Origin of the sequence: Nocardia sp. BSTN01, from assembly GCF_015354405.1 — a bacterium.
Lineage (GTDB): Bacteria > Actinomycetota > Actinomycetes > Mycobacteriales > Mycobacteriaceae > Nocardia.
Map to the genome: position 1 here is coordinate 228374 of NZ_JADKYP010000002.1, position 57671 is coordinate 286044.

Consider the following 57671-nt stretch of genomic DNA (forward strand, 5'->3'; position numbering starts at 1 on the left):
GGGATGCGGGGCCGCGCACACCAGCCCTGGCAAACCACTGGCTCGCGGCGCGGCTCACAGCGTCGGCACCACCAGCGGGACGGCCTCCACCGGATGCCCGGCCTGGATCGGCGCACCGATCGAGGCCACCCGCCACAGGCCGCCGTCGCGATACACCTTCGCCACCAACATGCCGGTATGCGGCCCGCCGCCGCGCAGATTGCCCCGCGCCAGCTCCGCGGTCGAGGAACCGTCGATCATGCGCCAGTAGCCGTTTCGGATGCGTTCGAAGGTATGCCCCGCATACGAGGTGACCACGAAGACCACCGATGTCACCTGCGCCGGCAGCCGGGCCAGGTCCACGGTGATGACCTCGTCGTCGCCCTTACCGTCACCGGTCAGGTTGTCCCCGGAGTGGCGCACCGCGCCGTCGCGGGAGGAAAGCTGCTGGTAGAACGCCACATCCACGAGTGTCTGGCCGACGAACAGCAGCGCCGAGGCGTCCAGGTCGATCTCGAGGGCGCGCAGCCCGCGCGGGCCGTGCACCTTCATCGGATCCCAGCCGACACCCATCTTCACCATCGACAGCTCGCCCTTGCGGATCTGGTTGAGCGCCACCTCCTGGCCGGGCGCCAGCACCGCCGGGCCGCGATAGGGCAACTCGTCCGCCCCGCCGCCCACCGACACCCCGTGCGCGGTCACCAGCGCCGCGAGTCCGGCCGGGAATCCGTGCCCGAGCGGGCGCACCTGCCAGGTGCTGCCGACCCGGTCCAGATCGGCGACGATCACCGCCGGTTCCTCACCGAGGTCCTCGACGGTGTACTCGTACACCGCATTTCCGCTCGGATCGGCCACGATCAGCTGCGGCGGCGGGTAGTCACCGAAACGATCCTGCTGCTCCTCGAGCGAGGCCACGATCCGCACATGCTCGATTTCCGGTGGGAGCGAACGCAATCCGATCGACAGCTCCGGCCGCCCGGAGGCCAGGCGCACCCCGTGCGCGGCGGGCTGGTTGTAGAAGATCAGATCGGTTTCGTCACGGACCCGGCCGGCCGAATTCAGCAGCAGCGCCGAAACATCGACGGGTTCGCTGTGCCGGACGGATACGACGACCTCGTCGTGGGTCAGACGGTCCACCTGTCCCTTGGTCAACTGAGCGGCCACCCTTCCACTCTACGTCGAGTTCCGGCGGTATTCGGGCAACACGGGCGCCTCCGCCCCGCCGATTCCGGTGCGCCCGGGCGTGGCGGGTAGCGTGAGCGGCGACGGTGGATCGCGACGTCGAAAGGGACGCGAATGAGGTCGGGTGCGCGACGAGTACCCGGTCGCGGGCCGCGATGGGCCACGGCGGCCGCGGTGGTCTCGGCCGTGCTCACGGTGGCCGGATGCGGCGGCGACGACTCCGCGATCACCGAATCCGCCACGCCCGCAACCACCACGGCCGCCACGCTCACCTCCGAGGCGCCGACCGGACCGACCGGTAATGCGCCGACCACCGAACCCACCACCGATCCCTTTGCCGGCAGCCCGCTGATCGATCACACCGAATGGACCGACGATCCCGACGGCCGCCGCCTGCACGTCTACCCGACCGCCGCCGGCCGCGCCGACCAATTCCCCGCCGCACTGGACCGCGCCTGGTCGGAGGTGCTCGCCGACTCGCCCGACGCCGAGTCGCCGGGTATGTACGACCAATTCGAATGTCATTGGGTGTGGGCGCGAATGGTCGCACCGAACAAGCCGAGCTGGAATCTGGAGCCGTGGCGGCCGGCCGTCGGCTACCAGGCCACCGTCCAGGCGATGTGCAATCCCGGCGGCCCCGATCCGGCCGGCAACTGACCGCGAAACTCTCCCGCTCCGATCACCTTCCGCGCTCCTGGACGATCGACCGGTGAAATGCGTTGTCCGCGATCGGGTTCGAAGGCCGCCGCGGCGATAGGTATCGTGGATATGGTCGCCAGCGTACGAGCCGAAGGGAGCGTCACGTGCGGTCGCCGTCCCCTCGGCCCGCGCACGCCTACCCGGCGAGCGCCCCGGCCTCCGCGCACACTCCCGCGCACCCCGCCGCCCGGCCCCCTTCGGCCCCTGCATGTGAGCGTTCCGGCCCGGCGCACGCCGAGACCGCCGCAGCGCCCGCCCCGCGAGCCGTTCGCGAACTCTTCCCCGCACTCACCGACGACGGCCCGGTCTATCTGGACAGCGCCGCGACCACTCAGAAACCGCTGCCGGTGATCGAGGCGATCGAGGGCTATCACCGCCGCCACACCGCCAATTCCGGACGCGGCACCTATCCGTGGGCGACGACGCTGACCCGCGCGATCGAACAGGTCCGCGCCGATACGGCCCGCTTCCTGCACGCCGAACCCGACGAGGTGGTGTTCACCGCGGGCGCGACGGCCGGCCTCAACGCGGTCGCCCTCGCCTGGGGGCTCACCACCCTCGCCGACGGCGACGAAATCCTCTACAGCCCGAGCGACCACGCCTCCAACGTGTATCCGTGGCTGCAGTTGCGGGCCACGCTGGCCCATTTCGGCCGCCGGGTTCGGCTGGTCCCCTACCGGACCACCGCGCTGGGCGAGGCAGATATCGACGACATCGCCGCCAAACTCGGCCCGCGCACCCGGCTGCTGACCGTCAGCCACCTCCACCACGTCTACGGTGCCCGCAACACCCTCGAGGAGTTGCGCGTCCACCTCGACACCCGGGTGGCGGTGTGTTTCGACTGCAGTCAGAGCGGCGGGCACATCCCGGTCGACGTGCGGGAGCTGGGCGCCGATTTCGCGGTGCTGTCGGCGCACAAGATGTTCGCCGCGCCCGGCACGGGGGTGCTGTTCTGCCACCGCCGCATCCACGACCAGCTGGGCCCGTTCCTGCCGGGCGGCAACTCCGGTGTGAGCGTGCGGGATTCGGCGCTGCTGCCGGCGCGGATGCCGCATCGCCTGGAAGGCGGCACCCACAACATCCCGGGCATCCTGGCCCTCGGGGAGGCCCTGCGGGTCCTCGACGCGATCGGCCTCGACACCGTCGAACAGCACAACCGGATGCTGACCCGCCGCCTCGTCGACGGCATGCACGCCCTGCCCGGGCTGCGCCTGCTGCCCGGACCCGCACACGCCCCGTGCGACACCGGATACGGCATCGTGTCGTTCACCCTCGACGGCATCACCGCCACCGACCTCGGCTTCGTGCTCTCGGAACTGGGTTTCCTCGTCCGCACCGGCGCGCACTGCGTCCCCTCCGACACCGCCGACGAACACGCCGAAATGATTGCGGCAGAAGCGGATTCGGTGCGGGTGAGTACCCATGTCTACACCACGGCCGAGGAGATCGACCGGTTCCTCGATTGCCTCACCACCATCGCCACGGAGGTCCGATGACCACACGCCGCGAATCCGCCGCAGCCGCCGTCTCCACCGCCGATCCCGGCCCGGACTCCGGGAGCACTGTGGTCAGCGCGCCGGCGGGCAGCGCATCGGATTACGACCGCCGCACCGCGTCCCGGATCCTCGCCGAACTGGCCCGCCCCGGCCTGTTCACCGCCGCCACCCCTACCGCGGCGCGCACCGTCGCGGTCACCCGCACACCGGTGCGGCCCGAACCGGGCAGCCATCTGACGTTGTCGCAGCGGCTGTATCTGGAGTCGTTCATGCGTCCGTGCCGCGCCGATCAGGTCACCAGCGCCACCCATCGGGTGGTGTGGACCGACAGCGACGGCATCCCCAACACCGGCCACGTCCGCACCGGCGGTCTCGGGCCGATCGTGCCGGTGGCGGTCCGCGAAACCGTGCTCGCCCTGTGGCACAGCCTCGAGGCCGATACCGCGCTGGCCGAACGGATCGCGGCGCTCACCCCGCACGACCGGGCGGTATTGGGCGCGACCACCACCGATCAGGATCCGATCGACATCTTCCGCGTCGGTATCGAAGCCACCGGCCGGGCGCTGGCCCAGCACGCGCTGCTGGCCGAGTCCACACCGTATCGGACCGCCACCGAATTCGCGTGCGGGCTGCGCGATTCCGGCATCTTCGCCGCGGTCGCCACCCGCTGGTACTGGGAGCAGCAGGCCTCCACCTATCGGCGCGGCATGATCGCGGCCGCCTTCGACACCCAGCCCGACGGCACCGTCCGCTACACCGCCGACACGATCGCCACCCTGCGCGCGATGAAGGACGCCACCATCCACGACGCCCACACCGTGATGCGGCGCGCCACGATCGAGGAGGGCCTGTCGGTGGAGGCGGCCATCGGCAGATATCACGACGAACTCGACCTGATCTCACGCCAATACGCGCTGCTGCCGCCGGGGGCGCGCCCGTCGTGCCTGGCGGCGATGCCCCATCGCATCGACGGCGAACACTACAGTCTGCTGCCCGAGGTGGTCGATCGGTTCGTGGACCTGTTCACCCACACCGTGTCCGGACTCGACATCATCGAAACACCGGATGCCACCGGAGATCTTGCGGGCACGGCCGGCCATCTGTTCTATGTGCCGGATATGAATTGCAAACACTGTGTGCGCACCATCGGCGGCGTGCTGGAATCGATGCAGATCGCGGTGCACGAGATCGATCTGCTCAGCAAGCGGGTGCGCGCCGAATTCCGCAGCGCCCGCAACCGGCACCGGGCCTTCGAAGCGCTACGCGACAGCGGTTACAACCCCACCCTCGCGGCCCCGGGCCCGGCCGAATGAGCGCACCGCCCGCGTTACCGGCGCTGCTGCATCCCCTGGTCCGCGCCTATCTCGCCTGCCCGCGCGCGCTCACCGCGGCCGTCGCCCGGTTCGGCACACCGGCGCATCTGCTGTTCCCGCAGGTCTACCTCGACAATCTGCGACAGCTCGAAGCCGTACCGGTGCGGCATCGGCTGCGCCATCGAATCTGCTACGCGCACAAGGTGAACCATTCGCGAGCGCTGCTGGCGACCGCGCACCGTGCCGGAATCGGCGTCGACGTGGCCTCGGTCCAAGAGCTCACCGCCGCTCGCGACGTGGGATTCGGCCCCGGCGACATCGAGGTGACCGGGCCGAAGGGCAGGCGGTTGCTGACCGCGCTCGCCGGTTCCGGTGTGACGGTGAACGTGGACAATCCGTGGGAGTTGCGCGAGCTGACGGCTCTGGCCGACCCGTCGGCGCCGATCCCGGTGCTGTTGCGGCTGAGCGGATTCCCCGCCCCCGGCGGACAGGTGACGGTGAGCCGGTTCGGCATCGGCCCCGGCGAGGTGAGCGAACAGCTGACGCTGCTGGCCCGATGCCAGGATCGAATTACCCTGCGCGGTTTCGCGTTTCATCTCGATTCCGGCGATATCGGCGAACGGGTGCGGGCGGTGGAGGCGTGCCTGGGCTGGATCGAACGCGCCTACGCCCACGGCCTCGCTCCCACGGTGCTCGACATCGGCGGCGGGTTCCGGCAGGTGTTCACCGCCGACGCCGACCGCTTCGACCACTACACGCTGGCACTGCGGGAATCACTGGTGGGGCGCGGCGAGCCGATGAGCTGGGCGGGCAACACCTTCGGATACACCGTCGACGACACCGGCGCCCACGGCATCCCGATCTTCCACAAATACGCCAACACGATGTCCGGGCCGCGGATGCTCGACGACCTGCTCGCCGCACCCCTGCCCGCGCACGACGGGCAACCGCTGGCGCGGGTACTGGCCGACAACCTGCTGGAACTGTGGTGCGAACCGGGCAAGGCGCTGGCCGATCACGCCGGAATCACCGTGGCGGGCGTGGAATTCGTCAAGTGCACGGCCGACGGCAGCATCGTGGTAACCGTCGACATCGGGCGTGACACGATCACGCCCGCCGACCAGGAGGTGATGGTGGATCCGCTGCTGCTGCCCGGACCCGAATCCGCGGACCGCACCGCCGACGATCCCGGCGGTCCGGTCGGGGTGTACATCGGCGGGCATCTGTGCCTGGAACGCGATCTGATCAGCAATCACAAGGTGTGGTTGCCCCGCCTGCCGCAGCCCGGTGATCTGCTGATTTTCCCGAATACCGGCGCCTATCACATGGATTTGTCGGCAGCGCGCGCATCGATGCATCCACTGCCGCCGAAACTGGCCGTCGATTACCGCGACGACGGCTTCTGTGTGGTGCCCGACGCCGACTACCGTCCCAGGAGGCTGTGATGCGCTACGACGACATCACCGACCTGATCGGCGATACACCGCTGCTACGGCTGGATCCGGCCGTACACCGGCTGCCCGGGGTGGAACTGTATGCCAAGCTCGAGTTCTACAACCCGTTCGGTTCGGTGAAGGACCGCGTCGCCTGGGGCATGATCCGCGACGAACTCGACGAGATCACCGCCCGGGGGCAGACACTCATCGAGGCCTCCAGCGGCAACACCGCCAAGGCGCTGCGGCTGCTGGGCGCCCGCCACGGTGTGGGCCTGCACGCGGTGACCAACCGCATCAAGGTCGACGAGGTGCGCGATCTGCTACAACTGTTCGGCACGCGGATCGAGGAGTTGCCGGGGCTGTCGGAATGCCCGGATCCGACCACCCCCAACGACGTGTACTCGGTGATCGAGACGACGATGGCGAAAAACCCGGGCGCCTACCATCATCCGTCGCAGTACACCAACGAGAAGAACATCGACGCCCACTACCACGGCACCGGGCGCGAGATCCACGAGGATCTGGCCGCCGCCGGCGTGGGCGCCGACTACCTCATCGGCGGACTCGGCACCACCGGATCAACCCGCGGCACCGCCACCTATCTGCGCAAACATCATCCCGAGCTGCGCACGATCGCGGTGGTGTCGCAGCGCGGCGACTTCATTCCCGGTATCCGGTCGGAGACCGAGATGTGGGATGTGGGGTTGTTCCAGCCGGAGTTCTACGACCGGATCGTGACGATCGACGCGGCCCGGGCGATCGAGGCCACCCTCGAATTGGCCACCGGCTACGGCATCCTCGCCGGCCCCACCAGCGGCGCGGGATACGCCGCCGCACTGGAGGTGTTGCGCGATCTGCCGCCGCGACCGACTCCGGTCGTGGCGGTGCTGATCGTGTGCGACCGCATCGAACCGTATCTGTCCTACATCAAGAAGCGGCGCCCGGACCTGTTCGGCCGCACGGGTTCCGCGGCGCCCGCACCCACCGACGCGGAACTGGACATTGTCCGCGAACTGTCGCCGGGCGAGTTGCGCGAACTCGACGCCACCGGCCGCCCGACGATCGTCGACACCCGCGGTGCGATGGCCTACCGGATCGGGCACATCCCGGGCGCGATCAACATTCGCGACGACCAGCTCGACGACATGTTCGCCCACGGCGTGCCGTTCTCCCGCTCGCGCCCCCTGGTTTTCGTCTGCCCCGTGGGTGATCTGTCGCGCCGCTTCGCCGCCACGGCCGCCCGCGCCGGCTACGACGCGGCAAGCCTCGCGGGCGGCATCGTCGCCTGGCGCGACGCCGGGTTCGACCTGGAAAGCGCGGCGCCACCGGCGATCTGAACCAGCGGTGGCCGCCCACTGCCCGGCCACCGCCTTCCCACCGCCACCGCTGCGGCACGCACGCGAACGACGCGATGTGCGCGGCTACCGTAATTCGGTATGGCGGTGACGGTGCTGGTACCACACGAGGTCGGGGTGTCGGCCCTGGCGCATCTCGACGGTGTGACCGCCGTGCACTATCGCCGCGGTGTGCTGCCGCCCGGCGCCGAGGCGGCGCGGGTGCTGATTCCCGATGTCCCGACGGGCGCCGACACGGTCGCGCTCGCGCACCGGCTTCCGGAATTGGGTCTGGTGCAACTGCTCACCTCGGGCGCCGACGGCTGGGTGGGCGCACTGCCCGAGGGGGTGCTGCTGTCGAATGTGCGGGGCGCGCACGGCGACGGGGTGGCCGAATGGGTGCTGGGCGCGGTGATCGCGTTGTGCCGCGACTTCGCGGTGTTCGCGCGTGCCCGCCAGGAGCGCCGCTGGGCCACCCGCCCCACCGACACCCTGTACGGGAAGAAGGTTCTCATCGTCGGCGCCGGCGATCTCGCTCACGCCCTGACCCGCGCACGTCGCGGGCATCGCCGGCCACAGCACGAGCCGCGCCTACGCGGTCGCCGCCGCCCAGATCGAGCGATTCCTCACCGGCCGGATACCGGACAACCTGGTGAGCACACCTGACCGGGGGTCGTGAGTCGTTGCCGCGCAACGGCTTTCATCGCGGGCGCGGGCGGCGGATGTGTTCGGTCACGGCCTCGGCGATCGGCGCCGGCGGGGGTGCGGCCGGCGCGGCCTGGGTGCGGGCGTCGTGGGAGATGCGGATCAGCAGTGCGACGATCACATAGTTGGCCAGCAGCGACGATCCGCCGTAGGACATGAACGGCGTGGTCAGACCGGTCAGCGGAATCAACTTGGTCACACCGCCGATCACCACGAACAGCTGCCAGCCCACCGAGAACGCGAGCCCGCCGCCGAGCAGTTTCCCGAATGCGTCACGCGTGGCCAGAGCCGCGGCGAAACCGCGCACGGTGATCACCCCGAACAGCAGGATCACCGCCGTGAGCCCGAACAACCCCAGTTCCTCCCCGATGGTGGAGATGATGAAGTCGGTCTTGGCGAACGGCACCTCCTGCGGCCGGCCCGCCCCGAGCCCGGTCCCCCACAGTCCGCCGGTTCCCAGCCCGAACAAGCCCTGCGCGATCTGATAGCCGTTGGTGTAGTAGGTGGCCATCGGATCCTCCCAGACCCGCACCCGCACCCGCACGTGCGCGAACAGGTGGTAGGCGACCACGGCGCCGACCGCGAACATCGCCACCCCGATCAGCAGCCACGACGCCCGCCCGGTCGCGATGTACACCATCGCCAGCACCGTGCCGAACACCAGCAGGGAGAAACCCAGATTCTTCTCGTACACCAGCACCAGCACCGACACGAACGTCACCACCAGCAGCGGACCCAGATCGCGCAGCCGCGGCACCGTGAAACCCAGCACCCGGCGCCCGGCCGCGCCGAACAGGTCCCGGTTGGCGACCAGGAACGCCGCCACGAAGATCAGCAGCAGCACCTTGGCGAACTCGCCGGGCTGAATCGAGAATCCGGAGAACAGGATCCAGCTCTTACCGCCGTTGACCTCGCTGAAGCGGGCGGGCAGCACCGCCGGGATCAGCAACGCCACCACACCCGCCAGCCCGCACGTGTAGGCGTAGCGGGCCGGCTGCGTGTGGTTGCGCACCACCACCAGCACCAGCGCGAACAACGCGATACCCGCTGCGGTCCAGATCAATTGGTGCGCGGCGTCCGACGACGGCGCGGCCACGCCCTTGGCGGCGGCGCTCGCGGCCTCGGCCCGGTCGAGCCGGTCGATCAGCACCAGCCCCAGCCCGTTGAGCAACACCACGCACGGCAGGATCACCGGATCGGCGCCGGCGGCGAACTGCCGCACCGCCAGGTGCGCCAGCAACGTCAGCCCGGCGAACACCAGCAACGACCACTGCAGCGATCGGCCGTCGTCACCACCGGCGGCCGCGGACATGATCCACGCCGCGATACCCACCACGACCACCGCCGCGGTACACAACATCAATTCCGTACGCCGCGGCCGGCCGCGCACGACCGGTCCCGACGACATCCCGGTCCGCAGCGCATTCATCGTGTCCAGTATGCGGATCACCGCCACCGCGCGCCGCCCGGCCGTGCCGCACCCGGACCGGGCGCCGTGCCCGGATGCGCGAACTACCAGGATCGACTGGCACGATGGGCGGGTGTATATCGCGTTCGGGGTTGTGGCCGTGCTCGCCGTGGCGGTCGCGCTGGCGGCGCTGGCCCGCCGTATCGGCATGGCCGAACCGCTGCTGCTCACCGTCGCCGGGGTCGTCGCCTCCTACCTGCCGTTCGTCCCGCAGATCGACATCGATCCGGAGTGGGTGCTGCTGGGTCTGCTGCCGCCGCTGCTCTACACGGCCTCGATCAGCACCTCGCTGCTGGAATTCAAACCGAAGAAGGTCTCGATCACCCTGCTGTCGGTCGGCCTCGTGCTGGCGACCACCTTCGCGGTCGCGGCGGTGGTGTGGCAGCTGCTGCCGGTGCCGTTCGCGGCCGCGGTCGCACTCGGCGCGATCGTCGCCCCGCCGGACGCGGTGGCCGCCATCGCGGTGGCCCGCCGGGTCGGGATGCCGCGGCGCATCGTCACCCTGCTCGAGGGCGAATCGCTGTTCAACGACGCCACCGCACTGGTCGCGTTGCGCACCGCGATCGCCGCGATGGCGGGCAGTTTCAGTGTGTGGCAGGCCGGCGGCGACTTCGTCTACGCGGCCGCCGGCGGCGCGGTCATCGGCATCGCCGCGGCCGCGGTGCTGGTGCTGGTGCGCCGCCGCATCACCGATCCGGTGCTCGACACCGGTATCTCGTTGCTGGCGCCGTTCGCGGCGTATCTGCCCGCCGAGGCCGCCCACGCCTCCGGTGTGATCGCGGTGGTGGTGTGCGGGCTGATCCTCGGCCAGGGCGCCCCGGTGTGGCAGTCGGCGGCCTCCCGCGTGGCCGAACGCACGAACTGGCGCACCATCCAATTCCTGCTGGAGAGCGCGGTCTTCCTGCTGATCGGCCTGCAGGTCCGCCATATCGTCGACGACGCCTGGAACAGCGGGCTCGACCACGCCACCATCGTGTTCACCGCGGTCGCCGTGCTGGTCACCGTCATCGTGGTGCGACCGATCTGGGTTTTCCCGGCCACCTATTTCTCCTGGTTCGTCGAAAGCCGCCCCCGCGGCAAACCCAAACCCACCTGGACCGGTCCGGCGGTGGTGGCGTGGGCCGGGATGCGCGGCGTGGTCACTCTCGCCGCGGCCACCCTGCTGCCCGACGACACCCCGCAGCTGGCGACGCTGAAACTGCTGGCCCTCGTTGTGGTCGGCGGAACGCTTCTGCTGCAGGGTATTTCGCTGCCGGCGCTGGTGCGGGTGCTGCAACTGCGCGGTCCCAGCCGCGCCGAGGACGCGCTGCAGGAGGCCGCGCTGCTGCAGCAGGCCACCACCGCCGGACTCGAGGCGCTCGACGAGGCGGTCGCCCCCGAAACCCCGCCCGAGGTGGTGGCGAGCCTGCGCGACCGGGTGGCGCGGCGCACCCACGCGGCATGGGAACAGCTCGGGCGCGCGGAATCGGTGCGCGTCACTCCCAGCGGCGAATACCGGCGGCTGCGGCTGGTGATGCTGCACGCCGAACGCGAGGCGGTGCTGCGCGCCCGCGACGGCGGCGGGATCGACCACGAAGTCCTCGAACAGGTGATGACCGCGATCGATCTGGAGGAGTCCACGATCGACCGGATCAGCGAGGCCGACGACGACGAGGCCGCCGCTCCCCTGGCCGCCCCGGTCTCCGGCGGCTGCGAACACCTCGTCGCCGCCCCGCACACCCACACCCCCGACCATCCCGACTGCTGTTCCGAATGCGTCGCCGAGGGGTTGACGTGGGTGCATCTGCGCATGTGCCTGACCTGCGGGCATATCGCCTGCTGCGATTCCTCGGCCGGCAACCACGCCACCAAGCACTTCCACGCCTCGACGCATCCGGTGATGCGCAGTGTGGAGCCCGGTGAGAAATGGCGCTGGTGTTATGTCGACGAAATCCTGGGCTGAACCCATTCGTTAGGCTCGGGATCGTGCGCACAGGTCAGGACTCCGCCGACAACGACACCCGCATCTGGGGTGGTACCACGCTCACCGAGCGCCGCGAGGCGCGCCGGACCGCGTTGCTGGAGGCCGCGCTGGACCTGATCGGCGAGGCCGGGGCGGGCGCGGTCACCATGCGCGCGGTGTGCCGGCGCGCGGGACTCACCGACCGCTACTTCTACGAGAGTTTCACCGGCCGCGACGATCTGCTGGACGTGCTCTACCGGCAGGTCGCCGACGACTTCCGGAAACCGATGACCTCCTTCGCCGCGGCCGCCGATCCCGACCGCGACCGCGAACTGGCCGGAGTGCTGGTCGACAAGGTGCTCGCCGATCCCCGCAAATCGCGACTGTTTCTGGTCGAACCGTATTCGAGCACCGGTTTGGGCCAGACCACGATCGCGGTGATGCCGACGTTCACCCGGCTCATCCAGGATCATCTGTTCACCGATATCGATGATCCGATGCGGCGGCGAATGGCCGCGGTCACCATGGCCTCGGGCAATGCCGGACTGTTCGCGGCCTGGCTCAACGGCTCGCTGCGCGCCGACCGCGATCAGGTGGTGGACCATCTGGTGGCGGTGATCGGGGCGTATCGGTCGATGTATCGCTACTGACTGTCCGCCCCGCCGATGAATTCCGGCCGCGGCGCTCGTCTGTCTCCGTGAAAGCCCCGTGTAGGAGAGTCGGAGGAGCGACGAGATGGCGACAGTGGTGTGCGGCGCGAGTATGTCACTCGACGGATATATCGCCGGGCCGGAGGAATCCGGCTTCGAGCATTTGTTCGCGTGGTACGAGGCCGGTGACCGCGCCTACCCGAGTACGCATCCGGAGTTGCGGTTCTCGATGACCGAGGTCGATCACGACCATGTCGCGGCCTATCTCGACGCGGTGGGTGTGTTCGTGGTCGGGCGCCGGCTGTTCGACCTCACCGACGGCTGGGGTGGGATCCACCCGTTCGACCGGCCGATAGTCGTTGTCACCCACCGCATTCCGCAGCAGTGGATCGACGCGCATCCCGGGGCGCCGTTCACCTTCGTCACCGACGGGATCGAGGCGGCGATCGAACGCGCGGCCGTGATCGCCGGCGACCGCGCGGTGGGCGTCAACGGCGGCACGATGGCCCGCCAGGCGCTCGAGGCCGGACTGCTCGACGAGATCTGGATCGATCTGGTGCCGGTGCTGCTCGGCGGCGGCACACCGATGTTCGATCATCTCGGCGCCGCACCGCACCTACTGGAGGATCCGGTTGTCGTGGCGGGCAGCCGGGTCACCCACCTGCGTTATCGGGTGCGCCGCTGAGTGTTCCGGGGTGCGGCGACGCTTCCGGCTCCTCGTGCGGTGCCATACCGGGGCGGCCCAGATCGGCCGTGGGCGGCTCACCCAGGCGCGCAGCCATCCCGTCGAGCACACAGACCAGCCCGAAGTCGAACGCCAGCGCCCGCGCCACCTCCGGATCCTGGGGTAGCGCGTCGCGGTAGTCGGCGCGCAGTTGCGGATAGTCCGCGGCCAGCTGGTCCATCGAGGCGAGCACCGATTGGTGGTCGACCTCGCCGCCGACGGCCTTGCGGTAGGTCAGTTCCGGAATCACCTGTCCCAGAATGAAACTCATCACCAGGGCGGTGGCCAGGTAGACGTCGGTGCCGTCGAATCCGGCCCGCAGGCAGGTGCGGCGCAACCGGTCGGTGAGCGCGAAGGCGTGGGGGCCGACGCTGGGCAGCTGTCCCAGCAGGCTCGCCGCCCACGGATGGGACCGGATGGTGGCGCGCAGGCTGTAGGCGAAGGTGGTGAACACCTCCCGCCAGTTCGCGTGCTCGGGGTCGGGTGTCTCGACCAGGCCCCACACCTCGTCGAGCGCCAGTTCCAGGAGCTCGTCCTTGTTGGCCACGTACCAGTAGAGGCTGGTCGCGCCGGCGTTGAGGCGCGCGCCGAGTTTGCGCATGCTCAGCGCGTCGAGGCCGTCGGCGTCGAGCAGTTCCACAGTGGCCGCGACGATCTGATCGCGGGTCAGCCCCGACCTCTTGGGCGGGCGGGGCTGCCGCGTCCACACCGAGCTGAACGGTTTGGTCACGGCACCACTGTAATTGCCTCGCACACTGTTCGAGTTTATCGTACGCTGCTCGAGTGGAATCGAACACTGTACGAGAATCCGCCGAGACACCCCCGCGCGATCCGCGCCGCTGGTGGATCCTGGGTGTGCTCTGCCTGTCCCTGCTGGTGCTGATGATCGACGGCACCGTCCTCAACCTGGCCATCCCGTCACTAATCCGGGAACTGGGCGCGAGCCCGTCCGACATCCAGTGGATCCTCGACGCCTACGTCCTGGTCTTCGCCGGACTCCTGCTCACCGCCGGCAGCCTGTCCGACCGATTCGGCCGCCGCCGCATGCTCATCACCGGCCTCGCGGTGTTCGGCGCGGCGTCACTGCTGGCGGTCCTGGCCAGCGAACCGTGGCAGGTGATCGCCGCCCGCGCCGCGATGGGTGTGGGCGGATCGCTGCTCATGCCCTCGACCCTGTCGATCCTGATGACAACCTTCGAGGAGGACGAACGCCGCAAGGCGATGGCCGGCTGGTCGACGGTGTCGATGGTCGGCATCGTCCTCGGCCCCACCCTGGGCGGTTTTCTGCTGCAGCACTTCTGGTGGGGCTCGGTCTTCCTGCTCAACATCCCCGTCGCGATCATCGCCATCATCGCCGCGGTAGTGCTGATGCCCGAAACCTACGGACAGCAACGCCCGGTCGACATCGTCGGCGTGCTGCTGTCGATCGCGGCGCTCACCGCGACCGTCTACGTGATCATCGAACGCGAATGGAATATCCCCGTCATCGCGCTCGCGGTGGTGGCCGCGGGCGGATTCACCTACTGGGAGTACCGCTCGCCGCATCCGATGCTGCCGCTGGCGGTGTTCCGCAATCGCGACTTCACCGGCACCTGCCTGACGCTGCTGCTGATGGTGTTCGGCATGGGCGCGGTGATGCTGATGCTCACCCAGTACCTGCAGTTCGTCCTCGGATACGGCCCGATGAAAGCCGGGCTGGCGCTGCTGCCCTACGCTGTGGCCGCGACGGTGTGCAACGGCCTGGGCGCCACCCTCGGCAAGAAGCTGAGCAACAAGGCCCTCATCGTCGCCGGTCTGGCGGTGATGGCCGGGGCGTTCGTCATCCTCGCCAACGCCGACAGCTACACGTGGGTGCTCACCTCGATGCTGGTGATGGGTGTCGGGGGCGGCCTGGCCGGTCCCGCGGCCTATGCCGCGATCATGAGCGCGATCCCGCTCGAGCACGCTGGTGTCGGCTCGGCGATGAACGACACCATCCAGCAGGTGGGTATGGCGGTCAGCATCGCGGTGCTGGGCAGTGTGCTGGCGGGCGTGTTCACCTCGCACATGCCGGCCGACGTCCCGGCGGCAGCGCGCGAGAACATCGGCAACGCCTTCGCTCTCGGCTTCGGCGAGCCGGCGAAGTCGGCGTTCACCACGGCCATGTCCTACGGGGCGTGGATCAGCGCCGGTTTCAGCCTCGCGGCCGCGCTGCTGGGCCTGGTGCTGCTGCGCCACCGCGCCGCGCAACCGGCCGCGACACCCGAACCGGCGCAGGCGAGCTGAACCGGTTCACGCCACGGCACGCGGATCGGTCCCCGCAGCGCGCGCGGGGACCGATACCGGTGGACGAGAGGCATTGTCGGGCAGCCACCGGGAGAATCGTTCCACCACCGCCAGCGCGCCCAGCCCGGCATATCCGGCCAGCACGCTTTCGGCCAGCGTCATATCGTCCTCGGGCAACCCGTAGACGCAGACGAGCAGGCCACGCCGTGACCCCTGCGCGAGCGCCCCGTGGCCCGCGCGCGGCAGCACCCTCTCCTCGACCAGCGCCGGACATCCCGAATGCAGCACGAGCGCGGCCTGCACCCCCAGCGACAGATCGCGAATACGCGGACGATGCCCTGCCGCCGCCGCGCCGATCAGCGAGCCCGGCAGCAACTCCGCCCCGTCCAGATACCCCGGTTCGACAGCGCGCCAGCGCTGCACAGGCGGGAAGTGATCACAGTCCGGGCGACCCGACCAGCGGCGATACGCCCGCTCCAGCAGCACCTGAGTCGCGTCGCGGCAATCGGATTCGTTCGTGACCACGGCCAGCACCCGCAGCTGCCGGCACCGCAGCCGATCGGGCCGCACCCGTTCGATATCGGCGATACTCATAGCCCACCGCCGCTGTCGAATTCGGAGCGCACCGATTCGGCCCGCACCGCCGACACGCCGCGCACGTGTGTCGGCGCCGGAGTGTGGGCCCGCCGCCACGCCGAGACGAACAGGGCGAAACCGCTCGCCACGGCGACGATCACGGCGAGCATCGCCAGCACCAGGGGTGTCGTCGCCGCCGCGTCGGTGCGGCCCGCGCCACTGGCCCGGATCAGCATCGCCGCGAGCAGGGGACCGACCAGGGCGAGTCCGGCCGCGGTGAGCAGCAGGCCACCGGTGGTCAACGCTTCCGGGGTCAGTGATGCGCGAACGGACGTGACGGTTGTCGCACCCACCGACCCGGTTCGCGATCCCAGCAAACTCTTGCGCAACGGCATGACCGCCCCTTTCGTTCACCCGCTCGTCAGTGCATTTGAACTGGGAATTTAAAAGTACAACTCGAATCGCCACGGGTTCATCCAAAGTGATCCAACTGTCACCGGAACGTTGGCAGCAATTCAGCAGCGATCAGAGTGGAACTGCCCGATCGAACGGCGTCGAAACGTCGCATGCCGCCCGGGCGGACCCGAAGGCCACGCCCGGACGGCATGCGGTGCGTTCGTGCAGTCGATGCGCGATCGCGGTCGGTGAACGAGGGCTGGGCCCTCGACGGTCAGTGCCCCATCAGCACCGGTGCGTCGGTACCTTCCTGGGGCAGTTTCGGTTTGGCGCGCGGCAGGAACGCCGCCGGGATCAGCGTCACCAGAACCAGCACCAGGGCGACGATGTAGGTGTGCGCGTAGGCGGTGGCGGCCTGGTCGAATCCGGTGTCGAGCTGCTCGGGTGGCAGCTTCTGCGCGATGGTCGGATCGAACTGCGATCCGATCGCCGCCTGTGCCAGCGGACGGTTCTCCAGCATGTTGGTCAGCAGCACCGACATGATCGCGGTACCGATCGAACCGGCCGCCTGGTTGACGATGTTCATCAAGGTCGAACCGCGCGCCACCTGCGCGTGGGTCAGCGTCTGGATCGCGGCGGTCATGGTCGGCATCATCGTGAAGCCCATGCCCAGACCCATCACGAACAGCGCCACACACATCAACGGCAGCGACGTATCGGCCGAGAGCTGAGTGAAGAACACCATGCTCACCGCGATGACGGCCAGACCGCTCATCACCACCTTGCCGGGGCCGATCTTGTCGACCAGCTTGCCGCCGATCGGCATGGTGATCATCGCGCCCAAACCCTGTGGGGCGATGAGCAATCCGGTCACCAGCGTCGACTTACCCTGCACCTGCTGCAGATAGCTGGGCAGCAGCAGACCGGAACCGAAGAACGCCACCGCGAAGAACACCGCGGTCAGCACGGCGAAGGTCAGCTGGCGATTGCGGAACAGATGCAGATCGATCAGCGGATGTTCGGTGCGCAGCGCGTGGAAGACGAATCCGACCATCAGCACCAGGCCGATCGCGGCCGGTACCAGAACACGCGCCGAGGCCACCGTGTGCTGTTCGGGAATCGAGGACACACCGAACAGGAACAGCGCCAATCCCGGTGACGCGAGCAGCATTCCGAGGAAGTCGAACGATTCCGAGGGTTCGGGCCGGTCCGACGGCAGCACCACGACCGCCAGGATCAGCGCGACCACGCCGACGGGCAGGTTGATCAGGAAGATCCAGTGCCAGCTGAAACTGCCGATCAGCCAGCCACCGAGAATCGGGCCCAGAATCGGCCCGAGCAGCATCGGCACGCCCAGGACCGCCATCACCCGGCCGATCCGCTGCGGCCCGGCCGCGTGGGTCATGATGGTCATACCGAGCGGCATCAGCATGCCGCCGCCGAGCCCCTGCACGACGCGGAACGCGATGAGCGACTCGATGTTCCAGGCCGTGGAGCACAGCACCGAGCCGAGGATGAAGAACGTCAGCGCCAGGATGTAGAGGCGTTTGGTGCCGAATCGGTCGGCGGCCCAGCCGGTCAGCGGGATGACGCTGGCCAGGGCCAGGGTGTAGCCGGTCATCGTCCAGGCGGCGATGGCGTAGCTGGTGTCGAATTCGTGCTGGAACGTCGGCAGCGCGACGGTTACGACGGTCACGTCCAGGATCGACATGATCGCGCCGAGCACGACCACACCGGCCACCTTGAACACGGCGGCATCGAGTGTGTCGGACGCGGGATCCGACGTCGCCGCAGGAATATCCGGAGGAGAGGTCACCGCTTCAGCCTGCCAGGTGACCGATCACTTGACCAGCCCCCTTTTCCCAGGGGAGGCCATATCGAAACCTCCGAGTTTTCGCGCCCGATTCGTCCGTTCCCGCCGTTATCTTGCCGCCCCCGGGCACGGCCCCGTACACCCGCACTACATTGGTTCCCATCCGTTCATTCGTTGTCCGGCAAGGAGTTCCCCGCGATAGAAGACCCGGTACTCGGTTCGACCGGTAGGCTCACAACGCCGATCCGGGGCGCAGGCATGCTCGGGGAGGTCCTGGTCGCGATCAGAGGGGGCACAGAGCTGTACATCGCGCGATCCACCGAACCCCTGGACGCCGGCACCACCGTACTCGTGGTCGCCGTGCACCCCGGCCGGATCGTCGATGTCGTCGAGTGGATTCCGCTGGACTTCGGACCGGGTGGGGATATATCGAAATAGCAAGGGAGACACCAGTGCTGGGCTATCACGTGCCCGATCCCGACGAGGCCATGCTGATCAGCGGCGGCCGCGCCAAGGACAACGCCCCCTTCCGCGTCATCACCGGCCACGGCGCCTGGGTGATGCCGTTCTTCCGCAAGGTCAGCTACCTGTCGCTCGCGATGTTCGAATCCGAGATCCAGGAACGCTGCGTCACCCGTCAGGCCATCCAGCTCGACGTGCGCGCGGTCATCGCCTTCAAGGTCGCCAACGACACCCAGTCGGTGGTCAACGCCGCGCAGCGATTCCTGTCCGAACAGGAACGCGAAATGTCGGTGCTGACCGGGCGCATCTTCTCCGGCCACCTGCGCTCCATCGTCGGTTCCATGACCGTCGAGGAGATCATCCGCGAACGCCAGAAACTCGCCGACGAGGTTCTGGTCGCCTCCAAGGTGGAGATGAGCAACATCGGACTGTGGGTCGACTCGTTCCAGATCCAGTCCATCGACGACGGCGGACTCGGCTACATCGCCGCCCTCGCCGCGCCACACAACGCCGCCGTGCAGCGCGACGCCCAGATCGCCCAGGCCGCCGCCGCCCAGCTCGCCGCCGAAGCCGAACAGGAATCGCTGCGCAAACAGGCCGAATATCAACGGCAGACCGCGATTCTGCAGGCCGAATATCAGCGCGACATCGACAAGGCCAAAGCCGAGGCCGGCCAGGCCGGTCCCCTCGCCGAAGCCATCGCCCTGCAGGAAGTGCTCACCGCCCAGGCCGAACGCGCCCGCAAGGAAGCACAACTGCGCGAACAGCAACTGCAGGCCGAGGTCGTCAAACCCGCCCAAGCCGAAGCCGAACGCGTGCGCGTGCTCGCCCAGGCCGAGGCCGACCGCACCCGCATCCAGGCCGAGGCCGCGGCCTCCAACAACCGAATCGCGTTGGACCAGTTGCTGATCGAGCAACTGCCCGAAATCGTCAAACAGGCGTCGCTCGGCCTGTCCAACGCCAATCTGACCGTCCTCAACGGACCCGACGGCGTCGGCGAATTGGTCAACGGAATGGTCGGGCAGGGATTGACGGTATTCAACTCACTGCAAAAGGCTCTTTCCACCGACAACCACTCCGGGGCACCGATAGAGTGACCGCACACGGACGGCTATGAGGAGCAGGTGTAGGTGTCGATCGGGAAATTGGTGTCCTTCGACAGTTCTCGGGGGTTCGGATTCATCCGTCCCGAAGACGGCGGGCCGGACGTATTCGTTCATGTGAACGACATCGGATTGGACGAGGACGAACTGCGGCAGGGGCGAGTATTCGAATTCGAGGTCACCGAGGGTGATCGAGGACCCAAGGCGGTCAACCTGACCGCGGTCGGCGGCACACCGGCGCCACCACGCCATCGCGGCCGCGGCACCGGCCAGCTCACCGCCGCCGAACACAAACGGCTGATCACCGAACTGCTGCTCGACGCCAGCCCCGCCCTCACCGCCGGCGAGATCATCACCATCCGCGACCGGCTCGCCGAATTCGCCGACCAGCACGGCTGGCTGGAGAACTGACCGACCGGGCGAATGTCCCGCGACCGCGGGCGGCGGCTCTCGGCCTACGATCATGACGACGATGCGGGCGATGAATTTCTCCCGCCCGCACCGTCGGCATGGGTGAGACCGACCCGAGGAGGATCGCGTGGACCTGCCCGTCATGCCGCCGGTGAAACCGATGCTGGCCAAATCCGCCGGCGCCCTGCCCCGCGAGGACACGCTCCTCTACGAGCCCAAATGGGACGGCTTCCGATGCATCGTCTTTCGCGACGGCACCGAGATCGAACTCGGCTCCCGCAACGACCGGCCACTCACCCGCTATTTTCCGGAAGTGGTGCGACTGCTCGACGCCGCGCTGCCCCCGCGGTGCGTCCTCGACGGTGAAATCGTCGTCGTCACCGAACACGGCCTCGATTTCGACGTCCTGCAGAACCGCCTGCACCCCGCGGCCTCCCGCGTGAACAAACTCAGCGTCGAAACACCCGCCAGTTTCGTCGCCTTCGACCTGCTCGCCCTCGGCGACGACGACCTGACCACCAGGCCCTTCCACGAACGCCGGCACCTGCTGGAATCGATCCTCGACACCCCGCACGAGGGCATCCACCTCACTCCCGTCACCTCCGACCCCGATACCGCCCAGGACTGGTTCACCCGATTCGAGGGCGCCGGCTTCGACGGCGTGATGGTCAAATCCCGCGACCTGCCCTACATGCAGGACAAACGCGTCATGGTCAAGGTCAAACACGAACGCACCGCCGACTGCGTCGTGGCCGGGTTCCGCTGGCACAAGGACGGCCAGGGCGTCGGCTCCCTGCTGCTGGGCCTCTACGACGAGGACGGCAACCTGCACCACGTCGGCGTCGCCAGCAGCTTCACCGCCGCCCGCCGCAAACAACTCGTCGACGAACTGGCGCCGCTGCGCGACGGCGCACTCGACAACCACCCCTGGCGCACCTGGGCCGACGCCGCCGCCCAAGCCAAGGCCGAAGGCAAGATGCCCGGCGGCATCAGCCGCTGGACCGGCGGCAAGGACCTGTCCTGGGAACCACTACGGCCCGAACTGGTCGCCGAGGTCCGCTACGAGCACCTCATGGCCGGGAGATTACGCCACGGCGGGCGCCTGGTCCGCTTCCGCGACGACCGCACCCCGCAATCGTGCACCTACGCCCAACTCGAAGAGGTCGCGCCCGCCGAACTCGCCGACATCTTCACCGCCGCGAAAGCGCAGGCCCAGCCGTGAGCGAAGCCATCGACATCGACACCCACGGCGTGACCGTCCGCATCAGCAACCCCGACAAGATCTACTTCAGCAAACGCGGCGAAACCAAACTCGACCTCGTCCGCTACTACCAAGCCGTCGCCGAACCCCTGCTGCGCACCATCGGCAACCGTCCCGTGCTGCTCGAACGCTATCCCGACGGCGCCGGCGGCAAATCCTGGTTCCAGAAACGCGTCCCGAAATCGGTCCCCGACTGGTTGCAGACCGTACAGGTTTCCACCCCCAACGGCACCGCCAGCGACGCCCTGGTCGCCGCCGACCTCGCCCACATCCTCTGGGCGGTCAACCTCGGCTGCCTCGGCTTCCACGTCTGGCCCAATCACATTCCCGCAGGCGGAGTCCCGGCCCGCACCGAAGGCGAGATCGGCGACCTCGACATCAGCGACGAACTGCGCATCGACCTCGATCCCTCCCCCGGCATCGGCTTCGACGACCTGCGCCACGTCGCCGTCCTCACCCGCGAACTGCTCGCCGAACTCGGCATCGACGCCCGCGTCAAAACCTCCGGATCCCGCGGCCTGCACATCTACGCCGTCCTCGAACCCGTCTGGGACGGCTACCAGGTCCGCGCCGCCGCGGTCGCCATGGCCCGCGAACTCGAACGCCGCCACCCCGACCTCATCACCGCCAACTGGTGGAAAGAGGAACGCGGACAACGTGTCTTCATCGACTACAACCAGAACGCGCCACACAAGACCGTCTTCGGCGCCTGGTGTGTGCGACCCAAGGTCGGCGCCCAGGTCTCGACCCCCATCGCCTGGGACGCACTCGATGCGATCGTCCCCGACGAACTCACCATCGCCACGGTCCCCGAACGGCTCGCCGCATCCGGCGACCCCTGGGCCGACCGCACCCCGCAATCGATCCAGTCGCTGCTCGAAATGTCGCGCCGCGACTTCGATTCCGGCCTGCTCGACGCACCCTGGCCACCGAACTACCCGAAGATGCCCAACGAACCACCCCGCGTCCAACCCAGCCGCGCCCGCACCCCCGGCTGAGGACTCACACCCTCGCGGGCGCCGTCAGCGGGCCTGCTCGATCCGCGGAAACGTGGTCTCGACCAACGCCATCAGCACATCCGCGAGCAGATGATGCACCTGCTCACGATTCAAGCTGCGGCGCGTAATCCATTCGCGCCCAGCGGTTTTCACCATTCCGCTGTAGGCGCGGACCAAGGCCCGCAACTCGTCGTCGCGCGCCGACCCGGACAGGCCCACCATCTGCAACAACCGATCGGCCGCCGCGTCGTCGGCCTCGTCCAGGATGCGCTGCACCTCCGGATCGTCCCCGATCCCCTCATGCCCGGTCACCTTCACCCAGGTGCTGCCCAACCCGCTGATCGTGTCCAGCAACCACGACACACTCGCATCCACCCGCTCGCGCGGCGTACCGGTGGGCATCACCATGTAATCGGCGCGCGGCAACGTCACCATCCGGCGCACCACCGCCAGATACAGATCGCGCTTGTTGCCGAAATAGTGATTGATCAGCCCGCGCGCCACCCCGGCGCGCTGCGCGAGTTCAGCGGTCGACACCGCCGCATAGGGACGTTCGCCGAACATCTCGATGGCGCAGGCCAGAATCTGGGCGCGCCGTTCGTCCGGCTCCAGCCGGCGCCGCCGAGCCGAATCGGCATCGGCCGGCACCGGCTGGGTTGTGGTGTCAGAGTGAGCGGGCAATGAGATCCTTCATCACCTCGTTGGAACCGGCGAGGATGCGCAGCACGCGCGCACCGGTGTACAGCTGGGAAATCGGGTACTCCGTCATGTATCCATAGCCACCGAACAGTTGCAGACAGCGGTCCACCACAATACCCAACTGGTCGGTAAGCCAGTACTTCGACATCGCAGCGGTGGGAATGTCCAGCTCACCCCGCAGATGCTTGCCGATCGCATCATCGAGGAACGTCCGGCTCACCCGCGCGATCGTCGCACACTCGGCCAGCTCGAACTTCGTGTTCTGCATCGCGAACAGCGGCTTACCGAAAGCCTCACGGCCCTTGGTGTATTCGACGGTCAACTCCACCGCCCGCTCCATCATCGACACCGCCATGATCGCGGTCACCAGCCGCTCCTGCGCCAGCAGCTGCATCATCTGATAGAAGCCCTGCCCCTCGGCCTCACCCAGCAGATTCGACGCCGGCACCCGCAAGCCGTCGAAGAACAGCTCCGCGGTGTCCTGCGCCTTACCGCCGATCTTGTTCAGGATCCGGCCGCGCCGGAAACCGGGCGTCTCGTCACTCACCTCGGCGAAGATCAGCGACACGCCCGCCGCGCCCTTCGTCGGGTCGGTCTTGGCAGCGATGATGATGCCGTCGCACAACCAGCCGTTGGAGATGAAGATCTTCGACCCGGTGATCACGTACTCGTCACCCTCGCGCACCGCGCGGGTCTTGATGTTCTGCAGATCCGAACCCGTCCCCGGCTCGGTCATGCCGATCGACAGCACCATCTCACCACTGGCCGCCTTCGGCAGCACCCGCCGCTTGAGGTCCTCGGTTCCGAAATGATGAATGTAGGGCGCGATGATCGACGAATGCACCGGCATACCCAGTGAACCGTCACCGGCATAGGACTGCGCCTCGATCAACGCCGCCTCGTGCGCGAAAGTGCCACCGCCACCGCCGTATTCGGACGGAATCGCGGCGCACAGCAGACCCAGCTCACCCGCCCGGTTGTACAGTTCGCGGTCCGGATGCCCCTGCGCGACGAACTTTTCCTCGTTCGGCAGGACTTCCTTCTCGAAGAAGGTCTTCGCCAGATCCCGGACGGCCTCGACCTCATCGTCGCTCCACGCGGCGCGCGCCATCGTTACTTCCTTCGTCTCGTACCCAGGACCGGACCGCACCGGCCCCGCGCACCAGCCTGGCGCACTATTGGCGGCATGTCAACAACGCCGTTCAGTGGGCATCCCGCGCGGTATTCACCCCCGCCAGCGTGCTGAAAATCGGCACCTCCGGATCCGCCACGATCCGCTGCCGCCGCAGGAAACCGTCGATCAGCGACCACACCAACTCGGTCAGTTCCGCCACGAAATCCGCGCTGGTCCGCCGCGGCGCCGCCGAATCCTCCAGCCACAGATCCGTCGTCGCCACCACCACACCGACGACCGCCCGCGCCAGATAGTCCAGCCCCGCCGTCTCGATCGGCACCGCCTCCGCGATCGACCGCGCCAGCTTCGCGAACCGCCGCGCCGCATCGCGGCCCAGGTCGAACTGCAACACCGCCCCGACCGCCGCACCACCCGACCGGCTCGCCTGCGCCGTCTGCACCACCGGTGCCTGCATCAGAAAGCGAAAGACATTGGGATGGGCCAGAATTCCGTCGGCATACGCGGTGAACACCCGCCGTAGCGCGGGCCGCGGCGGCTGCAGCAGCAACGTCATGTCCTGCCCCGCCGCGGCGAACGCATCGCGCGACATCCGATCGGCGATCTCGGTGTACAGATCCGCCTTGTCCGCGAACTGCCGATACAGCCGTGGCTTCGTCATGCCCGCCGCACGGGCGATGTCGTCCATACTCGGCTGCGGCCCGTCCCGATCGATCACACGGATCGCCGCATCGACGATCTCCTCCCGTGCAACCCCAGGCGCGGCAGCTCGCCGGCCGACCCGAGACACCATGGGCTCCTCCCCAGCCGAGCGAATAGGTTCATTCAGGTTAACGTACCGCCGGTACGAAGCGACGACCGCCGCGTCCACCAGCGAAAATTCCGGCAGTCAGGGAGATTTCCCACCGACGCGCGCTGACGAAAAGCCCATCGCGTACTGTCGGTACCGTTGACCGTACCGGCAGTACGAGCGGCTCCGTCCCGCGCTCACGAGGTAGACCGATGAACCCAGCCCGCACCCCCTCCCGCCACCGCACCGTCACCGCCCACGGAGGCGACCTCGCCGTCTACGAATACGGCCACCCCGACGCCGACACCATCGTGCTCATCCCCGGCATCACCGACACCCACCGCATCTGGAACCGCGTCGCCACCGGACTCGCCGACAGCTTCCACGTGGTCACCTACGACGTCCGCGGACACGGCCGCTCCAGCGCACCCACCCGCACCCACCGCTACCGCCTGCCCCACCTCGCCGACGACCTGTTCGCCGTCATCGACGCCGTCAGCCCCAGCACACCCGTCCACCTCGCCGGCCACGGCTGGGGCGCGATCCAACTCTGGTACGCCCTCGGCGACCCGCGCGCCAATACCCGCATCGCGTCTGCCACCGCCCTGTCGGCCCCCCACCTCGACCACCTGGCCCTCGCACTGCGTGATCTCCGCTGCCCGCGCAGCCCCTGGTGGCGGCTGCCGCGCCTCAGCTGGCTGGTCCTCGGCCGCCGCCTCCTGCACTGGCCCCGCCTGCGCGCCCGGATCGTCCCACAGGCCGGCACCTGGCCCACCGACCTGCTCGCCGGCGCCCGCATCGTCTCGGCCAACCTCGTCCACCACCTGCGCCACCCGCGCCCGCAACACACCGCCGTACCGGTCCAGCTCATTCTCGACCGCGCCGACACCGCCGCCCTGCCGAGCCTGCGGACCCACATCCGCCGCGACGTCGACCGCCTCTGGCTGCGCGAACTGCCCGCCGACCCCTGGCTGCCGCTGACCGAGCCGCTGCTGGTCGTGGAAGCCATCGCCAACTTCATCGACGACCAGCACACCGACCACCGGCCCATCCACTACACCCCGCGCTGAGGAGCCCCGCCGGCTCCCAGCAGCCGCGATGAGACAATAGGCGGCGGCATACCCCCGCAGACGAAGGATCATCCGGCAGCACGATGGCTGAGCACACCACGACGACCGCGCCCACCACGTCCCAGCCGGACACCATCGATGGCGAGGAACTGGCGATCTGCCTGCGCGTCCTCGACCAAGCCGCACGGCTCGACGACAACCACCCCGACTCCATCGCGGTACAGCGTGCGGTCGGGCACATGTTCAAGAAACTGAAGCGCCGCCGTCGCGATCAGGCCCGCGCCGCCGTCGCCGAAGCCGACCGGGCGGTGGTCGCCGCCACCGCCACCGGCTCCCCCCACCGCATCGACGACGAGACGGCCGGCATCCCGCTGTCCACCTCAGTCGACGGCGACGCCGCGGGCACCCTGCTGCGCGCACGGCCCTGCTACATCTGCAAACAGCGCTACACCCGCGTCGACCGCTTCTACCACCAGCTGTGCCCCGACTGCGCCGCCCGCAACCACGCCAAACGCGACGCCCGCACCGATCTGTCCGGCCGCCGCGCGCTGCTCACCGGCGGCCGCGCCAAGATCGGCATGTACATCGCCCTGCGGCTGCTGCGCGACGGCGCCCACACCACCGTCACCACCCGCTTCCCCAACGACGCGATCCGCCGCTTCACCGCCCAGCCCGACAGTGCCGAATGGCTGCACCGGCTGCGTATCGTCGGCATCGACCTGCGCGATCCGGCCCAGGTCGTCGCCCTCGCCGACGACGTCGCCGCACAGGGGCCCCTGGACATCATCATCAACAACGCGGCCCAGACCGTCCGCCGCTCGGCCGGCGCCTATGCCGCGCTCGTCGAGGCCGAATCCGCACCGCTCCCCGCGGGTGAACTGCCCGACACCGTCACCTTCGGCCACACCACCCAGGCCCACCCGAACGCACTGACCGCCTCCCTACACTCCGCGCCGGTACCGACCACCCTGTCCGCCGCCGAGGTCACCGATCTCGCCCTGGTCGCGGGATCGGCCACCCCCGAACGTATTTCGCGCGGCGTGGCGATCGATGCCGGTGGGCTGGTACCCGATCTCGCGCACACCAACAGCTGGGTACAGACCGTCGCCGAGGTCGACGCCACCGAACTGCTCGAAGTACAGCTGTGCAACTCGACCGCACCATTCCTGCTGATCTCCCGGCTGCGTCCCGCGCTCGCCGCATCACCGGCCCGCCGCAAATACGTCGTCAACGTCTCCGCCATGGAAGGCGTCTTCAGTCGCGGCTACAAGGGCCCCGGCCACCCGCACACCAATATGGCCAAGGCCGCGCTCAACATGCTCACCCGCACCAGCGCGCACGAGATGTTCGAGACCGACCGCATCCTCATGACCGCCGTCGACACCGGCTGGATCACCGACGAGCGCCCGCACTACACCAAGCTCCGTCTCGCCGAGGAGGGCTTCCACGCTCCCCTCGACCTCGTCGACGGCGCCGCCCGCGTCTACGACCCGATCGTGCGCGGCGAAGACGGCGTCGACCTCTTCGGCTGCTTCCTCAAGGACTACGAGCCCTCCAACTGGTGAGCCCCAGCCGCGTCGCGGCTTTCTTTCGAATGGGTGTGTTCGGGATCGATTGAACACGCGCTACTAGGCAATACATGTTTAGATGCGCATATCTGCGTAACAGCATTGAATATCGTCCGTCCGTGTCCGATGCAGCTTCCGATCGCGCGAAGCACACTCGAAACCCTCAGTGCGACAACAGGTACGGCTGGCATCTTCTCTCCAGCGGGCCGCTACGCCACTCCCCTGCACGGACACCGGGTACAGGATTTTTGCATCCCGGCTGGTTGATGGCGCGACTCCCCTGCTGGCGGCCGGCACCGAGCCATGCCGTCAGTAGATTGTCAGATGCGCATATGTGCGTATCGGTATCTTCAATTGCCGGACCACCGCTCGCGATCGGAAGGCCATGGGAGGCAAAGACGTTCACCCGAGGCACTCCGTGGCCGACGACGAAAATCCGCGCACGGGGCCGCCGATCGCCTTAGTCTGGATTACGTGATGTACCGGCTGCTGGCAGATGCCACCGCGGGTGTGCATTTCCTGTTCATCGCCTACCTCGTCGTCGGCGGATTCGTCGCGTGGCGGTGGCGGTGGACGATCTGGACCCATATCGCCGCAGTGGCCTGGGGTTTCAGCACGGTCCTCGTCGGCGTCGACTGTCCACTGACCTATCTGGAGACGTGGGCCAGGGAACGCGGTGGCGAAGCCGGCCTGCCGTCGACCGGCTTCATCGCCCACTACATCACCGGGGTTCTCTATCCGCGCAGCGCCTTGGACCTGGTGCGGGTTCTGGTCGTCGCGCTGGTGGCGGTGTCGTGGATCGGCTTCGTCCGGCTGGGCAGGCGCCGGCGGTACCGATCGCATCACGCCGTCACCGAATAGCATCCACGCCCGGGCTACTCCCGGCTCATCGCCCGTACCGCACGGACGACGTCGTCACCGGTCAGCTGATCACCGGCGGGGGCGATCAGCCACTGCAGCGCAATACCTTGGAACAGAGCGAAATACAGTTTGGCGACCGCGCGGGCGTCGCCGGCCGACAGTTCGGGATGCACCTCACGCAGCGGCTCGACGAGCCCTGCGTAGACCTCTTCGGTCGCCGTGGAGAAGTACTCCTGAGATTCCGGTGAGCGCGCCACCCGCACCCCGTTCTCGAAGCTGAGAATCAGCTCGTCCGGATGGTTCTGGATGACGTCCATCATGCCGTTCCAGGTGGCCTCGAGCGATTGCGCCAGGGTGCGCCCCTCCCCCGCATCGCGGATGGCCTCTTCCATCCCACGGCCGATCTCGTCACCGGTCACCTGCGCGATGGCCTCGGCGACCAATCGATCCTTCGTGCCGAAGTGATAGCCGATGGCAGCCAGGCTGACCCCGGCCGCACCCGCGATATCCCGTGCGGTGACCTTGGCGAGGCCTCGCTCCAAGATCGCCTTCCTCGCCCCCGCCAACAGATCCTCTCGATTACCCATAATCCCAGGTTACAACGTCTTAGACATTTGTACTAGACAAACGTGCCAGCCATGTGGCACATTTGTCTAAGACGTTCGGACCAACCGATAGGAACCGCCACCATGAACTCCGTCTCCCGCCCCCTCCACATCCTGGTTTCCGGCGGCGGCATCGCCGGCAATGCCGTTGCGCTGCAACTGCTTCGAGCCGGCGTCGCGGTCACCGTCGTCGAACGCGCCACCGCTCCCCGCCCGGGCGGACAGGCCGTCGATCTGCGCGGCCCCAGCCGCGAAGTGGCCGAGCGCATGGGCCTGATGCCGGGCATCGCCGAGTACCAGCTCGAAGAACTCGGCATCTCCTACATCGATCACAAGGGCCGCACCTACGCGAACATGTCGATGGAACACTTCGAGGGCAAGGGCCCGGTGGCCGAAATCGAGATCACCCGGGGCGACCTGAACCAGGTCCTGCTCGACGCCGTCGCCGCGGCCGGCGGCGAGCTGGACTATCGCTACGGCGACTGGATCGAATCGCTGACCCAGGACGACACCGGCGTGACGGTGGAGTTCGCCTCGGGACGCAGTGGGAGCTTCGATCTCGTCGTCGGCGCCGACGGCGTGCATTCGGCGACCCGGCGACTGGCCTTCGGCCCGGAGGAGCAGTTCAGCACGTTCCTCGGTGGCTACGCCTCGTTCTTCACGATGCCCACCCCGGAGGGGGTCACGCCGGGCTGGTTCGCGATGCAGCTGGTTCCTTCCGCCGCGGTCGGTTTGCGGCCCGACCGCGATCCCGCCACCGCGAAGGCGATTCTCACCCTGCTCGGCGAGCCGGACCCGGCGCTGCGCCGCGATACCGCCGCTCAGCAGCGGCTGATCCACGAGAAGATCGGCTCCCAGCCGCACTGGCACGCACCCACGATCCTGGCGGCAATGACCGAGGCCGACGACTTCTACTTCGACGAACTCGCGCGCATCGACATGCCCACCCTGGCGTCCGGTCGCGTGACCCTGGTCGGCGACGCCGGATACTGCGGCTCCCCGATGACCGGAATGGGCACCGCCATGGCGCTCGTCGGCGCCTACATCCTCGCCGGTGAGCTCGCGACCGATTCCGGCGATGTGTCGGCGGCGCTGCGCCGTTACGAGGAGAAGGTCACGCCGTTCCTCGACAAGGCGAAGGAACTTCCCGGCGGCGGCATCGAGATGATGTTGTCCCCCAGCGACTTCGGCACATCGCTGCGCCGGACCGCCAACCGGATCATGATGTCGAAGCCGATGCGGCCGGTGATGATGAAGCTGTTCTTCGGCAAGACCGACGAATACGAACTTCCCGCGTACGCGGACTCCACCGCCGTGACCGGCCGGTAGGCGCGAGTTACAGCTGAGCCGTCGTGCCCGGCGCCAATCCCTCGGCGAGCCGTAGCTTGGCCGCCACATCCGACAGCAGCTCGATCGAGGAGGCGGACAGTCCGGCCGCGGTGGTGAGCAGCCGCCGCAACGCCGGATCGTCCACCGCCGACGACACCAGGTCGTCCCCGGGAGCCGGATCGCCCGGCCCGCCCTCGTTGAACCGGGCCGATTCCACCGCCAGCACCCTGGCCACGGTTTCGACCAGCGCTTGTGACGGGTTGTCCCGATTGCCGGAGCGCAGCTGGGACAGATAGGTCGCCGACACCGGATGCCCGGCCTGAGTCACGCGAAAAGCCAACGCGCGATTGGTCATCCGGGTACCGTGCACCTGCTCCCACTGGGCGACGACGTCGTTGAAACGGTCCGCGAATCTCACCGGCGAAACACCCCCAGGCCGCTGCGAGAAACGCGCACGGACCACAACACGAGAAATGACATGTCGAAACTACCCTCGACCGCATCGTTTCGCGCGCCGACAGGCCGGACGGGGAGGGTCGGCGGCGGGCCGCTAGTCTCGCACCGTGCGGCAGACGATCATGGTGGACGTAGACACCGGAATCGACGATGCGCTGGCACTGCTGTATCTGCTGGCGGATCCGCAGCTGGAGATCGCCGGAATCGCCTCGACCGGAGGCAATGTGCCCACCGCGCAGGTCGCGGCGAACAATCTGGCTCTGCTGGATCTGTGCCGGGCACCGGCCATCGAGGTGGCGCTGGGGGCGGCGCAGCCGCTGGCGATTCCGCTGCGCACCACAGAGGACACCCACGGGCCGCACGGAATCGGCTATGCGGAATTGCCGCCTTCGCCGCGCCCGCTGTCGGATCGTTCGGCGGCGCAGCTGTGGGTCGACACCGTCCGGGCGAGTCCCGGTGCGGTCCTGGGCCTGTGCACCGGGCCGTTGACGAACCTGGCCCTGGCGCTGGAACTGGAACCCCGACTGCCGCAGCTGCTTCGGCGGCTGGTGATCATGGGTGGCGCGTTCCGGCATCCCGGTAACACCACCCCCACCAACGAGTGGAATGTGCATGTCGACCCGGAGGCCGCCAAGGTGGTCTTCGACGCGTTCTCCTCCGCGCCGCAGGATCGGCGACCGATCGTCTGCGCGCTCGACATCACCGAATCGATCGAGATGTTTCCCGAACATCTGCGACGGATCGCCGAACGGGCACACTGCGCCGGCGCCGCGATGCCGGCGCCCGGCGATCCACCCGGCCTCCGGTCCGAGGCCACCAATCCGGTCGTGCGGTTCCTGATCGACGCGGTCCGGTTCTACTTCGAGTTCCACCAGCACTACGACCAGGGGTACCTGGCCCATATGCACGATCCGTTCGCCGCGGCGGTCGCGCTCGAACCGACCCTGGCGGTGTTGCGCCCGGCCACCGTGGACGTCGAGCTGGCCGGCACCCTCACCCGCGGCAGCACGGTCGCCGATTGGGCGGGGATGTGGGGCCGCACGCCCAATGCCGATATCGCGGTCGGCACCGATCCGGCCGCCTTCTTCGACCGCATGATCGCGCGGCTCGGTGATTTCGCGGCGACGCTGTATCCGCCGGTGGCACAGGAGGTGCGGTGACGGTCGACGATGGGGACCGGGCGGCGGTCGCGCGATTCCTCAGCCGGGCGGAGCTGCCCGGCATCATCGACGTGCACACCCATTTCATGCCGGACCGGGTGCTGCGCAAGGTGTGGGCGTATTTCGATTCCGCGGGCCCGTTGATCGGGCGGCCGTGGCCGATCGCCTATCGCGACGACGAGCAGCAGCGCCTGGATACGCTGCGCGGCTTCGGGGTGCGGGCGTTCACCTCGCTGGTGTATCCACACAAGCCCGATATGGCGGCGTGGCTGAACGAATGGGCCGCCGACTTCGCGGCGCGCACCCCGGACTGCTTACACACCGCTACGTTCTATCCCGAACACGGCGCCGGAAGCTATGTGAGCGCGGCGGTCGAATCCGGAGCGCGCATCTTCAAATCGCATATCCAGGTCGGTGACTATCACCCGGGCGATCCGTTGCTGACCGAGGTGTGGGGGCTGCTGTCCGAAGCCGGGATTCCGGTGCTGATCCACTGCGGTTCGGGCCCGGCGCCGGGGACCTTCACCGGACCGGAGCCGATCGCGGCACTGCTGCACCGGTTTCCGCGACTGACCCTGATCGTCGCCCATATGGGCGTGCCGGAATACTCGCCGTTCCTCGACCTCGCCGAGCGCTACGACAACGTGCACCTCGACACCACGATGTCGTTCACCGATTTCATCGAGGAGCGACACCCGTTCCCGCGCAGCGAGTACGCACGCCTGGCCGATCTGGGTGAGCGCATTCTGTTCGGCAGCGACTTCCCGAACATCCCGTACTCCTACGTTCATGCGCTGGAAGCGCTCGAACGGCTCGATCTGGGTGCGGACTGGTTGCGTGCGGTCTGCTACGGGAATGCGGCGCGACTGTTCCGGGTGAGGTGAGCTGTCCGGGGACGAATCCTCGTCGCCCGGGCAGCCGCTATTTCTCGTCGAAGGCGCGCAGCAATTCCTCGGCCGCCAGGGCCGGGGTCAGCGAGCCGTCGCGGATCTGTTTTTCCACCTGCGCGCGAATCGCTTTCACGCCGGGACTGTCGGCCAGCCGGCGCAGCAGCTGGTCGTGCACCATGGTCCAGGTCCAGTCGACCTGCTGGCGGCGGCGCTTCTCCGCGAATTCCCCCGCCTCGGTGAGCACACGCCGGTGTTCGAGGACCGTATCCCAGAAAGTGTCCAGACCGGTGCCGTTCAACCCGCTCATGGTGAGAACAGGTGGGCGCCAAAGGGATTCGCGCGGATGGATCAGCCGCATCGCACCCTGCAGTTCGCGCGCCGCCGCCCGCGCCTCCACCTCGTGGCGGCCGTCGGCCTTGTTGACCGCGACCAGATCGGCCAGCTCCAGCACCCCCTTCTTGATGCCCTGCAACTGATCTCCGGTGCGGGCCAGGGTGAGGAAGCAGAACACGTCGACCATATTGGCGACGGTCACCTCGGACTGGCCGACACCCACCGTCTCCACCAGGATCACGTCGTAACCGGCGGCCTCGAGCAGCACGATGGTTTCCCGGGTCGCCTTGGCGACACCGCCCAGCGTGCCCGCGGTCGGCGACGGGCGGATGAACGCCTCACGCTCGACCGACAGTCGCGCCATGCGGGTCTTGTCGCCGAGAATCGATCCACCGGTACGGGTCGAGGACGGATCCACCGCCAGCACCGCGACCCGATGTCCCTGGCCGATCAGATACATCCCGAGCGCGTCGATGAACGTCGACTTGCCCACGCCCGGAACGCCGGTGATACCGACGCGATTGGACGCGGCGGCGCCACTTTCGGCCGTCAGCTCGAGCAGCAGGCGCTGCGCCGCCTCGCGGTGATCGGCGCGGGTCGATTCCACCAGCGTGATCGCGCGGGCGAGCGCGGCGCGCTGATTGTCGCGGATCGCACCTGCCAGCTCCGCCACATCGATGGTCCGGCGTCGTCCGCCGCCCGGCGACTGCGGTCCGTCCACGCGCAGCGCCGGGGGCAGGCCCCGAGCGGTGGACAGGGCCTGGGTTCCGGGCAACTCCGCCCCGGCGGGCCGATCGCCCGCCGGGGTCCGGTCGGCGTCGCTCATTCCGCCTCGGCTTGTCCGCCGATCTCGTGGCCGAGTTCGGCCGCCAGCTTCTGCAGCAGCCCGATCGCGGCGTCGGCGATCACGGTGCCGGGCGGGAAGATCGCCGCGGCGCCGGCGGCATACAGCTCGTCGAAGTCACCGGGCGGGATCACACCGCCGACGATGACCATGATGTCGGGGCGTCCGACATCGGCCAGTGCCTGCCGCAGAGCGGGCACCAGCGTGAGGTGACCGGCCGCCAGCGAGGAGACACCGACGATGTGCACGTCGTTGTCGGCCGCCTGCTGGGCCACCTCTTCCGGGGTCTGGAACAGCGGGCCCACATCGACGTCCATGCCGAGGTCGGCGAAGGCGGTCGCGATCACCTTCTGACCGCGGTCGTGGCCGTCCTGGCCCATCTTGGCGACGAGGATGCGGGGACGGCGGCCCTCGGCCTCGGCGAATTCCTCGACCAGCTCGATGGCCCTGCTGATGTTGGTCACCTTGCCGGCCTCCTCTCGGTAGACGCCCGACAGTGTGCGGATCTCGGCCTGGTGGCGACCGTACACCTTCTCCAGCGCGTCGGAGATTTCGCCGACGGTGGCCTTGGCGCGGGCGGCGTCGATGGCCAGGGCGAGCAGGTTGTTGACCATGCCGCCTTCGGACGAGGCTGCGGCCCTGGTCAATTCGGCCAGCGCCCGCTCGACCTCGGCGCTGTCGCGCTCGGCGCGCAGGCGGCGCAGCTTCTCGTTCTGCTCGGCGCGCACGCGCGAGTTCTCGACCTTGAGGACCTCGATCTCCTGGTCCTCGGTCACCTGATACTTGTTGACGCCGATCACCGGCTGCGCGCCGGTGTCGATGCGGGCCTGGGTGCGGGCGGCGGCCTCCTCGATGCGCAGCTTCGGGATACCCTCCGAAATCGCCTGCGCCATACCGCCGTGCGCCTCGACCTCGGCGATGTGGGCCCGCGCCCGCTCGGCCAGCTGGTGGGTCAGCCACTCCACGTAGTAGGAGCCGCCCCACGGGTCGATCGGGCGCGTGGTGCCCGACTCCTGCTGCAGCAGCAGCTGGGTGTTGCGGGCGATGCGCGCGGAGAAGTCGGTGGGCAGTGCCAGCGCCTCGTCGAGGGCGTTGGTGTGCAACGACTGGGTGTGGCCCTGCGTCGCCGCCATCGCCTCGACACAGGTGCGCGCGACGTTGTTGAACACGTCCTGCGCGGTCAGCGACCAGCCCGAGGTCTGCGAGTGGGTGCGCAGCGACAGCGACTTCTGGCTCTTGGGTTCGAACTTCGACACCAGCTCGCTCCACAGCAGCCGGCCCGCGCGCAGCTTGGCGACCTCCATGAAGAAGTTCATGCCGATGGCCCAGAAGAACGACAGCCGCGGCGCGAACTGATCGATCTCCATGCCCGCGTCCAGGCCGGCGCGAATGTATTCGACACCGTCGGCCAGGGTGTAGGCCAGCTCCAGATCGGCCGTGGCTCCGGCTTCCTGGATGTGATAGCCGGAAATGGAGATCGAGTTGAACTTCGGCATCTTCGCGGAGGTGTAGGCGAAGATGTCGGAGATGATCCGCATCGAGGGCTTGGGCGGATAGATGTAGGTGTTGCGGACCATGAACTCCTTCAGAATGTCGTTCTGAATGGTTCCGGCCAGCTGTTCGGGCTTGACGCCCTGTTCCTCGGCGGCGACGACGTACAGCGCCAGGATCGGCAGCACCGCGCCGTTCATGGTCATCGAGACCGACACCTGGTCCAGCGGGATCTGATCGAACAGTTCCCGCATATCCAGGATCGAGTCGATGGCGACACCGGCCATACCGACGTCACCGGTCACCCGCGGGTGATCGGAGTCGTAGCCACGATGGGTGGCCAGGTCGAAGGCGACCGACAGGCCCTTCTGGCCCGCGGCCAGGTTGCGGCGGTAGAAGGCGTTGGAATCGGCGGCGGTGGAGAAACCCGCGTACTGGCGGATGGTCCACGGCTGATTCACGTACATGGTCGGGTACGGGCCGCGCACGAACGGCGCCACACCCGGCACGCTGTCGAGCGGATAGCCTTCGGCGACAACGGCATCGCGGTCGGCCTTGGTGTACACCGGCGCGACGTCGATGCCTTCGGGGGTGGCCCAGACCAGTTGTTCGGGCGCGTAGCCGTTGGCGGCGGCCGATTCGGCGACGAACGCCTCGACGTCGCCGCCACCGGTCCGCCCGACGGCCGGTTCACCCAGCGGTACCTCGGCGAAACTGCCGATCACGTGGTTCACATCTCGAGTAGTCATTACGCTCCCAGCTTCTCCAGCAGGCCGGACAGGGTCGCCACCGCGTCCATGCGGGCCGTGAGGAATCCGTCCGGCCGCTGTGCGCCGCTCACCTCGGCCACCGCCTTCTCCGGTCCGGCCAGCAGTACCGTCGTCACACCGGCGTCGCGCAGCTGCGCCACGGCGGGCGCGGCCTCGGTGCCGTAGCGGGCGTCGCTGCCGCACAGCACCGCCATCGTCGCTCCGGATTCCGTTGCGGCCGAGCCGATCGCGGACGTCTCCAGCGCTCCCGGGTTCACCGTTTCGATGCCGCCGGAGGCCAGCACATTCGCGGTGAAAGTCACGCGCACGTTGTGTTCGGCGACCGGGCCCAGCGGTACCAGCAGCGCGCGCGGCCGGCGGCCGTGGGCGGCCAGGTAGGCGTCGGAACGGTTGCGCAGCGCCTCGAAGGCCGCGCCGTAGCGGGCCACGCCATTCGTGTCGCGCGCGGCCTCGGACAGCGGTTCCTCGGCGAGGTTCGGGAATTCGTTGACGCCGGTGACCGCGGTGCGGCGGTGGGCGATATCGGATTCGCGGCGGCTCCGGGTGTCGGCGATGCGCTCGGCCAGCAGGCCGGACTCCAGCGCGGCGCGGTATCCGCCGGCGCGTTCGAGCTCCTGCATGAACGCCCAGGCCGCACCGGCCACATCCGCGGTGAGGCTTTCCACGTGCCAGGAACCCGCGCCGGGATCCTGCACATGTCCGAGATGCGACTCCTCGAGCAGCAGCAGCTGGGTGTTGCGTGCCATGCGCTCCGAGAACGCTTGCGACACACCGAGTTCGCCGGCCGGCAGGGCCGCGTCGAACGGCAGCACGGTGACCAGGTCCGCGCCGCCCACGCCGGCGCCGAACGCGGCCAGGGTGGTGCGCAGCATGTTCACCCACGGATCGCGCTGGCTCAGCATCGCCTCCGAGGTGACGGCGTGCTGCGGCGCGTTGCCGAAGTCCGGTGCTCCCGCCTCGTGCGCGACCCGGGCCCACAGCCGCCGGGCGGCACGGAATTTCGCGATCGTCTCGAACTGATCGTCGGTGGCCGCCAGCTGGAAACTCACCTGATCGAGCGCGTCGGCGACATCGAGGCCGGCGTCGGTGAGGGCGCGCAGGTAGTCCAGGCCCGCGGCGACGGCCGCGCCGATCTCCTGGGCGTCGGACGCGCCGGCGTTGTGGAAGACCGTGCCGGACACCGTGATCGCACGGACGGTCTCGGTGCGGCCGGCGGCGGTGCGCGCCAGCTCGACCGTGGCGTCGAGGTCGGTGTCGGCTACTCCGGCGAAGCGGCTGGTCAGCGGCGCCGCGCCGAGGAAGACGTGGATATCGGAGCGGTCGGCCACCTCGTAGCCGTCGAGCAGGGCCAGCACCTGCGCGGCGGCGGCCGGAGTGTCGGCCCCCGCCCGCAGGCTCAGCGGAGCCAACTCGAACAGCAGGCCACGCAGCGTCTCCGCCAGTCCCGCCACCGGGACGCCGTTCTCACCCACACCGAGCCAGACGGAGCTGACGCCGTTCTCCAGGGCGGCGAGGATCTCCTCGTTGACGGCGGCCGGATCGGTTCCGCCGATGCTGGCGCTGACATGCCAGCCGCGGTGCACGTCCCGGGTGCCCTCGTTACCGCGCACGAACGGGAATCGTCCCGGCAGCGGTTGTTCGGGCAGTTCGTCGCGACGGGTGTACAGCGGCGCGACGGTCACTCCGTCGTAATTGGTGACCTCGAGCAGGCGCTCCGGCTCGTCACCGAGTTCGGATGCCTCGACCTTGCGGGATTTGGCCAGTACTCCGGCCACACCCTTGCGCCATGCGGCGTATCCGGGCACGGTGTCCGCACCCGGATCTGAACCAATCGGCATCGCTGCTGTACCTCTTCCACTCGACTCCGATACTTCACTCGTACCGGATACCTACGCTGGGACCCAACTCTTCGCAGCGCCTTCGCAACCGCCTGTGTGACCCCTTCACAGTGCGACGGGCGTGCGATATCGGCAGGTCGACGACCAGTTCGGTTAACGATCATTCATCAACCTTCATTCGATGCTAGCCCGGTGTTCGCATACTCTTCGCACAGCCTCGCCATACCGACCGGTAACCTGTCGCGGTGCCGAGGACGACGGATGTGGCGTTGCGACTACTGCGCAATCGACGGGTCGTGATGCTGATGATCCTCGCAACCGCCTTGGTCGCGGTTGCCCTGCTGGCCCCGCATCCGGCTCCGCAACAGATTCGGGACTGGGCCGATTCGGTCGGTCCGGTCTTCCCGCTCCTGTTCTTCCTCGTCCACGCCCTCGTGACGGTGGCGCCGTTTCCGCGCACCGTATTCACATTGAGTGCCGGGCTGTTGTTCGGGCCGATTCTCGGCATCACCCTCGCGGTCGCGGCGACCACGGTCAGCGCCGTGCTGGCTCTGCTGCTCGTCCGGGCGCTGGACCGGGATCAGGTGGCCGCGCGGTTGACCCATCCGGCGGTGCGGGCGGTGGATCGGCGGCTGGCCCGGCGCGGCTGGCTCGCGGTCGGCTCGCTGCGGCTGATCGCGCCGGTGCCGTTCTCGGTGATCAATTACTGCGCCGGACTGTCCTCGGTGCGGATGATGCCCTATCTGCTGGCCACCTTCGTGGGCATCATTCCCGGCACCATCGGCGTCGTCGTCCTCGGCGATGCGCTGACCGGCCGGACGAACCCGGGTCTGCTGGTGCTGTCGGGGGTGTGCATCACCATCGGCGTGATCGGGCTGATCGTCGATGCCCGCTGGGGCGCGGAGCAATTCGCGGCCGTCGCCACCGAGTCGGCCGAGGAGCCGGCACCCCACTGACGCGCGGCACCGACTCGATCGCCGCCGCTCAGCGCGCGCGCAGTGCCAGACCGGCCGGAACCGCCGCGAACGCCTCGCGCACTCTGTCCGTCAGCGCGTCCCGGCCGCCCCGGCCGTCGGCGCGGACCCATTCCCGGCCTGCCACACTCCAGGCCGAGGTCACCAGTTCGGCCAGGACGTGCAGTCGCAGATCGTCCGCGGGCAGTTCCAGGCGGTCGGCGAGGATCGTGACCGCATCCGCCTCCACGCCGTGGCGGTGGGCTTCGACGTAGGCCAGTAGCGCCGGTGTGGTGCGGATGAGCCGGCGCGTCGCGACATATCGGCGATCCCACTCCGGTGCCAGATCGGCGACGGCCGCGATCAGCGTCTCTCGCATGGCGTCCAGCACCACCCCGGTCAGCGGGCGATTCGCCAACGCCGTGAGATATGCGGACCACAACTCGGCCTCCGCCTCGATCGCGGCCGCCTCCTTGGCCGGATAGGTGCGGAAGAAGGTGCTGCGCGACACCTCGGCCTCGTCCACCAGTTCGTCGAGTGTCGTCGCGTCGAATCCGCGCTCGGTGAACAGCCGCAGGGCGGCGTCGGCCAGTGCGCGGCGGGTACGCAGCCGTTTGCGCTCTCGCAGCGGCAACGTGCGGTCGGATACCGGATCGGGCATGCCGAGATGCTATCCGAACCGGATCCGAGGCACGTAAGAAACTGGGACTCTAACGACACTTGCACCCGTATGGCACTCAGTGTCACAATTGGCGCACCATCACGCAGTCAGGAGTCCGCCATGTCCCCCGGCACCCTCGATCCGTCGGTCATCGGCCAGGCCGAAAAGCATCACAACGCGCTTCTGTACCGGGTTCTCGCCGGTACCGGCGTCGACGAGGCGCAGTGGATCACTCTCAGCCAGGCCGCGGCAGCCGGCGGCACCGTCGATCGGGAGCGGCATATCGCCACGCTCGCCGCGAAGACGACCTGGGCGCCCACTGTCGTCGCGACCGCCGCGACGCGACTCACCGAACATGATCTGATGCGCGAAACGCCGGGCGGTGAACTGGTGGTCACCGAATCGGGTGATCGCCTCGTCGCGGACATCCGCTCGCGCACCAGCGCGGTGCTCGGGCGGGTCTACGGTTCGGTCCCGGCAGCCGACCTCGCGGTCGCGGGGCAGGTTCTCACCATGATCACCGCCGGTTTGTCCCGCGAATTGGACAGCTGACGACGACCACACCCGCGGCGTGGGAACGAAATTCCCGCGCGGCGCAGATCGTCTCCGGTACCGGAACGAGATAAAGCTCGGTTTTCACTCGGCGACCGCGGGCGGCCGGCAGTATCGGCCGCCGTAATAGAACGGGCCGAAAAGTGATCGGCTCGCGCTGCGCACAATCATTGTCTCGCGTCCTCATCCGGACCAGAGTGCCTGTATCACTTTCGGTCCCGGCAGGAGGATGTATGGCCGCCACCGATGAACCGCGTTCGGGCGCACGCGCCGTCGATCGTGCGATCGCGGTCCTGAACTGCTTCGACGGCGACGACCCCGAGCTGTCGGTCAGCGAACTGGCACAGCAGACGGGTCTGCCCGTCAGCACCACGCACCGGCTGCTGCAGGCGCTCGTCCGCGGGCGGCTGCTGGAACAGGACCATGCCAACGACCGCTACCGCATCGGGCACGGGCTCGCGTCGCTGGCGCGGCCGGCGTTGACGCGACTCGGCCTCGATTCGGCGGCGCCGCACCTCTACGCGCTCGCGGCGAATATCCGCATTTCGGTCAGCCTCAGCGTGCCCGACTCGCGCGACGCGCTGACCGTCTTCCAGGCGCGGCCGCCGGTCTCGTTCTGCCCCAACCAGATTCCGCGGCCGCGACGCCCGCTGCGATCCAGCGCGGCCGGACACGCGCTGCTGGCGTTCTCCCCCGGCGACCGCCTGATCGAGACCTACGCCGGCCGGCACGAGTCCGATCCGCCGGCGTCGGCCGATCTCGACCGGGTGCGCCGCGCCGGATTCGCGGTCGAGGTGATCGACAGCGACGAACCGATCCGGTCGGTCGCGGTGCCGATCGTCGGCCGCGGCCGGCAGGTACGCGGCGCGCTCTGCGTGCAGGCCCGGTCCGCACGCCTCGACACCGAGCTGATGCGCTCGATCCTGCCCCCGATGCGCCATATCGCGAACCGGATCGGCCCGCTGCTGCACGCCGAACCCGACGCCGCCGACACCGCCTCGTAAGCCGTTCGCGCACCTCGCATTTCGGCTGCGGAATTATCCTCACGCTGATTTCCACACTGTGAAAACACCGTTGCTCACCAGCACGGACAGCCGCACCATGTGATCAACGCAGGTTGCTGCGATCCGCATCGCCGGTCCGAGCACTTTCCGAGAAGGCACCCCGATGAACGTCTCCCGACTCTTGACGCGCCGCCGCACGGTGGATCTCATGCGCGTCCCGCACGGGATCTGTCGCGCCTGAGTCCGGGCGCCATTGCCGTCGCCGAAAGCCCTGCCAGGCAATTCGTTTCGCCGATCTACCGGTCGCCGCGCCCGATGTGCGCGTGGCCGCAGACGCATTCAGTGAAAGAACCGATCATGTCGTTCAGACGACCCCGGGTGGTGCGCGCCCTCGCCGCCGTCCTCGCCCTGCCCGTGCTCGCCGCACTCGCCGCGGGCTGCTCGAGTTCCGGCGCCGGTACCACCGCCGACGGTAAGACCATCCTTCGCTACCAGGGCCAAGCCGGCTCGGTCACGCCCTACGAACTGGCCGCCGACCTCGGCTATTTCTCCAAGATCGAGCTGAAGTGGGAGGGCGACACGACCAGCGGCCCGGCCAATATCCAGGCCGCCACCACCAAACAGATCGAGTTCGGCAGCGCGTTCAACGGCGCGGTCGTCAAGCTCATCGCCGGCGGCGCGCCGGTCACCTCGGTGCTCAGCTCCTACGGCGCCGACGGACAGAGCTTCACCGGCTACTACGTCCTCGACAGTTCCGGCATCAAGACCGCCAAGGACCTGATCGGGAAGAAGGTCGGCGTCAATACGCTCGGCGCCCATCACGAATTCATCACCCGCCAGTGGTTGCACGATCAGGGTCTCACCGACGACGAGATCAAACAGGTGCAGCTCGTGGTGTTGCCGCCGGTCAATACCGAGGACGCGCTGCGCAAGGGGCAGATCGACGTGGCGGCGCTGGGCGGCCCGCTGCAGGACATCGCGCTCGCGCACGGCGCCATCCACCCGCTCTACACCGACAAGGGCCTGTTCGGCGAGTTCGACTACGGCACCTACGTTTTCCGCAACGACTACATCGCCGATCATCAGGACGCGGTGGCCGACTTCGTCCAGGGCACGGCCCGCGCGACGCGCTGGCTGCAGATCACGCCGCATGATCAGGCGGTGGCGCGGCTTGCCGACATCATCCACAAGCGCGGCCGCAACGAGAACACCAAACTGCTCGACTCCTACAAGTCGTCCGGCATTCCGGTGCCCGGCGCGGTGATCCAGGAGCGAGAACTGCAGATCTGGATCGACTGGCTGGTCCGCAACGGTGAGCTGCCGGCCGGGAAGTTCGCGGCCAAGGATCTGTACACCAACAAGTTCAACCCCTACGCCAACGGCAAATATCCCGCCGAGAGCGGGCCGACCGGAGAGGTGGTGGCCGCCAAATGAGCGTCACGGCAATCAAACTCGCGCTCGACGGGGTGCGTAAGGAATTTCCCGCGCGAGGCGCCGGAACTCCGTTCACCGCACTGGAGAACATCACCGTGGACGTGCGCGACGGTGAATTCCTCGTCCTGGTCGGACCCAGCGGTTCGGGTAAGTCGACCCTGCTGGACCTGCTGGGCGGGCTGACCCGGCCGACCCACGGCCGGATCCTGCTCGACGGCCGGCCGGTCACCGGCCCCGGACTCGACCGCGGGATCGTCTTCCAGCAGTACGCGCTGCTGCCGTGGCGCACCGCGCGCGGCAATATCGAATTCGGCTTGGAGGCCAAGCGCATCCGCCGCCGCGAGCGCCGCCGGATCGCCGACGAATATCTGGAGCTGGTCGGCCTCACCGGCTTCGGCGACCGCTACCCGCACGAGTTGTCCGGCGGCATGAAACAGCGCGTGGCCATCGCGCGCAGCCTCGCCTTCGATCCCGAGGTGCTGCTGATGGACGAGCCGTTCGCCGCGCTCGACGCCCAGACCCGCGAATCGCTGCAGGACGAACTGCTGCGCATCTGGCGCACCACCGGCAAGACCATCCTGTTCATCACCCACGACATCAACGAAGCCGTCTATCTGGGACCGCGGGTGGCCGTGCTCACCTCACGGCCGGGACGGGTCAAGGCCGTGGTCGATATCGATCTCGACCGCCACACCGACCCGGACGCCGACATCCGCTCCAGCGAACACTTCAGCGAAGTCCGGCATCGGATCTGGTCGCTGCTGCACGACGAGGTGGCCCGCGCACAGGGTCTCGAGCAGGCCGACCTCGCGGCCACCGACAGGAGGTAACACCATGTCCACCACATTGCCCGCCACCGCCGAACCCGTGCTGGTGTCGAAGAAGTCCTCCGTCTCGGCCGGGAGTGCGGTCGAGGCGCCCGCTCGCTCCACCCCCGGCACGGGGCGGCAACTGGCCGCCCTGGCCGGCCGCTGGGGCTGGCGGCTGTTCAAGCCCGTCCTGGTCATCGGCCTGTTTCTGGCCTTCTGGGAGCTCGCGCCCCGCTTCGGCCTGGTCGATCAGATCTTCCTGCCGCCGTTCTCCACCGTCGTGCAGCGCGGAGACGAGCTGATCCGCAACGGCCAGCTCTGGGACAACACCTCCGCCAGTCTGGGCCGATCCCTGGTCGGCTTCGCTATCGCGGTGGCGTGCGCCGTTCCGGCCGGTGTCGCCATCGCGTGGTACAAGCCGGTGGCCGACTTCGTGAACCCGCTGCTCGAACTGTTCCGCAACACCGCGGCGCTGGCACTGTTGCCGGTGTTCATTCTGATCCTCGGCATCGGCGAGACCTCCAAGGTCGCGATCGTGGTCTACGCGGGGTTCTTCCCGATCCTGCTGAACACCATCAGCGGCGTTCGATCGGTCGACCCGCTGCTGATCAAATCCGCTGTGTCACTGGGTTTTTCGCCGCTGCGGCTGTTCCAGAAGGTGATCCTGCCCGCCGCCGTGCCGACGATCTTCACCGGCATCCGGATGGCGGCCTCGGCCTCCATCCTGGTCCTCATCGCCACCGAGATGTCCGGTGCCCGAGCGGGACTCGGCTACCTCATCACCGCCGCCCAGCAGAATTTCCAGATCCCCGATATGTATGTCGGGATCGTCGCCATCGCGATCGTCGGCCTGGTCTACAACGCCGTACTCGTCGCGATCGAACGCCGCCTCACCCGCTGGCGCCCGCAATCCGATCGCTGAAGCACTACACCGAAGGGACGACGACGCTAGATGTCGCCATCACCGAAAACCTTTCATCTCAACGCCTTTCTGATGGGCGTCGGTCATCACGAGGCCGCCTGGCGTCATCCGCGCACCGAGGAACGGCGCGTGCTGGACGTGAAGCATTTCCAGGAATTGGGCCGCATCGCCGAGCGCGGCAAACTGGATTCGGTCTTCTTCGCCGACGGGCTGGCGGTGGGTCCGCGCATTCAGCGCAATACGCTCGCGGTGTTCGAACCGGTGACATTGCTGTCGGCCATCGCCGCGGCGACCGAACATATCGGTCTCATCGCGACGGCCTCGACGACCTATAACGAACCGTTCAATCTGGCCCGCAAATTCGCCTCGCTCGACCACATCAGCGGCGGGCGTGCCGGATGGAACATCGTCACGTCCGGCAGCGTCGACGAGGCCTACAATTTCGGCTACGACGCGATTCCCGAACACGCTCGCCGATATGAGCGCGCCACCGAATTCGTCGATGTCGCATTGCAATTGTGGGACAGCTGGGAGTCCTCGGCCATCGTGCTCGACCCCGAGGCCGGTGTTTTCGCCGACCCGGACAAGGTGCACACCATCGACTACGACAGCGACCGGTTCCGGGTTCGCGGACCGTTGAACTCCCCGCGCGGACCGCAGGGCCGGCCACTGCTCGTGCAGGCCGGATCCTCCGAGAGCGGAAAGGAATTCGCCGCGCGCTACGCCGAGGCGGTGTTCACCGCGCAGCGCACCCTGGAAGAGGGGCAGCGCTTCTATCGCGATCTGAAATCACGGCTGCCGAAGTACGGCCGCGGCGCCGACGAGCTGAAGGTGCTTCCCGGTCTGGTGCCCTACATCGCCGATACGCCCGCCGAAGCGCTGGCACTGGAGCAGGAGTTCACCGATCTCATCTCCCCCGACTACGCGTTGCGCCAGCTGTCCACGCAACTGGGCATCGATTTGACCGACCATCCGCTGGACGCGCCACTGCCGCCGCTGCCGGTGGAAAGCGAGATCGAGGGCAACAAGTCCCGGTTCACGCTGGTCAAGGAATTGGCCACGGAGGAGCAGCTGACCGTGCGGCAGCTGATCGGCAAACTCGGCGGCGGGCGCGGGCATCGCAGCTTCGCCGGCACGCCGGAGCAGATCGCCGACGAACTGCAGACCTGGTTCGAGGCGGGCGCGGCGGACGGATTCAACATCATGCCGCCGTATCTGCCCGGCGGACTCACCGACTTCGTCGACCGCGTGGTGCCGATCCTGCAGGAACGCGGCCTGTTCCGCACCGAATACACCGCCGGCACCCTGCGCGGGCACTACGGACTCGCGCCGGTGGAGAGCCGGTTCGCGGCCGAAGCCGCGATCAGCGCCTGACCGGCGGATACAACGCGACAGGCCCCTTCCGGTAGATCCGGGAGGGGCCTGTCTGCACGCTGTGTATGCGGTCGAACCGCGGGGCGGCGAACCCTTACAGGTTGGCGCCGCACACCGGCCAGGCGCCGGGGCCCTGGCTGGCGAGCACGTTCTCCGCGACGCGGATCTGCTCGGAGCGGCTGGCGTTGGCCGGGTTGCCACTGCCACCGTTGGCTTCCCAGGTGCTCTGGGTGAACTGCAGGCCGCCGTAGAAACCGTTTCCGGTGTCGGCGCCCCAGTTGCCGCTGGCCTCGCACGCCGCCACGGCATCCCAGTCGTGGCCGCCGTCGGCAGACGCGGTAGCGGTCAGGCCGAAGGGGACGGCGACGATGGCGCCGGCGACGGCGGCGAAGCCGAGTGCGCGAGTGCTGAACTTACGGTTACGAGACATGTGGTTTTTCCTGCCTGCGCCCAGCCGGCCCGATGGTGACGATTACGGGTCCCTGCCCCCAGGGATGTTGGGGTCGAACTCGAACCGCGGGACAGGGTTGCCGGTGTTCAGCGATTCGAGCGTCAGCCCGGAATTCCGAGCTGCTGACGACGGTAACGGAGAAATCTCGATACATCACGTTGCGATAACAACGGAACTGCCTCAACCCAACGTGGAGAATATTCACGTTTACGCAGCGCATGGTGCGATAAACGCGCGTTACATTACTGTAGTTATATAAACGTTATGTGGTCGAGATCACTGAGATATAGTGACCTCCGTCGCATGATGATGCCCGAAATCGGCGGTTTCGCCGGTCGGAACGCCCGCCGGGCGCCGATCCGCGCCGGTCAGGGGGCTAACGCTCGGATACGGTGACGGGCCACCGGTCCACTGTCCGCAGTGGCGTGATCTGCGCATTCGCCAGCGCAACCGCGACACGCCGACGGTAGCGGGCCGCCAGGGCGGGGGTCCGGCCGACGCCGCCCGGATGACACTCCTCGGCGAAGGCCAGCCAGCCCGACGCCTGGCGCAGGACCTCCCCGGTGCTCAGCGGCCCGGCGAGCAGCAGACCACCGTATTCGGGCGTCACCGCCACCGCACTGCCCAGATGCTGCAGGCACCGGCAGATTCCCAGTTCGTGACCCAGATCGCGGTACCGGGTCAGCGCCAGCAGCCACCAGCGCATCGCGCGCCGGGGCTCACCGCGCATCCACCACAGCAGCCCCAGCGTTTCGAAGGTGTGCGCCCGGCCGGACGGATTGCGCCCACCGCGGGTCAGGGTTTCGGCCAGCTCGAGACGGTCACGGGCGGCATCCAGGCGGCCTTCGTGCATATGTGCGATGGCGAGGTCGTTCAGCGCGCAGACCTCGGCGGCGATATCGCGACGCGGCAGCAACCACCAGGCGCGCTCGAACCCGGCCACGATGTCGGGCAGGGGGTACTCCCCGCCCGGCAAGCGGTCGAAATCCCGCATCGCCTCGGCATGCGCGCGCCGGGCGTCCAGGCCCGTGCTCCGGCGTGGACGGCTGCGGCGCCGCTTCCGGAGCGGGCGCGGCCATCGACGGCGTGTCGCGGTGTCGAGCCGCACATCGCAGCGGATCGATGCCAGTTCACGGATCTGCGGATGCGCCGGGCCGCTCAACGCCAGCATCGCCCGCGCCGCGGGCCCTTCGGCCGGCGCCCCGATCCGCGCGTACCAGAGGTCGAGTGCATCGGCGATCCGGGCGAGGGCCGGGATGTCGAGTTCGACGCCGTGATCGCAGTCGGCGCATTCGCGCACCAGCTCGGCCAGCCGGTCCGCCGTTCCCGTGAACCACCGGTGTGCGCCGGCGCCGAGCCGATCCGAATCCAGGGCCACCGCCCACCGCGTCGCCCGGTCGGAGTAGTGCCGGATCAGCGCCGGCCACGAAGCCCGCCACTGCGGTGAACGACGGACGACGGCACGGTCCGCCGGCGTGGTGGTCTTCGCCACGGCGAATCGGTCGTGTCCGTCGTGGACGATCACACCGTGGGCGGCGAGCCGGATCAGGACCTCGCCGGTGGAACGCTGAACCACCGCCTGCTCCCCCGGCAGGACGGTCGCGCTGTCGAGCATCGCGGTCACGGTGTCGTAGAGCGCCGCGGCCTCGTAGTCGGTGAACGGCAGTGCCCGCAGGACCGCGGCGACGGCCGCATCGGTGGCGTCCAGCGACCGCGTCCGGGCCGGTGCGAGCGCGGGCAGCGCCGCGACGGTCCGCTCGACCACGGGCGGCGGCTGCACCAGGTCGGCGGTGAGATCCAGTTCCCGCCGCACACGCGCGCCCTCGCGCATATCCATGGTCTTGCGCCACAGTACGTACAGCGCGGCGGCCGCCACCACCGCGACCGCCACCCAGCGCAGCACCCCCGCCAGTGAGTTCAGCACCCGGCTCTGCCCGACCGAACCCTCCAGCAGTTTCGCCACCACCTCGAGCAGCAGCGACGACGACATCACCCACGCCGCGCCCAGAAACCCTTGCCAGACAGAGGATTTCGGGGTCGCGATGAGCTGCGACGCGATGTCGTGCTCGGGCCGGTGCGAGGGGCCGCTCATCGCACGATCCCGCCCGTCAATCCCGGAACCAGGAAGCGGCGCCAGGTCATCAGCAACAGCAGCACCGGCGGGACCGTCGACAGCAGTGCCCCGGCCGCGAGATGGGCGGCGTTCTCCTGGAATTGCCGCGCGTCACCCCACAGCAGCAGCGACCACGGACTGACATCGGCGCCGCTGACCATCAATCCGATGAAGAAGTCGTTCCATACCTGAATCAGTTCGAGCACCGCGACCGCGCCGACGGCGGGCCACGCGGTCGACACCACGCGGCCCAGGACGGCCCACGGCTTGGCCAGCCCGTGCAGGGCGTCGGCCGCCGGACCGTCCGAGGGCGCGAGCAGCGCCCCGCGCAGAATCAGGATCGCGATGGGCAATCCGATCGCGGCGTGCACCACGATCAGCGAGGAGAACGAGGTCCCGGTCAGTCCCATCCGCTCGATGACGCGCCGGATCGGTCCGACGTAGAGCTGCGCGGGCAGCACGGTGAACACCACCAGCACCACCACCGCGATCCGCGAACGCAGCGCGTCGGCGGGCAGCGCGGCGAGCTGATGGGCGACCGGGAACGCCGCACCGATGACGAGGACGGTGGCCCACACCGCCACCCAGCCGGTATTGGCCATGGCGTGCAACAACTCTCGGTGCTGCCACACCGATCCGGCGCCGGCGAGGGCGGGCCCGTCGGCGCCCACCCAGCTGAACACCACCAACGCCAGCAACGGCCCCAGCGACAGCGACGAGACCGCCACGAGCCGGAGGACACCGCGCGCGGTGCGCCGCGCGCGGACCGGATCGGCGCTCGGGCGGCGCATCCAGCCGACGCGGTGGCGGCGCACGTCGGTCTGCAGAATCCACGCCGCCGAACCGACCAGCACCGCCAGTGGCAGCGAATAGGCCGCGGCCACACCGGGATCGGCATCGGGATCCGAGACCAGCCGCCACCAGTGCACGGTCGCCGAGTCCAGCGAATACTGCAGCGATCCCGGCACCGCGATCAGGATGATGTCGAAGATCCGCGCCGCGGCGACGGCGACGACGAGGCCGAGAATCAGGAAGACCGGTCGTACCAATTCGAACAGCCGGGCCCGGGTCCGGCCCGCGCCGCGCGCGTCCTCGAGGTAGCCGCGCCGCACCGGATCGGCTTCGATGGCGGCGATCGCGGCGCGGAACAACGCGAACAGCGCACCCAGCCAGCACCAGACGAAGGCTGCGATCAGCAGGGTCATCAGCCAGACGCGCTGCCCCGCCACGCCCGGGACCGGCATCCGGTAGTCGGGATTCTCGGCCAGCAGGCGCAGGGCCAGTCCGGCGACGAACGCGGAAACGCCGAACGGCAGGATCAGCGGTGGCCACGGCCACCAGCCCCGGCGGCCACGCCAGGCCAGTTCCAAGGCCAGGACCAGCACGGCCAGCGCACACAACACCCACACGAGAGTCCGGACATAGGCGCCGCGCCCACCGGGCCCCAGCTCGACGCCGATTCCCCGGATCGTCACCACGAGCGCGATCGCCACGACGGGCCACCACAGCGAACGCCATCGAATCCGTGCGACGAGACTCGCGCCGTCCGGGGCCTCGCGGCGAAATACGGTCGGCCACAGGTGATTGCGCAGCAATGTCCAGCGACCACGCACTACCGCCGCCAGCAGTGCGCGCACCGCCTCGTCCCGGCGCCACAGCAGCGTGCTCGCCGCGACCAGTACCACCAGCAGCGCGCACCAGCCCACCATCGCCCACTGTGCGCGGACCGCGGTCCAGACCGTGGTGGCGGCCGGCCCGGCCAGCAGCAGCAGAATCAGCACCAGCGCCGGCAGCTGCGCGGGCCACATCGACCACCGCCGAGGGTGGCGCCCCGGGATCACCGGACCGGCGATGCGCGTGAGCGCCGGCTCCAGATCCAGTCCGTGCGCGTGGATGTGCCCGGCCGTCATCGCGCTCTCCGTTCGAATTCGTCGAGTGCGCACACCGCGTGATCGACCGCCGCGTCGAGTCGCTCGGCGTGGCCGTCGCCGACGGTGATGAGCAGGTCGGTCAGCACCCGCCACAGGCCGTCGCGCCGCCCGGCGGCGCCGATGAGATCGGCGAAATCGAACGCGGACCACGAATGCAGTTGGTCGGCAACCGGATCCAGCATCGGCGCGTGGTCCGGGACGGTGCGCGGACTGGGTGCCAGGAAGCCGCCGTAGTCGCCGATCCAGGCCGCGACGGCGCCCGGCGCGGTCAGTGCGCCGAGCACCGGCACCGCATCGTGGGCGCCGGCCGCGGTCGCGACGATCACGTCGCCGCCGCCGATGGCCGGGCGCGGGCCCCCGGGCGCCACCGCCGGAAAGGGCATCACGCCCACCGCGTCCGCGGGCCGGCCGGCCCGGCGCAGGCAGCTGCGCACGATGGGTTCCGCGAAATCCGGAGCCACCACCATCGCGGCGGTGCGTCGTTCGAACACCTCGCGCACCGATTCCGGAAATTGCCGGGTCAGGGTGGCGGCAATGCCGCCCGGGAAGGTGCCGCGCGGCGCCCACATGGTGCCGAGGCGGTGCAGGGTCGCCCGCACCGCGTCGCGATCCCACTCCCGCGGCCGGTCCGGCTCGCCGGCGGCAGCCAAATCCTCGTAGTCCCAGGCGGATTCGCCGTAGAGGATGTTGCCGAACAGATCGGCCAGCACCCAGCCGTCGGCACCGCCCAACGCCAGCGGACGGCGCGCGGTCGCCGCCGCGATCCGCTGCGGCCAGTGCGAGACGGTCCAGTCGCGCGGGTCGTCGCGCGGCCGGTCGCCGCCGAAGGCGTAACGGTCGTACCACACCAGCGACTTGTCGGCCGCCTTGAACGGAATGCCGTAGAGCGCACCGTCTTTCCACAGCAGCGAGCGCCACCGATCCGGATAGCGCGGGCCCGCCGCGTCGTGCCACAGCGTGGGCGGCAGTGCCCGCAACACCCCGCCCGCCAGCTCAGCGATCCGGCCGACCTCAGGCAACATCACCAGGTCGGGGGCGGAGCGGCCGCGCGCCTGCAGGGCCGTATCGATATCGTCGCCGAGCGGCAACACCGCGACCGTGGCACCCAGCCCCGCATCGTCGAGCACCCGGCGGAACGCGGCGAGCTCGGATCCGCTCCAGGGCACCGCGATCCGCACCGAGGCGGGATGCCCGAACAACACTCCGGGGGCGCATGCGGTCAGCACCGGCGCCAACGCCGCGGCACGCAGGACCGCCCGCCGTGTCGCCATCCCCACCCCCGAGTCCGCGTGCCCTGCACCGAAATTCGAATGCCGGTCCGCATGATTCACGGACCGGCATTCGGATCATCGCTGAAATACGGTTACCCCGTCAACGTCCCGGATACTCCGGCGGCTGCCACGGCCGGCCGCCCGCATCGCCGGGGCGCGGCGCCGGTTGCTGCTGCTGCGCGGGCGGCGACGGCGGAATGGGCGCGCTCTGCGGCGGCAGATGCCGGGGCTGATTGGGCGCGACCAGCGGCGAATCGACCGGTGTCGCCGCCGCGGCCTCGGCCGCGCGCACCGCCCGCTCGGCGGCCGGATCGGTCTTGATGTCGAACCAGTCGGCCACCTCGTCGGCGTCGTCGTCGGGTGTGCCCGCGGCGCCGTCGTCGCTGGGCTCGTAGCGGAAGACGCCGTCCTCCCCCTGCGTGCCGAAGTTGCGGGCGAAACCTTCCAGCGCCTTGCCGAAGTCGCTGGGCACCATCCACACCTTGTTGGCGTCGCCCTTCGCCACCAGCGGCAGCGTCTGCATGTACTGGTAGGCGAGCAGCTCCGGGGTAGGTTTGCCGGATTTGATTGCGGCGAAGACCTTTTCGATCGCCTTCGCCTGGCCCTGAGCCTGCAGGTAGGCGGCGGCGCGTTCACCCTGGGCACGCAGGATCCGGCTCTGCCGCTCACCTTCGGCGGACAGGATGGCCGACTGCTTGGAACCCTCGGCCGCCAGGATCTGGGACTGCTTGGCACCCTCGGCCGTCTTGATCTGCGCCTCGCGATTACCTTCCGCGGTGAGGATTATCGCGCGCTTCTCACGGTCGGCCTTCATCTGCTTCTCCATCGATTCCTGAATCGACGGCGGCGGATCGATGGCCTTCAATTCCACTCGCGCCACCCGCAGGCCCCAGCGACCGGTCGCCTCGTCGAGGACGCCGCGCAGCTGCGAGTTGATCTGGTCGCGGGAGGTCAGCGTCTCCTCCAGGGTCATGCCGCCGACGACGTTGCGCAGGGTGGTGATGGTCAGCTGCTCGACCGCGGCGATGTAGTTGCTGATCTCGTAGACCGCGGCCTGCGGGCTGGTGACCTGGAAATACACCACCGAGTCGATCTGCACGGTGAGGTTATCCTGGGTGATCACCGGCTGCGGCGGGAACGACACGACCCGCTCGCGCAGGTCGACCTTCGCGCGGATCCGGTCGGCGAACGGGACCAGGAATGTCAACTGGCCCGATACGGTGCGCGAATATCTGCCCAGCCGCTCGATCACCGCGGCCTCGGCCTGCGGTACCAGCGCGATCGACTTGAAGACCACCACCGCGACCAGCACCACGATGACGATCGCGACGATCAGTACAGCCATTACGGCCCCTTCCAGACGACGGCGTGCGCGCCGTCGATCTTCATGACGTAGACGGTCTCACCCTCGGCATATTCATCGGCCGGGTCGAACGGGCGTGCGCTCCACACTTCGCCACCGATCTTCACCTGACCGCTGTTCTCGTTCACCGCTTCCAGCACCTTCGCCGTCTTCCCCGGCAACGCATCGACATTGGTCGGCGTGGGCGGTGGAGTTGCGAAGCGGCGCAACAACATCGGGCGAACGACGAACAGCAGCCCGATGGCGGAGATCGCGAACACCACGGCGTCGATCACCACCGACGTCTGCGCGATCCCGGCAACCCCCGCGGTGATCAACGCCGCGCCGCCCAACATGAGCAGCGTGAAGTCACCGGTGAGCATCTCGGCTGCGGCGAGCAGAATTCCCGCGACCAGCCATACGATTGCGGCCACGAGTCAACCGTACCGTGCCTGTCCGTTTTTCCGCGCCTTTAAGCAGGACGAGTCGAGCGGAAACACGCCGGTCACCGGTCCAGATCCGGTGGGCGCGAGCCCTCGTCGGCCGGACCGCTCCGCCGGCCGGGGCCTCGCCTCCCCCCGAACGGCAAGGGGAACAGGTAGTTTCGGCCGGGTGAGTGCGCGCGACTACGGTGACATCTATTCCGGACACGCTCGAACCCGCAAGCGCGCGGTACCGCAGGTGGTGGCCGAACGCGACCTCGTCGCCGAGGACGCGGCCAGCGGATTCTGCGGCGCCGTGGTCGGTTTCGAGCGCACCTACGACGGCGATTTCGTCAAACTCGAGGACCGTGGCGGCCGGGTCCGGCTGTTCGCTTTGCGTGAGGCGGCGTTCCTGATCGACGGGCAGCCGGTGACGCTGGTGCGGCCGAAGGCGACCGCGCCGACCGCGCCCACGCGGTCCGCGTCGGGGTCCACCCGCGTGGAAGGGCTGCGCGCCCGTGTGGCGCGCGCCAGCCGGATCTGGGTCGAGGGCGTGCACGACGCGGCGCTGGTGGAACGCGTCTGGGGACACGATCTGCGCGTGGAGGGGGTGGTCGTGGAGCATCTGGAAGGCCTCGACCATCTGGCCGCGCGGCTGACCGACTTCGGCCCGGAGCCCGGCCGGCGGGTCGGAGTGCTGGTCGACCACCTGGTCACCGGCTCCAAGGAGACGAATCTGACCACCGGCCTCGGCCCGCACGTCCTGGTGACCGGTCATCCCTATATCGATATCTGGCAGGCGGTGCGACCGCAGGCCGTCGGCATCGAGGCCTGGCCGCAGGTGCCGCGTGGAGAGGACTGGAAGACCGGCATCTGCCGCCGTCTCGGCTGGGGCACCCCGTCGGAGGGCTGGCGGCGGGTCTACAACGCCGTCGACAGCTTCCGCGATCTGGAAGCGCCACTGCTGGGCGCGGTGGAACAGCTCATCGACTTCGTCACCGAACCGGAGTGAGGACGCCGGTTCCCCGTAGGTCCGCCGATTCACAGGTGCCGTGGTTACGCTGGCCGGTATGACGCCGCTGCAGCGCTATATCGCAGAGGAGATCGGCACCGACCATGCCGAGGGCCTGCTCAGCCGGCGCGAGGCGCTGCGGCGGTTGAGCCTGCTCGGGCTCGGCACCCCGGCCGCGGTGGCGCTGCTGGCCGCCTGCGCGCAGCGGTCCGGTACCTCGGAGGGCACCACGAAACCGGCCGCGCCGGCGAGTTCCGCGCCACCGCCGGGCACCGCGGCCGCGGTCCAGCCGAGCGCGATCATCTTCCCCGGACCCGACGGCCGCACCCTGCAGGCCGCCTGGGCCGCCGCGGCGCAACCCCGGGGCGGAGTCCTGGTGATCCACGAGAACAAGGGCCTCACCGATCACATCCGTTCCGTAGCCGGACGTTTCGCCGGAATCGGCTATTCCGCGCTCGCGGTGGATCTGCTCTCCGAAGAGGGCGGCACCGCCACCTTCACCGACCCGGCCGCCGCCACCGCGGCTCTGGGCAAGGCGCCGCAGGATCGTTTCCTCGCCGATCTGCAGTCCGGAGTGGCGGAACTGGGGCGCCGGGTGCCGGGAAAGAAGCTGGGCGCCACGGGTTTCTGTTTCGGCGGCGGTCTCACCTGGCTGCTGCTCACCCACGGCACCCGGGAGCTGGCCGCGGCCACGCCGTTCTACGGCCCGTACCCCGAGGGCGGTGAGATCACCACAGCCAGTGCGGTCCTGGCCGTGTACGGCGCGCTCGACAAGCGCGTCGACGCCACCCGCCCCGCGGCCGAGGCGGCGTTGAACCGAGCCGGCGTGCCGCACGAGATCTTCGTCGCCGACGACGCCAATCACGCGTTCTTCAACGACACCGGCCCGAACTATCAGCCCACCGCGGCCGCCGCCGCCTGGCAGCGCGTCACCGACTGGTACGCGCAGTATCTCGGGTGAGACGCGCCGACGCGATCCGGCTCGCGGTGCTCGTGGCGGGTGTCGTCGCAGTGGCTGGGGCGGCGACCGGGAGCGTGGTGCGTCCGCCGGTGTTCGATCCGGCGCCGGTGCGAGCGACCGCCCCGATGGGGTGGAATTCCTGGGATTCCGGAATTGCGCTGACCGAGCAGTCGGTGCGCGAGACGATCGACGCGATGGTGTCGGACGGGATGCGCGATGCCGGCTATCGCTACGTCGACCTCGACGCGGGCTGGGCTGCCCCGCAGCGGAATTCGTCGGGCGATCTGGTAGCGGATCCGGTCCGGTTCCCCCACGGCATCGCCGCGGTGGCCGCCTACGCCCATGACCACGGTATGTATCTGGGTCTGTATTCGAGTCCCTTCAACGAGATCTGCGGGCAGACCCCGGCGACCGCGAGCCGCGGCCACGAGCTGCGGGACGAGCGGCGATTCGCCGGCTGGGGTGTCGACCTGCTCAAATACGACTGGTGCCGGACCGACGCGAATCACGACGAGCAGGTTCGTGATTTCGCCCGGATGCGCGACGCGCTGCGATCGACCGGACGCGGCATCGTCTACATGATCAATCCGAACAGCTCCGCCGACGCCCGCGCCGGCGTCGAATACGACTGGTCGGCCGTCGCCGATTCGGCCCGCAGCTCCGACGATCTGATCCCGATGTGGCGCAACACCTTTCCCGAACCCGATATCGGCGGATTCGACACCACGTCGGTCCGCGGTGTCGCCGACGAGGCAGACACCGCGCTCCGCGCCCGGCCCAGCCGTCCCGGGTACTGGCCCGACCCGGACATGCTGGTCGTCGGACAGTCGCTGTCGCAATTCCTCGGCGCCCATCTGGACGGCCTGCCCGGAACCGCCGTGCGGTGGCCGGCACTCAGCGCCGACGAGACCGCCTATCTGGCCCGCCGTTTGGGGATCTCCCCGGAAACGCTGGCGCTGCTGCGCAATCCACGCACCCTCTCACCCGCCGAGGAGCAGACGCACCTGTCGCTGTGGGCGATGCTGTCCGCACCCCTTATCGCGGGCAATGATGTCCGTACGATGAGCGAGCCCACCCGCGCGGTGCTCACCGACGCCGGTGTCATCGCCATCGACCAGGACCCCCGGGTCGCCCCCGCGGTGCCGCTGCCTCGCGATCACCGGATCCTCACCAAACCCCTGGCGGACGGTTCGGTCGCCGTCGCCCTGCTCAACCCCGGCGAGCAACCCCTCACCCTCGCGACCAGTGCCACCGAAGCCGGTCTCGCACAAGCACAGTCGTACACCGTGCACGACATCTGGGCCGCGACGACGACGGTGACCGACGGCCGTATCCACGCGCCCGACATTCCCGCCCACGGCGTGGTACTGCTGAGGATCACTCCCGCCGCGTGATGTCCCCGGGCGAATGCCGATGTGACAGTGAAAGCCGGTTACGGGATGTGCCGGACGGTTCCGTCGGCTGCCGACTGTTCGATGGCGGCGAGGAGTCGGTGGTGTCGCAGGGCGGTCTCGAAGCTGATCCGGATGTCCCAGTCGCCCCAGTGGATGAATGTCCCGGGCTGGGTGGCGGTCAACGTCGCGTCGCTGCCGACGAGTTCGAGGCGGAATCCGTAGCGGACGGGGATCGCGTCCGCAGCCACGGCGATCAGCGATCCGGTTCCGGATCACCCAGTTGTGCGCGGATCGCGCCCCACGGGTCGGCGAATGTCCGCGAGCCGTCGCGGTACGGCGACAACCTGCCGAGACACCAGCGCACCACCGGCCCGAACGGGCGGGTGACGAGGATCGGCCCCGGAGTCATTCGGCCACAACGCTTCCGGTGATCAGCGGCAGGTCGAGGGCGGTGCGGATTCCGGCGGGGGCGCCGACCACCGCGGGGATGGCATTGACGATCCGGCCCGCGGCGGCCACGATCGCCGCGTGATTGTGGTCGCCGTGGCGGCTGGTGGGACAGATGTCGACGGTATAGGAGGGTTCGCCGACGATCTCGACCCGATAGGACCCGCCGGGCTGGGCCGGCTGCGGCCAATCGGGGCGCAGATCGCCCCGCAGCCGGGTGGTGTGTTCGATGACGATGACCGGGCGGCCCTGCACCATCCCGCGGATCTCGAAACGCAGTGCCGCGACCGATCCCTCGGGCACATGCCCGGCCGCGATGTCGAAGCTTTCCGGCGCCGGTTCCCGTTCGTAGGATTCGGTGATCTCGTCGACGGTGATGCCCAGCCCCGCCTCGAGTTGCCGGATCGTCGTGCCCCAGGCCATGCCCAGCACCCCGGGCTGCAGCAGCATCGGCACCTCGTCGAGAGGTTTGCCGAATCCCATCACGTCGAACATGACCGTCGCGCCGTCGTAGGTCGCGTAGTCGGCGATCTCCGAACACCGCACCTGTTCGATGTCGCGGCAGGTGC

55 protein-coding genes (1 of these 55 cut by a window edge) are annotated in these 57671 nt (G+C 68.7%); 31 read left to right on the top strand and 24 right to left on the bottom strand.

Annotated elements, in window-relative coordinates:
- Window positions 1–54: 54 nt before the first annotated feature.
- The gene (locus IRT45_RS02710; protein ID WP_194804272.1) at window positions 55–1143 is read right to left on the bottom strand and encodes a TerD family protein; all 1089 of its coding nucleotides are present in this window, start codon (window positions 1141–1143) and stop codon (window positions 55–57) included.
- Window positions 1144–1275: 132 nt separating this feature from the next.
- Between IRT45_RS02710 and IRT45_RS02715 the strand changes: the two genes are divergently transcribed.
- The 6 genes from IRT45_RS02715 to IRT45_RS02740 all read left to right on the top strand — a co-directional run bounded on the left by IRT45_RS02715 (window position 1276) and on the right by IRT45_RS02740 (window position 8105).
- Window positions 1276–1818 carry a DUF2599 domain-containing protein gene (locus IRT45_RS02715; RefSeq protein WP_194804273.1) on the top strand — a complete coding sequence of 181 codons (543 nt, stop codon included), beginning with the start codon at window positions 1276–1278 and terminating at the stop codon, window positions 1816–1818.
- 146 nt (window positions 1819–1964) lie between these two features.
- Window positions 1965–3356 carry an aminotransferase class V-fold PLP-dependent enzyme gene (locus IRT45_RS02720; protein ID WP_194804274.1) on the top strand — a complete coding sequence of 464 codons (1392 nt, stop codon included), beginning with the start codon at window positions 1965–1967 and terminating at the stop codon, window positions 3354–3356.
- Window positions 3353–4669, top strand: coding sequence for a heavy-metal-associated domain-containing protein (locus IRT45_RS02725; protein ID WP_228533377.1), 1317 nt, complete (start codon window positions 3353–3355; stop codon window positions 4667–4669). Before IRT45_RS02720 ends, IRT45_RS02725 begins: the two co-directional genes overlap by 4 nt.
- Window positions 4666–6114 carry a decarboxylase gene (locus IRT45_RS02730; RefSeq protein ID WP_194804275.1) on the top strand — a complete coding sequence of 483 codons (1449 nt, stop codon included), beginning with the start codon at window positions 4666–4668 and terminating at the stop codon, window positions 6112–6114. The genes IRT45_RS02725 and IRT45_RS02730 overlap by 4 nt, the downstream gene beginning before the upstream one ends.
- A complete protein-coding gene (locus IRT45_RS02735; RefSeq protein ID WP_194804276.1) occupies window positions 6114–7442 on the top strand; it encodes a pyridoxal-phosphate dependent enzyme in 1329 nt (442 codons plus the stop codon). Before IRT45_RS02730 ends, IRT45_RS02735 begins: the two co-directional genes overlap by 1 nt.
- 99 nt (window positions 7443–7541) lie before the next feature.
- Entirely contained in the window at window positions 7542–8105 is a 564-nt protein-coding gene (locus IRT45_RS02740; RefSeq protein ID WP_194804277.1) for a hypothetical protein, read from the top strand.
- Window positions 8106–8139: 34 nt separating this feature from the next.
- On the opposite strand, the gene IRT45_RS02745 is transcribed toward IRT45_RS02740, so the two are convergent.
- Complete coding sequence (locus tag IRT45_RS02745; RefSeq protein WP_194804278.1) at window positions 8140–9573, bottom strand: FtsW/RodA/SpoVE family cell cycle protein; 1434 nt, start codon at window positions 9571–9573, stop codon at window positions 8140–8142.
- Window positions 9574–9685: 112 nt separating this feature from the next.
- Here IRT45_RS02745 and IRT45_RS02750 point away from each other — a divergent pair, with 112 nt between their 5' ends.
- The 3 genes from IRT45_RS02750 (at window position 9686) to IRT45_RS02760 (ending at window position 12889) form a co-directional block, all read left to right on the top strand.
- Window positions 9686–11554, top strand: a complete 1869-nt coding sequence (locus IRT45_RS02750) for a Na+/H+ antiporter (RefSeq protein ID WP_309240768.1) — start codon at window positions 9686–9688, stop codon at window positions 11552–11554.
- 23 nt (window positions 11555–11577) lie between these two features.
- Window positions 11578–12204 carry a TetR/AcrR family transcriptional regulator gene (locus IRT45_RS02755; RefSeq protein WP_194804280.1) on the top strand — a complete coding sequence of 209 codons (627 nt, stop codon included), beginning with the start codon at window positions 11578–11580 and terminating at the stop codon, window positions 12202–12204.
- Window positions 12205–12289: 85 nt separating this feature from the next.
- Window positions 12290–12889 carry a dihydrofolate reductase family protein gene (locus IRT45_RS02760; RefSeq protein ID WP_194804281.1) on the top strand — a complete coding sequence of 200 codons (600 nt, stop codon included), beginning with the start codon at window positions 12290–12292 and terminating at the stop codon, window positions 12887–12889.
- Here IRT45_RS02760 and IRT45_RS02765 read toward each other — a convergent pair.
- Window positions 12858–13658: a TetR/AcrR family transcriptional regulator gene (locus tag IRT45_RS02765; protein WP_194804282.1), complete on the bottom strand. Its 801-nt coding sequence runs from the start codon at window positions 13656–13658 to the stop codon at window positions 12858–12860. The two genes, IRT45_RS02760 and IRT45_RS02765, sit on opposite strands and share 32 nt — an antisense overlap.
- Before the next feature lie 53 nt (window positions 13659–13711).
- On the opposite strand from IRT45_RS02765, the gene IRT45_RS02770 reads away from it, so the two are divergent.
- On the top strand, window positions 13712–15193 hold the full coding sequence (locus tag IRT45_RS02770; RefSeq protein ID WP_309240769.1) for an MFS transporter: 1482 nt from the start codon (window positions 13712–13714) through the stop codon (window positions 15191–15193).
- 6 nt (window positions 15194–15199) lie between these two features.
- Here IRT45_RS02770 and IRT45_RS02775 read toward each other — a convergent pair whose 3' ends face one another.
- The 3 genes from IRT45_RS02775 to IRT45_RS02785 form a co-directional block, all read right to left on the bottom strand.
- The gene (locus IRT45_RS02775) at window positions 15200–15787 is read right to left on the bottom strand and encodes a hypothetical protein (protein WP_194804283.1); all 588 of its coding nucleotides are present in this window, start codon (window positions 15785–15787) and stop codon (window positions 15200–15202) included.
- Window positions 15784–16164 carry a hypothetical protein gene (locus IRT45_RS02780; protein WP_194804284.1) on the bottom strand — a complete coding sequence of 127 codons (381 nt, stop codon included), beginning with the start codon at window positions 16162–16164 and terminating at the stop codon, window positions 15784–15786. Before IRT45_RS02780 ends, IRT45_RS02775 begins: the two co-directional genes overlap by 4 nt.
- Window positions 16165–16439: 275 nt before the next feature.
- Window positions 16440–17981 carry a DHA2 family efflux MFS transporter permease subunit gene (locus tag IRT45_RS02785; RefSeq protein WP_194804285.1) on the bottom strand — a complete coding sequence of 514 codons (1542 nt, stop codon included), beginning with the start codon at window positions 17979–17981 and terminating at the stop codon, window positions 16440–16442.
- Window positions 17982–18236: 255 nt separating this feature from the next.
- Between IRT45_RS02785 and IRT45_RS02790 the strand changes: the two genes are divergently transcribed.
- The 5 genes from IRT45_RS02790 to IRT45_RS02810 all read left to right on the top strand — a co-directional run bounded on the left by IRT45_RS02790 (window position 18237) and on the right by IRT45_RS02810 (window position 22213).
- The gene (locus IRT45_RS02790) at window positions 18237–18416 is read left to right on the top strand and encodes a hypothetical protein (RefSeq protein WP_228533382.1); all 180 of its coding nucleotides are present in this window, start codon (window positions 18237–18239) and stop codon (window positions 18414–18416) included.
- A gap of 14 nt (window positions 18417–18430) precedes the next feature.
- On the top strand, window positions 18431–19537 hold the full coding sequence (locus tag IRT45_RS02795) for a flotillin family protein (RefSeq protein ID WP_194804286.1): 1107 nt from the start codon (window positions 18431–18433) through the stop codon (window positions 19535–19537).
- A 33-nt stretch (window positions 19538–19570) separates the two neighbouring features.
- On the top strand, window positions 19571–19954 hold the full coding sequence (locus tag IRT45_RS02800; protein WP_063910793.1) for a cold-shock protein: 384 nt from the start codon (window positions 19571–19573) through the stop codon (window positions 19952–19954).
- 127 nt (window positions 19955–20081) lie between these two features.
- A complete protein-coding gene (locus IRT45_RS02805; protein ID WP_309240770.1) occupies window positions 20082–21176 on the top strand; it encodes an ATP-dependent DNA ligase in 1095 nt (364 codons plus the stop codon).
- On the top strand, window positions 21173–22213 hold the full coding sequence (locus tag IRT45_RS02810) for a DNA polymerase domain-containing protein (RefSeq protein WP_194804287.1): 1041 nt from the start codon (window positions 21173–21175) through the stop codon (window positions 22211–22213). Before IRT45_RS02805 ends, IRT45_RS02810 begins: the two co-directional genes overlap by 4 nt.
- Before the next feature lie 24 nt (window positions 22214–22237).
- Here the strand turns inward: IRT45_RS02810 and IRT45_RS02815 are convergent, their stop codons facing one another.
- The 3 genes from IRT45_RS02815 to IRT45_RS02825 form a co-directional block, all read right to left on the bottom strand.
- Window positions 22238–22894, bottom strand: a complete 657-nt coding sequence (locus IRT45_RS02815) for a TetR/AcrR family transcriptional regulator (protein WP_051042408.1) — start codon at window positions 22892–22894, stop codon at window positions 22238–22240.
- Entirely contained in the window at window positions 22878–24023 is a 1146-nt protein-coding gene (locus tag IRT45_RS02820; RefSeq protein ID WP_036501108.1) for an acyl-CoA dehydrogenase family protein, read from the bottom strand. The genes IRT45_RS02815 and IRT45_RS02820 overlap by 17 nt, the downstream gene beginning before the upstream one ends.
- A 91-nt stretch (window positions 24024–24114) precedes the next feature.
- On the bottom strand, window positions 24115–24837 hold the full coding sequence (locus IRT45_RS02825; protein WP_194804288.1) for a TetR/AcrR family transcriptional regulator: 723 nt from the start codon (window positions 24835–24837) through the stop codon (window positions 24115–24117).
- A gap of 209 nt (window positions 24838–25046) precedes the next feature.
- Here IRT45_RS02825 and IRT45_RS02830 point away from each other — a divergent pair, with 209 nt between their 5' ends.
- The 3 genes from IRT45_RS02830 to IRT45_RS02840 all read left to right on the top strand — a co-directional run bounded on the left by IRT45_RS02830 (window position 25047) and on the right by IRT45_RS02840 (window position 28333).
- Window positions 25047–25904, top strand: a complete 858-nt coding sequence (locus IRT45_RS02830; protein WP_194804289.1) for an alpha/beta fold hydrolase — start codon at window positions 25047–25049, stop codon at window positions 25902–25904.
- An 83-nt stretch (window positions 25905–25987) separates the two neighbouring features.
- On the top strand, window positions 25988–27469 hold the full coding sequence (locus IRT45_RS02835; protein ID WP_194804290.1) for an SDR family NAD(P)-dependent oxidoreductase: 1482 nt from the start codon (window positions 25988–25990) through the stop codon (window positions 27467–27469).
- 480 nt (window positions 27470–27949) lie between these two features.
- Entirely contained in the window at window positions 27950–28333 is a 384-nt protein-coding gene (locus tag IRT45_RS02840; RefSeq protein ID WP_228533485.1) for a DUF2784 domain-containing protein, read from the top strand.
- Window positions 28334–28347: 14 nt separating this feature from the next.
- Here the strand turns inward: IRT45_RS02840 and IRT45_RS02845 are convergent, their stop codons facing one another.
- Window positions 28348–28920: a TetR/AcrR family transcriptional regulator gene (locus tag IRT45_RS02845; protein ID WP_194804292.1), complete on the bottom strand. Its 573-nt coding sequence runs from the start codon at window positions 28918–28920 to the stop codon at window positions 28348–28350.
- 102 nt (window positions 28921–29022) lie between these two features.
- On the opposite strand from IRT45_RS02845, the gene IRT45_RS02850 reads away from it, so the two are divergent.
- A complete protein-coding gene (locus IRT45_RS02850; RefSeq protein WP_194804293.1) occupies window positions 29023–30267 on the top strand; it encodes an FAD-dependent monooxygenase in 1245 nt (414 codons plus the stop codon).
- A 7-nt stretch (window positions 30268–30274) separates the two neighbouring features.
- Here the strand turns inward: IRT45_RS02850 and IRT45_RS02855 are convergent, their stop codons facing one another.
- Window positions 30275–30685, bottom strand: coding sequence for a transcriptional regulator (locus tag IRT45_RS02855; protein WP_194804294.1), 411 nt, complete (start codon window positions 30683–30685; stop codon window positions 30275–30277).
- A 160-nt stretch (window positions 30686–30845) separates the two neighbouring features.
- On the opposite strand from IRT45_RS02855, the gene IRT45_RS02860 reads away from it, so the two are divergent.
- Window positions 30846–31883, top strand: coding sequence for a nucleoside hydrolase (locus IRT45_RS02860; protein WP_194804418.1), 1038 nt, complete (start codon window positions 30846–30848; stop codon window positions 31881–31883).
- Entirely contained in the window at window positions 31880–32767 is an 888-nt protein-coding gene (locus tag IRT45_RS02865; protein ID WP_194804295.1) for an amidohydrolase family protein, read from the top strand. The genes IRT45_RS02860 and IRT45_RS02865 overlap by 4 nt, the downstream gene beginning before the upstream one ends.
- A gap of 37 nt (window positions 32768–32804) precedes the next feature.
- Here IRT45_RS02865 and meaB read toward each other — a convergent pair whose 3' ends face one another.
- From meaB to IRT45_RS02880, 3 genes are read right to left on the bottom strand one after another with little or no spacing between them, the layout of a single operon-like run.
- The gene (meaB, locus tag IRT45_RS02870) at window positions 32805–33932 is read right to left on the bottom strand and encodes a methylmalonyl Co-A mutase-associated GTPase MeaB (RefSeq protein ID WP_194804296.1); all 1128 of its coding nucleotides are present in this window, start codon (window positions 33930–33932) and stop codon (window positions 32805–32807) included.
- Window positions 33929–36190 carry a methylmalonyl-CoA mutase gene (gene scpA / locus IRT45_RS02875; protein WP_194804297.1) on the bottom strand — a complete coding sequence of 754 codons (2262 nt, stop codon included), beginning with the start codon at window positions 36188–36190 and terminating at the stop codon, window positions 33929–33931. Before scpA ends, meaB begins: the two co-directional genes overlap by 4 nt.
- Window positions 36190–38049 carry a methylmalonyl-CoA mutase family protein gene (locus IRT45_RS02880; RefSeq protein ID WP_194804298.1) on the bottom strand — a complete coding sequence of 620 codons (1860 nt, stop codon included), beginning with the start codon at window positions 38047–38049 and terminating at the stop codon, window positions 36190–36192. Before IRT45_RS02880 ends, scpA begins: the two co-directional genes overlap by 1 nt.
- A 299-nt stretch (window positions 38050–38348) precedes the next feature.
- Here IRT45_RS02880 and IRT45_RS02885 point away from each other — a divergent pair, with 299 nt between their 5' ends.
- Window positions 38349–39005, top strand: a complete 657-nt coding sequence (locus IRT45_RS02885; protein ID WP_194804419.1) for a TVP38/TMEM64 family protein — start codon at window positions 38349–38351, stop codon at window positions 39003–39005.
- Window positions 39006–39033: 28 nt separating this feature from the next.
- On the opposite strand, the gene IRT45_RS02890 is transcribed toward IRT45_RS02885, so the two are convergent.
- The gene (locus IRT45_RS02890) at window positions 39034–39663 is read right to left on the bottom strand and encodes a TetR family transcriptional regulator (protein WP_194804299.1); all 630 of its coding nucleotides are present in this window, start codon (window positions 39661–39663) and stop codon (window positions 39034–39036) included.
- Window positions 39664–39783: 120 nt separating this feature from the next.
- On the opposite strand from IRT45_RS02890, the gene IRT45_RS02895 reads away from it, so the two are divergent.
- The 6 genes from IRT45_RS02895 (at window position 39784) to IRT45_RS02920 (ending at window position 45758) form a co-directional block, all read left to right on the top strand.
- Window positions 39784–40215 (top strand): hypothetical protein, encoded by a 432-nt coding sequence (locus IRT45_RS02895; protein ID WP_194804300.1) that lies wholly within the window; start codon window positions 39784–39786, stop codon window positions 40213–40215.
- Window positions 40216–40448: 233 nt separating this feature from the next.
- The gene (locus tag IRT45_RS02900) at window positions 40449–41219 is read left to right on the top strand and encodes an IclR family transcriptional regulator (protein ID WP_194804301.1); all 771 of its coding nucleotides are present in this window, start codon (window positions 40449–40451) and stop codon (window positions 41217–41219) included.
- Between the two features lie 357 nt (window positions 41220–41576).
- A complete protein-coding gene (locus IRT45_RS02905; protein WP_194804302.1) occupies window positions 41577–42653 on the top strand; it encodes an ABC transporter substrate-binding protein in 1077 nt (358 codons plus the stop codon).
- The gene (locus tag IRT45_RS02910) at window positions 42650–43483 is read left to right on the top strand and encodes an ABC transporter ATP-binding protein (protein ID WP_194804303.1); all 834 of its coding nucleotides are present in this window, start codon (window positions 42650–42652) and stop codon (window positions 43481–43483) included. The genes IRT45_RS02905 and IRT45_RS02910 overlap by 4 nt, the downstream gene beginning before the upstream one ends.
- A 4-nt stretch (window positions 43484–43487) precedes the next feature.
- Entirely contained in the window at window positions 43488–44384 is an 897-nt protein-coding gene (locus IRT45_RS02915) for an ABC transporter permease (protein WP_194804304.1), read from the top strand.
- Between the two features lie 30 nt (window positions 44385–44414).
- Window positions 44415–45758: an LLM class flavin-dependent oxidoreductase gene (locus tag IRT45_RS02920; protein ID WP_194804305.1), complete on the top strand. Its 1344-nt coding sequence runs from the start codon at window positions 44415–44417 to the stop codon at window positions 45756–45758.
- A gap of 94 nt (window positions 45759–45852) precedes the next feature.
- On the opposite strand, the gene IRT45_RS02925 is transcribed toward IRT45_RS02920, so the two are convergent.
- The 6 genes from IRT45_RS02925 to IRT45_RS02950 form a co-directional block, all read right to left on the bottom strand.
- The gene (locus IRT45_RS02925) at window positions 45853–46188 is read right to left on the bottom strand and encodes a transglycosylase family protein (RefSeq protein WP_062996224.1); all 336 of its coding nucleotides are present in this window, start codon (window positions 46186–46188) and stop codon (window positions 45853–45855) included.
- 397 nt (window positions 46189–46585) lie between these two features.
- On the bottom strand, window positions 46586–48301 hold the full coding sequence (locus IRT45_RS02930) for a hypothetical protein (protein ID WP_194804306.1): 1716 nt from the start codon (window positions 48299–48301) through the stop codon (window positions 46586–46588).
- Window positions 48298–50232, bottom strand: a complete 1935-nt coding sequence (locus IRT45_RS02935; protein ID WP_194804307.1) for a hypothetical protein — start codon at window positions 50230–50232, stop codon at window positions 48298–48300. Before IRT45_RS02935 ends, IRT45_RS02930 begins: the two co-directional genes overlap by 4 nt.
- Window positions 50229–51524 (bottom strand): ABC transporter substrate-binding protein, encoded by a 1296-nt coding sequence (locus IRT45_RS02940; protein WP_194804308.1) that lies wholly within the window; start codon window positions 51522–51524, stop codon window positions 50229–50231. The genes IRT45_RS02935 and IRT45_RS02940 overlap by 4 nt, the downstream gene beginning before the upstream one ends.
- Before the next feature lie 100 nt (window positions 51525–51624).
- Complete coding sequence (locus IRT45_RS02945) at window positions 51625–52869, bottom strand: SPFH domain-containing protein (RefSeq protein ID WP_194804309.1); 1245 nt, start codon at window positions 52867–52869, stop codon at window positions 51625–51627.
- Entirely contained in the window at window positions 52869–53300 is a 432-nt protein-coding gene (locus IRT45_RS02950) for an NfeD family protein (RefSeq protein WP_036502267.1), read from the bottom strand. Before IRT45_RS02950 ends, IRT45_RS02945 begins: the two co-directional genes overlap by 1 nt.
- Before the next feature lie 178 nt (window positions 53301–53478).
- On the opposite strand from IRT45_RS02950, the gene IRT45_RS02955 reads away from it, so the two are divergent.
- The 3 genes from IRT45_RS02955 to IRT45_RS02965 are packed head-to-tail and all read left to right on the top strand — an operon-like array spanning window position 53479 to window position 56655.
- A complete protein-coding gene (locus tag IRT45_RS02955; RefSeq protein ID WP_194804310.1) occupies window positions 53479–54300 on the top strand; it encodes a DUF3097 domain-containing protein in 822 nt (273 codons plus the stop codon).
- A gap of 58 nt (window positions 54301–54358) precedes the next feature.
- Window positions 54359–55261 (top strand): dienelactone hydrolase family protein, encoded by a 903-nt coding sequence (locus tag IRT45_RS02960; RefSeq protein ID WP_194804311.1) that lies wholly within the window; start codon window positions 54359–54361, stop codon window positions 55259–55261.
- Window positions 55258–56655 (top strand): glycoside hydrolase family 27 protein, encoded by a 1398-nt coding sequence (locus tag IRT45_RS02965; protein ID WP_309240772.1) that lies wholly within the window; start codon window positions 55258–55260, stop codon window positions 56653–56655. The genes IRT45_RS02960 and IRT45_RS02965 overlap by 4 nt, the downstream gene beginning before the upstream one ends.
- Before the next feature lie 38 nt (window positions 56656–56693).
- Here IRT45_RS02965 and IRT45_RS02970 read toward each other — a convergent pair whose 3' ends face one another.
- The 3 genes in view from IRT45_RS02970 to IRT45_RS02980 are tightly spaced (at most 5 nt apart) and all read right to left on the bottom strand, a layout consistent with a single transcriptional unit that may run on beyond the window.
- Window positions 56694–56903 carry a hypothetical protein gene (locus IRT45_RS02970; protein ID WP_194804312.1) on the bottom strand — a complete coding sequence of 70 codons (210 nt, stop codon included), beginning with the start codon at window positions 56901–56903 and terminating at the stop codon, window positions 56694–56696.
- A 5-nt stretch (window positions 56904–56908) separates the two neighbouring features.
- Complete coding sequence (locus IRT45_RS02975) at window positions 56909–57064, bottom strand: hypothetical protein (protein WP_194804313.1); 156 nt, start codon at window positions 57062–57064, stop codon at window positions 56909–56911.
- On the bottom strand, window positions 57061–57671 hold the 3' portion of the coding sequence (locus tag IRT45_RS02980) for a diacylglycerol kinase (protein ID WP_194804314.1). 460 nt of this gene lie beyond the right edge of the window; the window shows 611 of its 1071 coding nt (coding positions 461–1071); its start codon lies off the right edge, out of view — the gene reads right to left on this strand; its stop codon occupies window positions 57061–57063. Before IRT45_RS02980 ends, IRT45_RS02975 begins: the two co-directional genes overlap by 4 nt.

Coding starts and splice junctions, on each gene's coding strand:
- IRT45_RS02715 (WP_194804273.1), top strand. CDS start 1,276: ATGAGGTCGGGTGCGCGACGAGTACCCGGTCGCGGGCCGCGATGGGCC.
- IRT45_RS02725 (WP_228533377.1), top strand. CDS start 3,353: ATGACCACACGCCGCGAATCCGCCGCAGCCGCCGTCTCCACCGCCGAT.
- IRT45_RS02730 (WP_194804275.1), top strand. CDS start 4,666: ATGAGCGCACCGCCCGCGTTACCGGCGCTGCTGCATCCCCTGGTCCGC.
- IRT45_RS02735 (WP_194804276.1), top strand. CDS start 6,114: ATGCGCTACGACGACATCACCGACCTGATCGGCGATACACCGCTGCTA.
- IRT45_RS02740 (WP_194804277.1), top strand. CDS start 7,542: ATGGCGGTGACGGTGCTGGTACCACACGAGGTCGGGGTGTCGGCCCTG.
- IRT45_RS02745 (WP_194804278.1), bottom strand. CDS start 9,573: ATGAATGCGCTGCGGACCGGGATGTCGTCGGGACCGGTCGTGCGCGGC.
- IRT45_RS02760 (WP_194804281.1), top strand. CDS start 12,290: ATGGCGACAGTGGTGTGCGGCGCGAGTATGTCACTCGACGGATATATC.
- IRT45_RS02775 (WP_194804283.1), bottom strand. CDS start 15,787: ATGAGTATCGCCGATATCGAACGGGTGCGGCCCGATCGGCTGCGGTGC.
- IRT45_RS02780 (WP_194804284.1), bottom strand. CDS start 16,164: ATGCCGTTGCGCAAGAGTTTGCTGGGATCGCGAACCGGGTCGGTGGGT.
- IRT45_RS02790 (WP_228533382.1), top strand. CDS start 18,237: ATGCTCGGGGAGGTCCTGGTCGCGATCAGAGGGGGCACAGAGCTGTAC.
- IRT45_RS02820 (WP_036501108.1), bottom strand. CDS start 24,023: ATGGCGCGCGCCGCGTGGAGCGACGATGAGGTCGAGGCCGTCCGGGAT.
- IRT45_RS02825 (WP_194804288.1), bottom strand. CDS start 24,837: ATGGTGTCTCGGGTCGGCCGGCGAGCTGCCGCGCCTGGGGTTGCACGG.
- IRT45_RS02830 (WP_194804289.1), top strand. CDS start 25,047: ATGAACCCAGCCCGCACCCCCTCCCGCCACCGCACCGTCACCGCCCAC.
- IRT45_RS02835 (WP_194804290.1), top strand. CDS start 25,988: ATGGCTGAGCACACCACGACGACCGCGCCCACCACGTCCCAGCCGGAC.
- IRT45_RS02840 (WP_228533485.1), top strand. CDS start 27,950: ATGTACCGGCTGCTGGCAGATGCCACCGCGGGTGTGCATTTCCTGTTC.
- IRT45_RS02845 (WP_194804292.1), bottom strand. CDS start 28,920: ATGGGTAATCGAGAGGATCTGTTGGCGGGGGCGAGGAAGGCGATCTTG.
- IRT45_RS02850 (WP_194804293.1), top strand. CDS start 29,023: ATGAACTCCGTCTCCCGCCCCCTCCACATCCTGGTTTCCGGCGGCGGC.
- IRT45_RS02860 (WP_194804418.1), top strand. CDS start 30,846: ATGGTGGACGTAGACACCGGAATCGACGATGCGCTGGCACTGCTGTAT.
- meaB (WP_194804296.1), bottom strand. CDS start 33,932: ATGAGCGACGCCGACCGGACCCCGGCGGGCGATCGGCCCGCCGGGGCG.
- scpA (WP_194804297.1), bottom strand. CDS start 36,190: ATGACTACTCGAGATGTGAACCACGTGATCGGCAGTTTCGCCGAGGTA.
- IRT45_RS02880 (WP_194804298.1), bottom strand. CDS start 38,049: ATGCCGATTGGTTCAGATCCGGGTGCGGACACCGTGCCCGGATACGCC.
- IRT45_RS02885 (WP_194804419.1), top strand. CDS start 38,349: ATGCTGATGATCCTCGCAACCGCCTTGGTCGCGGTTGCCCTGCTGGCC.
- IRT45_RS02890 (WP_194804299.1), bottom strand. CDS start 39,663: ATGCCCGATCCGGTATCCGACCGCACGTTGCCGCTGCGAGAGCGCAAA.
- IRT45_RS02895 (WP_194804300.1), top strand. CDS start 39,784: ATGTCCCCCGGCACCCTCGATCCGTCGGTCATCGGCCAGGCCGAAAAG.
- IRT45_RS02900 (WP_194804301.1), top strand. CDS start 40,449: ATGGCCGCCACCGATGAACCGCGTTCGGGCGCACGCGCCGTCGATCGT.
- IRT45_RS02905 (WP_194804302.1), top strand. CDS start 41,577: ATGTCGTTCAGACGACCCCGGGTGGTGCGCGCCCTCGCCGCCGTCCTC.
- IRT45_RS02910 (WP_194804303.1), top strand. CDS start 42,650: ATGAGCGTCACGGCAATCAAACTCGCGCTCGACGGGGTGCGTAAGGAA.
- IRT45_RS02915 (WP_194804304.1), top strand. CDS start 43,488: ATGTCCACCACATTGCCCGCCACCGCCGAACCCGTGCTGGTGTCGAAG.
- IRT45_RS02920 (WP_194804305.1), top strand. CDS start 44,415: ATGTCGCCATCACCGAAAACCTTTCATCTCAACGCCTTTCTGATGGGC.
- IRT45_RS02925 (WP_062996224.1), bottom strand. CDS start 46,188: ATGTCTCGTAACCGTAAGTTCAGCACTCGCGCACTCGGCTTCGCCGCC.
- IRT45_RS02930 (WP_194804306.1), bottom strand. CDS start 48,301: ATGAGCGGCCCCTCGCACCGGCCCGAGCACGACATCGCGTCGCAGCTC.
- IRT45_RS02935 (WP_194804307.1), bottom strand. CDS start 50,232: ATGACGGCCGGGCACATCCACGCGCACGGACTGGATCTGGAGCCGGCG.
- IRT45_RS02940 (WP_194804308.1), bottom strand. CDS start 51,524: ATGGCGACACGGCGGGCGGTCCTGCGTGCCGCGGCGTTGGCGCCGGTG.
- IRT45_RS02945 (WP_194804309.1), bottom strand. CDS start 52,869: ATGGCTGTACTGATCGTCGCGATCGTCATCGTGGTGCTGGTCGCGGTG.
- IRT45_RS02960 (WP_194804311.1), top strand. CDS start 54,359: ATGACGCCGCTGCAGCGCTATATCGCAGAGGAGATCGGCACCGACCAT.
- IRT45_RS02975 (WP_194804313.1), bottom strand. CDS start 57,064: ATGACTCCGGGGCCGATCCTCGTCACCCGCCCGTTCGGGCCGGTGGTG.